Source organism: Vibrio coralliilyticus ATCC BAA-450 (assembly GCF_000176135.1).
Classification (GTDB): domain Bacteria; phylum Pseudomonadota; class Gammaproteobacteria; order Enterobacterales; family Vibrionaceae; genus Vibrio; species Vibrio coralliilyticus.
This window is the reverse complement of sequence record NZ_ACZN01000012.1, coordinates 57,672-115,342: the sequence shown is the minus strand read 5'-3', so window position 1 is coordinate 115,342 and position 57,671 is coordinate 57,672. Positions and strand designations below refer to the sequence as shown.

Here is a 57,671-nt window from a genome sequence, read left to right as displayed (position 1 = left end):
GTGATGACCCAGACTTGTTTACTTGGATTATGGGCCACGGTCGCAGTGAAAACTTAGGTCACGCTTCTATGGTCGACAAGATTGTTGCCCACAACCTCAGTAAAGTGCGTTAGGCTCTTCGCCTCCACGTCATTCGTTTCACAACAGGCCAACATCAGTTTCCTGATGTTGGCCTGTTGTTTTTTGATTACTTCCGAACTCCCGCTGACGGCTACCGTCTTTACGGTGGCGTTACTCCTTAAATATCATAGTCAAACAAACTGGTTTGCTGAGCCGATGCAAGGGGGCTTAGTTTTCTCTTCTACGGATTCCTGCGAAATGGATGGTGAGCCCATCGAGATACAAAGAAGTATTTTGAGCTTAGCCTGGTTCGGAATATTGATCTGGCCTAAAGTTGGCCGCAAGAGAATAATTTGGCGAGACAGTGTTAAGGAAGAGCACTATCGGCAGTTATTAGTGATATTAAAAAGGGAGCATTAAGCTCCCTTTATTATTAAGAATCGATTTTCTCTGGTTCAAGGATGGTTGGGCCGCTGTCTGGGGCCAGTTCCGGATAGTCGAGCGTGTAGTGTAAACCGCGGCTTTCCTTGCGCTCCATTGCACAGCGCACCATCAGTTCCGCGACTTGAAGTAGGTTACGTAGCTCAAGTAAGTTATTAGATACCTTGAAGTTACTGTAGTACTCGTGCGTTTCTTGCTGCAGCAACTGAATACGACGTAGCGCGCGTTCTAGGCGCTTATCGGTACGAACGATTCCCATATAGTCCCACATGAACAGACGCAATTCGTGCCAGTTGTGCTGAATCACAACCTCTTCATCAGAACAGCTAACCTGACTTTCATCCCATGCTGGAAGAGAAGGAGGAAGTTCGGCAGTATCCATTCGGCGGATAATATCGTTGGCCGCTGACCACGCATAAACAACACACTCTAGCAGTGAGTTTGATGCCATTCGATTGGCGCCATGTAATCCGGTATAACTCACTTCGCCAATGGCATAGAGTTGAGACAGATCCGTTTCACCTTGTTTATTGACCATTACGCCACCACAGGTGTAGTGGGCCGCAGGTACAACCGGAATCGGTTCTTTGGTCATGTCGATGCCAAGGTCCATCAGGCGTGTGTAGATGGTCGGGAAGTGCTTCTCGATGAAATCTGCTGGCTTGTGGCTGATGTCCAAATACATGCAGTCAGCCCCAAGGCGTTTCATTTCAAAGTCAATCGCACGCGCGACGACATCACGAGGAGCTAACTCTTCTCTCTCATCAAAGTCTGGCATAAAGCGAGTGCCGTCCGGACGACGCAGGTAAGCGCCTTCACCACGCAGAGCCTCGGTGAGCAGGAAGTTTCGTGCTTCAGGGTGATACAGGCAAGTTGGATGGAATTGGTTGAACTCCATATTCGCAACCCGGCAGCCTGCTCGCCACGCAATCGCAATACCATCACCAGAGGAAACGTCAGGGTTAGAGGTGTACTGATAAACCTTAGACGCGCCACCTGTTGCCAGTACTACAAACTTGGCTCGAACCGTTTCAACGTGTTCTTGGTTTCGGTTCCAGATATAAGCGCCGACAATTTTCTTGCTGTCGCCACCGACTTTATCTTCGCAGATTAGATCGAGTGCGTTGTGTCGCTCTAGGACCGTGATATTTGGGTGGTTGTGAGCGTTATCTTGCAAGGACGTTTGCATGGCCATACCGGTAGCATCCGCGGCATGCAAAATTCGACGGTGGCTATGACCCCCTTCACGCGTCAGGTGGTAACGAGGTTTTTCGTCACTGTCACCATCTTCACGATCAAATGGGACCCCACCATCGATCAGCCACTGGACACACTCTTTGGCATTTTCAGCGATAAACTCAACGGTTTCTTGCTCACAAAGGCCAGCGCCAGCTATTAGTGTGTCTTCTACATGCGATTCAATACTGTCTGACTCGTCAAAAACAGCGGCAATACCACCTTGAGCGTAATATGTAGCGCCTTCACTTCTTGGCCCCTTACTCAATACAATGACTTTGCCATATTCCGCGACACGTAACGCTAACGACAGACCGGCTGCGCCACTACCCACCACTAACACATCACATTGATGTTCACGGTTTGCGTTCATAAAACTTTTAAATTCCCGAGTTAAGTTGTACTGGCGCCAATCCAACTTTTTAGCGTCAGCTACAGAGCGTTCCCGCTCTTAAATCAATTTAAAATTGCAATATGGACTCTGAAAATACCAGAGTTAGCTCACTATAGTAGCACTGGAGTGAATGCAATTCTTCGTAAATAACATTGCTTTTGAACTCTTTCGTCCCCACAATCTGGAACAGAAGTTACTGGTCCATCACTTCTCAAATAAAATTCGAAGAAAGTTTGAACTTTATATTCATTACTGAGTCACAATAGTGCTCAAGTAAGCAGTGGTGTCAATACTACATTTTGCATAATTAATGCTCATATCTGACAAGATAGGGGTTAATAACAATAGGAGTACCCGCTCGAATGAACGAGCAGCTGACCGATCAAGTGTTAATTGAGCGAGTTCAGAATGGAGATAAGCAAGCATTTAATTTGTTGGTCACTAAATACCAAAACAAAGTATGTAATCTTATTTCTCGCTACGTCAATAATCCGGGGGATGTACCTGACGTAGCACAAGAAGCATTTATTAAAGCGTATCGCGCTATACCAAGTTTTCGTGGCGAAAGTGCCTTCTATACTTGGTTATATCGAATCGCTGTTAATACTGCGAAAAACCACATCGTCGCTCAGGGTCGTAGACCGCCTGCGCAAGATGTGGATACTGAAGAAGCTGAATATTACGAAACTGGTAGTGCATTAAAAGAAATTTCGAACCCTGAGAACTTAACGTTGTCCAAGGAATTGAAGCAAGTAGTTTTTAGTGCGATCGAAGCACTACCTGATGACTTAAAAACCGCAATGACGTTGCGCGAGCTTGATGGCTTGAGTTACGAAGAAATCGCTGCGGTGATGGATTGTCCTGTTGGAACGGTGCGCTCGCGTATCTTCCGAGCTCGTGAAGCGGTTGAGAAAAAGATTCAACCCCTTTTGCAACGCTAGTACCAGTAACGTTAATGGTGAAAAGAATGGCTGACAAAGAGAAACTTTCAGCACTCATGGATGGAGAGTTGGTCGATAAGGCTTTAATCGGTGAATTAGAGCAAGACCAAGCTAGCCTACAAACCTGGAAAAATTACCATTTAATTGGTGATGTGATGCGAGGTGAAGCACCGGAGAAACCGGAGTGGAACATTGCAGACAGCGTTGCACTTGCGCTAGAAGATGAGCCCGCGCATTCAACGTTCACCTCTGGCAAGATTGCCGACATTAATGAACAACGCATAGAAGCGCAGCCGACGCCTTCTCAAGCGCGTCGTCAGTTGCCAGCTTGGCTCAGCCAATTTGGTCAGGTGGCGGTTGCCGCGTGTGTGTCACTTGCTGTGATCTTAGGCGTACAACAATATGGTGGTAGCGACCCTAGCCAACCGGAAGCGGAGCAATTGCCTGTTCTGCAGACGATTCCATTTGCAGGCAGTGCTGAACCAGTGAGCTTGACACGTTCTTCGGTGGAACAGCCAACAGCGTCAAGTGAAACTAACGTGCAAGAGCAGCGCCGTCGAATTAACGCCATGCTTCAAGACTATGAATTACAGCTTCGCCTCAATAGCGATAACGCTGTAGAGCATAATGACAACCCAGAAACGGTAGTTGAATGAGAAAATTTCTGATCAGTGCGCTGACACTGTTCAGTTTGAGTTCGCCACTAGCCTTTGCAGAAGAAAAACCTGCAGAGGCTTTGTTGCATCAAATGAACGAAGCCAGTCAGCATCTCAATTATGAACTGTCTTATATCCTGATTAAGAAAAACAGCATCGAACCTTTGCTGTATCGCCACGCTCGCAGCGAAGGTCAGCAACTCGCTCACCTTGTTTATCTAAGTGGACCTGTACGTGAAGTGATTCGCCGAGGTGATGAGGTCAGTTACATTGAGCCTGGTGTTGAGCCGTTTACCATTGAGTCCGGTAACATGGTTGCCCCGACTATCCCGCTTCTAAATTCTAATGTTGATGAGCTGAGTGAGATTTACGACTTTATTCAAGTCGGTCGAGCGCGTGAAGCGGGTGCGGCTTGCCAAGTATTGAGAATTGCTCCGAAAGACGGGTTACGCTATTCCTATATCCTGTGGATCGATGAGCAAACTAAGCTTCCACTAAGAGCTGATCTGGTTGATCGTGATGGCGAAGTGCTGGAACAGTTCCGCACCATTTCCTATAGCGTCAATGATCAGATTTCTGACATTCTTAGCGGTTTGAATACCGTTAAATTGCCCGACGTATTGTCCCTGCCAAAAGGCGAGCTAGAGAAAAGCTTTTGGACGGTCGGTTGGATTCCGAAAGGGTTTGAATCCAAAGAGTTGAACCGTTATCGAATGGCGAATACTAACCGCATGGTCGAAACTCAGATGTACACTGATGGTCTGTTCAGTTTTTCCATCTATGTGTCTGAGAGTGACAATTACTCACTTAAAGGCCAACTGGTTCGTCAAGGGCGTCGCACACTTCATAGCTTCGTAAAAGGTGACAAAGAGATCTCTGTGATCGGAGATATTCCGCCAGCAACCGCTAAGCGAATTGCTCAATCGGTCACCATCAATAAACAAGCGAGTGCCACGCAATGATGACCGCTTTAGCGACAGTATCTGCAGTGAAATCAGGGCCTAAGGGCTATGATGTGGAGCTGAGTTGTGAACAGCAAACCAGCTGCAGCAGCTGCTCGTCGCAAAAAAGCTGTGGTACCGGTATTGTCTCAAAAGCGGTGGGAAACAAGTCTCTGCACTGGCACCTAGTGACCAGCAAACGGGTTAAAGAAGGTCAGGTGGTGGAAATCGGCTTGCCGGAAAAAAGCCTGCTGCAATCGGCCGCAGTGGTTTATCTAGTGCCGTTGTTTGCCATGATTCTAGGCGCTGCGGTTGGACAGTGGCTATTAGCGCCTGCGTTTGGTCTTGGCGAAGGTATTGCTATCCTGACATCTGCTATCTTTACTGTGGCAGGCATTTATGGCGCAAAAAGTCTGGCCGTTAATTTTGAACGCCAGTCGCTGCGAGAAGTCATATTACTTCGGGTTTTGGGAGATCCAATTAGCTAGTGCGAAGTGCACAGAAATTGGGTAGAATCTGCCAACTTGATTGAAACGCCGTCACAAGACGGCTTTCTTATGTCCCTATTTTAAAGAGTTTAGTCACACCAAATCATGAAGCACATTCGTAACTTTTCGATTATCGCCCACATCGACCATGGTAAGTCGACCCTATCAGACCGTTTGATCCAAGACTGTGGTGGATTGAGTGACCGTGAAATGGCAGCTCAGGTTCTGGACTCCATGGACCTTGAACGTGAGCGTGGCATCACTATTAAATCTCAAAGTGTGACACTCAACTATACCGCTAAAGACGGTGAAACCTACCAATTGAACTTCATCGATACTCCAGGGCACGTTGACTTCGCCTACGAAGTTTCTCGCTCTCTAGCGGCATGTGAAGGTGCGTTGCTGGTGGTTGATGCTGGTCAGGGTGTTGAAGCTCAGACGTTGGCTAACTGCTATACCGCGATCGAAATGGATCTGGAAGTGGTACCAATTCTGAACAAGATCGATCTACCTGCTGCGGATCCTGAGCGAGTAGCAGAAGAGATCGAAGAAATTGTTGGCATCGATGCGATGGAAGCCACGCGCTGTTCGGCTAAGACGGGCCTAGGTATTGAAGACGTACTAGAAAACATCGTCTCTGCGATTCCGGCACCAGAAGGTGATCCAGAAGCGCCACTGCAAGCTTTGATCATTGACTCTTGGTTTGATAACTACCTAGGTGTTGTCTCTCTGGTCCGTATTAAAAATGGTGTCCTGAAGAAGAACGATAAGATCAAGGTGATGAGCACTGGCCAAGTTTGGGGTGTGGATCGTCTTGGTATCTTCACACCTAAGCAGGAAGACACGACGGAACTGCAAACGGGTGAAGTAGGTTGGGTTGTCTGTGGTATCAAAGATATCCTAGGTGCGCCTGTTGGTGATACGCTAACGCTAGCTAAGCACGGTTGTGAAGATCCGCTACCAGGGTTTAAGAAAGTGAAGCCTCAGGTATACGCCGGATTATTCCCAGTCTCTTCGGATGACTATGAAAACTTCCGTGATGCACTAGGTAAACTGAGTCTAAACGATGCGTCTCTGTTCTATGAACCAGAAAACTCAGCTGCTCTAGGCTTTGGTTTCCGCTGTGGTTTCCTCGGCATGCTGCATATGGAAATCATCCAAGAGCGTCTGGAGCGTGAGTACGATCTCGACCTGATTACCACTGCGCCAACGGTAGTGTACGAAGTAGAGCAAACGGATGGCGAAATTCTTTACGTTGATAGCCCAGCTAAGCTACCAGCAGTGAATGATATCGAAGAAATTCGTGAGCCGATTGCGCGTTGTAACATCCTTGTACCTTCAGATTACTTAGGTAATGTGATTACTCTATGTGTTGAGAAGCGTGGTGTTCAGGTTGATATGGTTTATCACGGTAACCAAGTAGCTGTGACTTACGATATTCCGATGGCGGAAGTGGTACTCGATTTCTTTGATCGTCTGAAGTCAACGTCTCGTGGTTATGCGTCTCTGGATTATAACTTCCAGCGTTTTGAAGCGTCTAACATGGTTCGTGTTGATGTACTTCTTAACGGCGATAAAGTGGACGCACTGGCATTGATTACGCACAAAGATCAATCTCAGACTCGTGGCCGTCAGCTCGTAGAGAAGATGAAAGAATTCATTCCACGTCAGATGTTTGATATTGCGATTCAGGCTGCGATTGGTAACCATATTATTGCGCGTTCAACGGTTAAACAGCTACGTAAGAACGTAATCGCAAAATGTTATGGCGGTGACGTGAGCCGTAAAAAGAAGCTACTGAAGAAGCAGAAAGAAGGTAAGAAACGTATGAAGCAGATCGGTAACGTAGAGCTGCCTCAAGAAGCCTTCTTAGCGATCTTACACGTAGGTAAAGATTAATTTGTTGGGTAACGACTCAATATAAGAACTTGTTAAGTGAAAGGGTTTCGGCTCTTTCACTTTCGTATTTTTGAGGTAAGGGAAGTCAATGGCAAATACATTTTCACTGATCTTGGTTATTGTCACTCTGGTCACTGGTATTGTTTGGGTGTTGGAAAAGCTGGTGTTTGCGAAGAAACGTCAGACTAAACTCGCTGCAGTTGAAGCTCAGACAAACGGACTGGATACTGCAACTGCTGAACAAGTGGAAAAGCAGCCATGGTGGATTGAAAACAGTGTTTCAATTTTCCCTGTCATTGCGGCTGTTTTGGTATTGCGCTCGTTTATCTACGAACCGTTCCAAATTCCTTCAGGCTCAATGATGCCGACCTTACTGGTTGGGGATTTTATTCTGGTTGAGAAATACGCATACGGTCTAAAGGACCCAGTGTGGCGTACACAACTGGTTGAAACGGGTAAGCCAGAGCGTGGTGACATCGTAGTATTCAAATACCCACCTCAGCCAAACATTGACTACATCAAGCGCGTTGTTGGCCTACCGGGTGATACGGTGCGTTACAGCAGCAAGAAAGAAGTGTGTGTTCAACCTAAAGGCGAAAGCCAATGTACTCAGGTGCCGTTGTCGAATGTGGAAGAAAGCCCATTTATCCAAGATGGTGTGCCACTGATTCAACTGAATGAAAAACTGGGTGAAGTTGAACACCAAATTTTGGTGAACCCATTACGCCGCGATCGCGTGTCGGCTTATCAGCCACGTGGTGGTGTTAATGAGTGGGTTGTGCCAGAAGGTCAGTACTTTGTGATGGGTGATAACCGTGACAACAGTGCAGACAGCCGCTACTGGGGCTTTGTTCCAGAGGCGAATCTGGTTGGTAAAGCGGTTGGTATCTGGATCAGCTTCGAGTTCGAACGCAGTGCAGATAGCTTCTTACCATCATGGATCCCAACTGGTGTTAGGTTTAACCGCATCGGTGGTATTAACTAATTTCTCGTTATATTTGATGTCGCAGCCGTCTTGGCTGCGTCAACTCAACTATAGAGAATGAAAAACAATTTAATGAGAGAGCATGAATTCTCCTATTGCCAAACTAGAGAAAAAGCTCGGCTATCAGTTCAATGATGCAGAGCTTATTAACTTAGCGCTGACTCACCGCAGTGCTCATGGAAAACATAATGAGCGTCTTGAGTTTCTGGGCGATTCAATTTTAAGTTTTGTCATTGCTGACGATCTTTATCACCGTTTCCCGAAAGTGAATGAAGGGGACATGAGCCGTATGCGTGCGACACTTGTTCGTGGTAATACGCTGGCGGAGCTAGGTCGAGAATTCGAACTAGGAGATCACTTAAAATTAGGTCCAGGTGAATTGAAGAGTGGCGGCTTCCGTCGTGACTCAATTCTGGCTGACGCTGTTGAAGCTATCATAGGTGCAATCTACCTAGACAGTGATATTGAAGTGGTGCGTGGCATTATCCTTAGCTGGTATAAGCAACGCCTTGAAGCGATTCAACCGGGTGTTTCTCAGAAAGACCCTAAAACGCGTCTTCAAGAGTTCCTACAAGGGCGAAGAAAACCACTGCCTGTCTACACAGTGACTAATATTAAAGGTGAAGCACACAACCAGCAGTTTACTGTGTCGTGTGAAGTCGCAGGTGTCGGATCGCCTGTAATAGGTAAAGGCACCAGCCGCCGCAAGGCAGAACAAGCGGCTGCGGAACTAGCACTAGAGCAACTGAGCAATGACTGATTCAACAGATAACAACGAATTCGATATCGATGCGTTTTTCTCATCGAGTGGTGAAGTGAGTTCACCGGAAAACCAACATTGTGGCTTTGTTGCTATTGTTGGTCGTCCAAACGTGGGTAAATCAACGCTACTGAACCGAATTCTTGGGCAAAAAATTTCGATCACTTCTCGTAAGCCCCAAACAACACGCCACCGCATTATGGGTGTCGATACTGAAGGCGATTATCAGGCGATTTATGTCGATACTCCAGGTCTTCACATTGAAGAAAAGCGTGCGATCAACCGCTTAATGAACCGCGCTGCCAACTCATCATTGAGTGATGTGAACCTAGTGTTTTTCCTTGTTGATGGTACTCACTGGACCAAAGACGACGAAATGGTGCTGACTAAGCTGCAGAAGTCGAACTTCCCAGTGGTATTGTGTGTCAACAAAGTCGATAACGTACAAGACCGTAACGACGTTATGCTGCACATGATGGACATGTCGAAGAAGATGGAATTCGTTGATGTGGTGCCTATCTCCGCGAAGCAAGGCAAAAATATCGATGTTCTACGTAAGCATGTACGTGAGCATCTGCCAAAAGCGGCCCATCACTTCCCAGAAGAGTATGTTACTGACCGTTCTCAGCGCTTTATGGCGTCGGAAATTGTACGTGAGAAACTCATGCGCTTCACAGGTGAAGAGTTACCTTATTCGGTGACGGTAGAAATTGAACGTTTCGATTACAACCCTGAAACTGATGGCTTCCATATCAATGCACTGATTCTGGTTGAACGTAATGGCCAGAAAAAAATGGTGATTGGTAAAGGCGGTGAGAAAATTAAGACCATAGGCCGTGAAGCTCGTCTGGACATGGAAGAACTGTTCGGCCGTAAAGTGTATCTAGAAACGTGGGTTAAAGTGAAATCTGGCTGGGCTGATGATGAACGTGCATTGCGTTCATTGGGCTACATCGACGATTTATAAGCTTGGCAGCGAATTCACTTCGCTCCAACATGAGTTAGAATAAGGAGCCATCAGGCTCCTTATTTTTTATGTAACATTCATCTGGCAATCTCTATGACCTCAGAAGGCTTACAGCGCTGCTTTGTTCTTCACCGTCGCCCTTACAGTGAGTCGAGTTTAATTCTCGATGTTTTTAGTGAGGAGTTCGGTCGTGTCACTTTAATGTCTAAAGGTGCGCGCAGTAAACGCTCAAACCTCAAAGGAGCGTTGCAGCCTTTTACGCCTCTATTACTTAAGTGGTCGGGTAAAGGATCGATGAAGACACTGCGTCAAGCGGAGCCGATCAGTCTGGGCTTGCCACTGACGGGGATCAACCTTTATTCCGCCATGTATGTCAACGAGTTGATTGGCCGAGTGCTGATGGCGGAAGTGTCAATGCCAGCCCTGTTTCATGATTACCTGCATGCTCTTACTGAACTGGCTCAGTGTGAGAATCCGGAACCGGCATTGCGTCGTTTTGAACTGGCACTGCTGTCTGCAATGGGGTATGGCGTCGACTTTCTGCATTGCGCGGGTACTGGAGAGCCGATTGAACCTGAGATGACCTATCGATATCGAGAGCAGAAGGGATTTATCGCTTCAGTTCGACGTGACAATCTGACTTTCGTCGGGAATGAACTGATTGCGATTAGTGAACGAAGGTTCACCACAAAAGAACAACTTAAAGCGGCAAAACGCTTTACACGTATAGCATTAAAGCCGTATCTTGGCGGCAAACCATTAAAGAGTCGGGAGCTATTTATGCAAATCTTAGCGCCCAAATCACGGAGTATTGGAAAATGAGCTCAATCTATCTGGGTGTTAACATCGATCACATTGCCACATTACGTAACGCGCGCGGTACTAAGTACCCAGATCCTGTTCATGCAGCGGAAGTCGCCGAGCGTGCTGGAGCAGATGGCATTACCATTCACCTTAGAGAAGACCGCCGCCATATTGTCGATCGTGATGTACGTATCCTAAGGGAAACGATCCAAACTCGTATGAATCTTGAAATGGCTGTGACGGATGAGATGGTTGAAATTGCTCTGCAAACCCAACCTGAATACGTGTGTTTGGTTCCAGAAAAGCGTGAAGAGCTGACCACCGAAGGTGGTTTGGACGTGGCGGGCCACGTAGAAAAAATTAAAGCGGCAACCAAAATACTGACGGAAGCAGGCATTAAAGTTTCTTTGTTTATTGATGCTGATCGTGAACAGATTGATGCAGCAAAAGCGTGTGGCGCGCCTTACATCGAGCTGCACACTGGTCATTATGCGGATGCTGAGAATGATGAAGATCAGCAAGATGAACTGAAGAAAATTGCAGCTGGCGCAAGCTATGCGGCTGACTTAGGTATCACCGTGAATGCAGGCCATGGTCTGACTTACCATAACGTAGCTCCGATTGCTGCTATCCCTGAAATCTATGAACTAAACATCGGTCATTCTATCATCGGTCGTGCAGCATTTGATGGCTTGCATAAAGCGGTGGCAGATATGAAAGCACTGATGGTAGAAGCGCGTAAGTAATCACAATGGCAATCGTTGGTTTAGGAACAGATATTGCGGAAATTGAACGTGTTGAAAAAGCGCTGTCCCGCAGTGGTGAAGCGTTCGCCCGACGTATTTTGACTGATATCGAGTTACAACGCTTCCAATCGCTGAAGCAGCAGGGGCGTTTTTTAGCCAAGCGCTTTGCTGCCAAAGAAGCGGCGTCAAAGGCATTGGGAACTGGCATTGCATTGGGGGTGACGTTCCATGACTTCACCATTACCAATGATGAGCACGGTGCGCCACTTTTGTCGTTGTCTGGTAAAGCTCTAGAATTTGCCCAAAAAAAACAGGTGGAGAATATCCACCTGTCTATTTCTGATGAACGTCATTACGCCGTTGCTACCGTTATCTACGAATCTAAATAAGGTGCCGCACTCGCGGTGACCTTCTCCATTTCATCTTGCAGTTCAAACAACTCTGGCTCAATATCTTCTAGGCTTGCACCTGAACGCAGAGCTTTCTCTATTGTGGCACAGACTTTTTTCAGCCTTGGGACACCGCAATATGAGCTGCTGCCGTGGAGCTTATGTACGTGATGAACCAGCGTTTCGCTGTCAAAGTCATCTTCTTCCAGCGCTGCTTCAACCACACTACTAACTTCCGGAATAAAGTCGACCAGCATTTGCAACATATCACGGGCAAGATCTTCTTTATTGGCGGATTGTTTTAGCGCCGCTTGCCAGTCGATGATGATGTTGTCATGTTCGATCACTGCTGACGAAGAGTGTTCTGAAGGCTCAACATCGGACGGCAAGTCGAGCTTCTCCATTTCAGATTCCGTGGTATTTGGGTTCCAGTGCATTAACACTTGTTGCAGCACATGTTCTTCAATTGGCTTGGTGAGATAATCATCCATGCCCGCTCCGAGTAGTCTGTCACGTTCGCCACTCATCGCGTGCGCGGTGACGGCGATCACAGGAGTGTTGGCATTAAGTTCAGTTTGCTTGATTTTGCCACAAGCGGTTACGCCATCCATGTGTGGCATCTGAATGTCCATCAGGATGATATCGAAATGCTGGGTTTCCGCTTGAGCTACTGCATCGAGGCCGTTGGTGCAAGTCACCACTTTTTCGACCCGCTCCTGGAGGAGGGCGCTGATCAGTTTCAGGTTTGCTGGGTTGTCATCGACGGCCATAACCGTTAACGGTAGCGTCTCGTTGTATGCCGGTTCAATCTCAACCATTGGCAAGCTTTCTTGATTGGCGGCTAACGTTTGTAGTAGTTTTCGTCGAGATAATGGCTTGGTGATGCAATGAACATGGTGTGTCTGGATAAGGTGATCCGACAGAGCCAGAGCAGTACTAGGGATACCCACTACCACTTGAGGCGCACATTGCTGGGCTTGCTTCACCCACTGTTCAACCAGCTCAGCTTCGTTGGTTTTGTTCGGTGCGAGATTAAGTAGCACATAATCGAACTGACTGGCTTCTTCCGGGATTGATGAGCGGTAGGTGACAATTAGCCCTTCTTGTACCAGGGTTTGCTGCGTCACCGAGGCTGCTTGCATGTTCGGCTCGACGAGTAGCAGGGTGCGTTGTCGCAGTACTTGAGTTTCCAGCAAATCGCTCACTGGCATGTCTGTTGAGTTGAGTCTGAGCGTAAACCAGAAAGTTGAGCCTTGGTGCAGGCGGCTGGTTAAGCTGATTTCTCCCCCCATCTGACTCACGAGTTTTTGGGTGATGACCAGACCAAGCCCTGTCCCGCCGTAGCGGCGAGAAATGCTGGCGTCTGCTTGACTGAATGCTTGGAACAGTTGAGCTTGCTGGCGCTCGGAAATACCAATACCGGTATCGCGCACCATAAACTGTAATTCAACCGCATCTTCTTTTTGAGAACGCAGCTCGACACTGATGTCGATGTTGCCTCGCTCGGTAAATTTGATCGAGTTACCTACTAGGTTAGTGAGTACTTGCTGGATTCGCAGCGGGTCACCAACTAAGCCTGCCGGGATCTTAGGATCGACTTTAAGGGTTAGTTCTAGGCCTTTTTCATGGGCGCTGGTAGCTTGCAAGCTCACTACTTCCTCGAGGGTTTCCTGGAACTCAAACGGAATATTCTCCAGTGCCAACTTGCCTGCTTCCAGTTTAGAGAAGTCCAAAATGTCATTGATGATATTGAGCAGGTTATTGGCTGACTTTTCGATGGTCTGCAAATAGTCCGCTTGGCTGTTGGTCAATTTGGTTTTGAGCATCTGACGAGTAAAGCCAATCACGCCATTCAACGGTGTGCGAAGCTCATGAGACATATTGGCAAGGAACTCGGATTTCACGCGTGCTGCTTCCTGCGCGCGTTTCTTCGCAATATCCAATTCAACGTTCTGAATTTCAAGCTGTTCGAGTGTTTCCCGTAAGTCCGAAGTCGCCTGATCGATACTGTGTTGCATCTCCACATGGTATTCCGACAGCGAAACCGCCATGGCGTTGATACCATTTTTGAGAGAATCAAGCTCACCATGCATCTTACCTTCAATTCGAACATCGAGGTGACCGCGACGAATTCTGTCGACCATGTTCTTCATATGAGAAATCGGTCGGGTGACGTCATGCATCAGGCGATAAGCAAACACCGCTGATAGTCCTAACCCGGAGAGCAGTACTAAAAACGCAGAGAAAATCTCTTGATACTGTTGCAGGCGCAGGGAAGAGAGGTCGAGCTCTACGGCAATGTAGCCAAGGGCTGGATTGGTATCTTGCCCTTTAGGCGTCGATATCAAACCGGACTCGGCAATGATCGGCGCGCGCAAAATCAGTGTGTTCTCCTGAAGATCAGACGTCACCAGCAGAGGAATAGGTTCATTGCGTGGAAAGGTGAGGGACTCAAAGTTCGGATGAAAGTTGGAAGTAACGAATAAATCGTGGTTGTAATCGAAGACGGCGATACTGCGAACAAACTTTGAGTTTTTCCGGTGCGCATAACTGATAATTCGACGGACAGATTCGCGGCTGTTGTTTTTTAGTCCCTCTTCGCTGGCAATCGCCAGAGGTTCAATAATACTTAAGCCTGAATTGATGACCTGCTTTTCCAAGTCGTGATAGCGATTAAAGGAGAAAAACGCACTCAGTAACAGGCCAATGATCAACGTCGGCGCGAGTGTGAGGGTAATAACGCGGGCGCGTAAGCCATATCTTGTCATTATTGTCTAAACATCGTGGTGTGGATATGGGAAAATAACTTCCACAAATAAAAGAAGCCGTCGAATCCTTAAGCATAATAAACTCGTTCGGCTCAGACAATGATTCAGGCCTGAAAAGGTGACGCCTGGACAGCAATACAGAGCAATAGTTAAAAGGCACAGAGCAAAGCATGGCGCGTTTCTTCCAACCGAAAAAGAAAACTCAACTCAACACTAAGCATCAATCGTTGAAAATCGAAAAACTCGATCATCACGGTGCAGGCATAGCCTATCAAAATAAGAAGCCAATTTTTATTGAAGGGGCACTGCCGGGAGAGCAAGTGTTAGCTCAGTTGACCGAAAGTAAGAGTAAGTTCTCACGAGCGACGCTGATTAAGGTGCAAACGCCGAGTGAACAACGAGTTGAGCCTTTCTGCCCACATTATCAGCAATGTGGGGGCTGTAATATGCAGCACCTGAGTAGTGAGCACCAGCAGATGCACAAACAGCAAACGCTGAGCCAATTGATGAGCAAGTTTGCTGGGCAGAGCCTCAACTTAGAGGCCCCGATAGTGGGCGAATCGGAAGGCTACCGTCGCCGCGCTCGCATCAGTGTCATGGTGGATAAAAAAACGCGTCAACTGAAATTTGGTTTCCGTAAAAAGCAGAGTAAAGACATCGTCACTCTGACTCACTGCCCTGTTTTGGCGCCGGAATTGGATGAGTTATTGCCTGATTTATATGCGCTGCTATCACGCTTTTCTCAACAAGAGAACATTGGCCATGTCGAGTTAGTGAAAGCAGATAACACGCGCATTCTGGTTTTGCGCCACCTCAAGCCACTGAACAATAAAGATCATGATGCACTGCTTGAATTTGCCAAGCTCAATCAGATTACGCTTTATCTGATGCCAAACAATGAACAGTTGATGCTTGAAACAGGTGAAGCGGGTGTTTATCAGGAAACTGGCGTCAACATCCCGTTTGAGCCAAATAATTTCATTCAAGTTAATCAACAAGTGAATGCGCAGATGGTTACTCAGGCGTTGGATTGGCTGGCGTTATCTGAGCAAGATCGAGTGTTAGATTTGTTTTGTGGGTTAGGGAACTTCAGCCTCCCTATCGCTAAGCAGGTAAAAAGCGTTATCGGTGTTGAAGGGGTCGATGAGATGGTGAGTAAAGCTACTCATAATGCTCAAGTTAACCAGATTGATAATGCTCAGTTTTATCAGGCAAATTTGGAACAAGATATGTCTGGTCAGCTCTGGGCGAGAGAAAAGTTTGATAAAATACTGCTCGATCCAGCACGAGCTGGCGCTAGTGGAATTGTCGAGCAAGTTTCTGCGCTAGGTGCGACAAGAGTCGTTTATGTTTCTTGCAATCCTGCTACTCTAGCCCGAGATTCTCAGAGCTTGCTAAGTCAGGGATTCGAGTTAAAGAAACTGGGTATGTTAGATATGTTCCCCCATACCAGTCACTTAGAATCAATGGCGCTTTTTGTGAAGGATTAATGCGAACTTAGCCCGTGGTGAGCAGTCTCAACACGGGGTAGGTCGAAGATAAAAAGTATTACAGGACGAAGACGATGGTTGCGGTAAGAAGCGCACATTTGAATCAAGACGAACAGTTTGAACTAGATAATTGGATTGCGAGCCTAGAGCAAGACAATAAAGTGTCGAAACGCCTTAAAGAGGTATATCGACATTGTGAAACCATTCTACAAGACAACGATCAAGGCCCACTGCTGTTATGGCGTGGGCGTGAAATGATCGAAATTCTCATTACTCTCTCCATGGACAAAGCCACCTTAGTGGCTGCTTTGTTGTTTCCAGTGGTGTCCAGTGGGGCTTATGAACGTGAAGCACTGGAAGAGGATTTCGGCAAAGAAACGATCAAATTGATTGATGGCGTTGAGGAAATGGCGGCACTGGGACAGCTCAATGTCACTATGGAAGGCAGCGCTGCCTCGGCTCAAGTAGATAATGTTCGCCGTATGCTATTAGCGATGGTCGATGACTTCCGCTGCGTGGTCATCAAGCTTGCTGAACGCATCTGTAATCTGATCGAGGTAAAGAAAGCCCCGGACGAAGTGCGCCAAGCTGCGGCGAAAGAGTGTTCAAACATCTACGCGCCTCTGGCAAACCGTCTTGGCATTGGTCAGTTGAAATGGGAAATTGAAGATTACGCTTTCCGTTATCAACAGCCTGATACCTATAAACAGATCGCGAAACAGCTTTCTGAGCGTCGCATCGTTCGTGAGCAGTACATTACGGATTTTGTGGATGACCTCTCGAATGAAATTACCTCTTCAGGCATCAATGCAGAAGTAAGTGGGCGTCCTAAGCACATTTACAGTATCTGGCGCAAAATGCAGAAGAAGAGTCTGGCATTTGACGAACTGTTTGATGTTCGCGCTGTTCGTATTATCGCCGACAAACTTCAGGATTGTTATGCAGCACTAGGCGCTGTTCATACCAAATACAAACACCTACCAAGTGAATTTGATGATTACGTTGCGAACCCAAAACCGAACGGGTATCAGTCAATCCACACTGTGATTCTTGGCCCTGAAGGGAAAACCATCGAGATCCAGATTCGTACTAAAGACATGCACGAAGACTCGGAGCTTGGCGTTGCAGCGCACTGGAAATACAAAGAAGGTGGCGGTGGCCGAAGTGGCTACGACGAGAAAATTACTTGGCTGCGTAAACTGCTTGATTGGCAGGAAGAAATGTCAGATTCCGGCGAAATGCTTGATGAAGTACGTAGTCAGGTATTTGATGATCGCGTTTACGCGTTTACGCCTCGTGGCGATGTGGTCGACCTGCCTATGGGCGCGACGCCACTTGATTTTGCTTACCACATTCACTCAGAAGTCGGGCACCGTTGTATCGGCGCCAAAGTTGCAGGGCGTATAGTACCGTTTACCCATAAACTGACGATGGGCGATCAGGTCGAAATCATCACGGCTAAAGAGCCGAATCCATCTCGTGACTGGCTGAATCCATCAATGGGATTTGTCACATCTGGTCGAGCGCGCGCTAAGATCAATGCTTGGTTCCGTAAACAATCACGTGAAAAGAACCTAGAAGCGGGCCGAGAGATTCTTGAAGCCGAGCTGGCCAAAATCAACGCGACACTGAAAGACGCCGAGCAGTATGCGTTGAAGCGCTTTAACGTCAACAGTGCCGACGAATTGTATGTTGGTGTCGGCAGTGGTGACTTGCGTATCAACCAGATCATTAACCACATTAATGCCTTGGTGAATAAGCCCACTGCCGAGGAAGAAGATCAGCAAGCGCTAGAGAAGTTACAGGAAGCTGAAACCAAAGCGCCTGCGCAAAGCCGTCCTAAGAAAGACGCAGTGGTTGTGGAAGGGGTTGATAACCTGATGACGCACCTTGCGCGTTGCTGTCAGCCGATTCCAGGGGATGAAATCGCAGGTTATATCACTCAAGGTCGAGGTATTTCGGTTCACCGCGCCGACTGTGAACAGCTTGAAGAGCTGCGTCATCACGCTCCAGAGCGTATCATCGATACCGTTTGGGGCAGTGGTTTTGTTGGTTCTTACATCCTGACCGTCCGTGTGGAAGCGATGGAGCGTAGTGGACTACTCAAAGACATCACCACCTTGTTTGCCAACGAGAAAATCAAAGTCACCAGCATGAAGAGCCGTGTTGATTACCGTAAGCAGCTATCGATTATGGACTTTGATCTAGAGGTCACTAACATTGAGATTCTGCAGCGTGTGTCGAAGCGAGTTGAACAGATTAAAGATGTTATGTCGGTAAAACGCCTCGGCTAGTTTTTACGTCGTATTTGGCTTTCTAACAGCGTTAACTTCACTATACTCGCTCCATCACATAGGCAAGCTATGTTCAGGAGTCTCGTAAGTTTGTTGCCTTGTTAGAAGAGCCAACTACTTAGTAAAAAAGAGTAGTCATTCCCTAGAGTGAAACGAGCGATTGGGGATGACAATAAATTTTTAAAGGTGAGTGGTTGTACCGCTCACCTTTTTCTTTAGATAGGTTTAAAGGAACAAAGATTATGAATCACCCGATTGAACGACTAGAAGCGATAATGTCGCAGCTTCGTGACCCTGAGAATGGTTGCCCTTGGGACCTAAAACAAAGCTTTGACACAATTGTTCCTCATACCATTGAGGAAACCTACGAAGTGGTGGATGCGATTCATAATCGTGACTGGCCGAATTTGCAGGAAGAGCTAGGGGATTTGTTGTTTCAGGTGATTTTTTACAGCCAACTGGCGAAAGAGCAGGGGCTGTTTGAATTCTCAGATGTTGTTGACACAGTGAATGAGAAGCTGACTCGCCGTCACCCCCATGTTTTTTCTGATGTTGAATTTGAATCGGACGAAGAAATCAACGCCAACTGGGAAGCGGAAAAAGCCAAAGAAAAAGCCGAAGTCGGCAAAAAAGAGCAAAGTATCCTAGACTCAATACCGAGTTCGCTCCCGGCCCTTTCACGAGCGACCAAAATTCAGACAAAGTGCGCTAAATTTGGTTTTGATTGGGACTCACTAGGTCCGGTTGTGGGCAAGGTGCGCGAAGAGGTCGATGAAGTCATGGATGAGGCGCTGCAAGTTGCCCCCGATGATGAAAAAGTAGAGCTTGAGCTTGGGGATTTGTTGTTTGCGGTCGTCAACTTAAGCCGTCATCTTGGACAAAATCCTGAATCGGCATTAAGCAAAGCAAACCTCAAATTCTCTCGTCGATTTAAAAGTGTTGAGAAGATGGTGGCTGAGCAAAGTAAGCAGTTGACGGACTTCGATTTACAGCAACTTGATAGCATGTGGGATGAGGTGAAACGGCGAGAGTCGCAACAATAAACCCAGTGTATCGAGCTGCTCGAATTTGATTTGAAGCAAAAAATAAAAAATTACAGTGTGATAGATTTCACGTTGTGGCGATAAGGGTCTTCTGGTATATTTATCTCCCGTCCAGAAGAAATCCATTTCCCTCATTCAACCAATTTCAGGTTAAACATGACGACAAATTACATTTTTGTTACTGGCGGGGTTGTATCCTCTCTAGGTAAAGGTATTGCAGCAGCATCTCTTGCCGCTATTCTTGAAGCTCGTGGTCTTAAAGTGACTATGATGAAGCTTGACCCTTACATCAACGTTGATCCGGGCACAATGAGCCCAACTCAGCACGGTGAAGTGTTCGTTACGGAAGATGGCGCAGAAACTGACCTAGACCTTGGTCACTACGAGCGTTTCATTCGCACCAAGATGACTAAGCGCAACAACTTCACTGCCGGTCGTGTTTACGCAGATGTTCTACGCAAAGAGCGTCGCGGTGATTACCTAGGCGCAACGATTCAGGTTATCCCTCATATCACTAACGCCATCAAAGACCGCGTAATCGCAGGTTCTGAAGGTCATGACGTTGCTATCGTTGAAGTGGGTGGTACGGTTGGTGATATTGAATCACTACCATTTATGGAAGCAATTCGTCAGCTGGCTGTAGAGCTAGGCCGTGAGCGTGCTATGTTCATGCACCTGACACTGGTTCCTTACCTTGCCGCAGCAGGTGAAGTGAAAACTAAGCCGACTCAGCACTCAGTTAAAGAGCTGCTGTCTATCGGTATCCAACCAGATATTCTTGTTTGTCGCTCTGATCGCATGATCCCAGCGAACGAGCGTAAGAAGATCGCTCTTTTCTGTAACGTGCAAGAAAAAGCGGTTATCTCTATGAAGGACGTAGATTCAATCTACAAGATCCCTCAATTGATCAAATCTCAAGGTCTTGACGACCTAGTTTGTTCTCGTTTCGGTATTTCTGCTCCTGAAGCTGATCTGACTGAGTGGGAACAGGTTATCTATGAAGAAGCAAACCCAACGGCAGAAGTGACCATTGGTATGGTCGGTAAGTACATCGAACTGCCGGATGCTTACAAGTCAGTCAACGAAGCGCTGAAACACGCAGGTCTGAAGAACCGTTTGAGCGTTAAGATTAAGTACGTTGACTCACAAGACGTAGAAACCAAAGGTGAAGAAGCGCTGGAAGGTCTAGATGCTATCTTGGTACCTGGTGGTTTCGGTGATCGTGGGGTGGAAGGCAAGATCCGTGCTGCGCAATACGCTCGTGAAAACAAGCTTCCTTACCTAGGTATTTGTCTGGGTATGCAAGTGGCACTGATTGAATACGCGCGTAACGTTGCGGGTATGGAAGGTGCACATTCAACAGAATTTAACAAAGAGACGAAGTACCCTGTGGTAGGTTTGATCACAGAGTGGGTAGACGGCGAAGGTAAAGTTGAAGAACGTACCGAAAAGTCTGACCTAGGCGGTACGATGCGTCTTGGTTCGCAGCTATGTCACCTAGAGAAAGGGACTAAAGCTCGTGAACTCTACGGTAGCGCGACGATTCATGAACGTCACCGCCACCGTTACGAAGTGAACAACAATCTGCGTCCAAAAATTGAAAAAGCGGGCCTAAAAGTGTCAGGCCTGTCAGCAGATAAGAAACTTGTGGAAGTTATTGAGAATCCAGCTCACCCATGGTTTGTAGCGGCTCAATTCCACCCAGAGTTCACTTCGACACCTCGCGATGGTCACCCACTATTCGCAGGGTTCGTAAAAGCGGCTGGTGAATTCCAACGCGGCGAATTAGAGAAGTAAAAAGGATACGGGCAGTGGCGAAGGTTGTGCTGCTGCCTTTTAAATTTGACATTTATATTTGAACGAGAGGAAACATTAATGTCTAAGATCGTTAAAGTTCTAGGTCGTGAAATCATCGACTCACGTGGTAACCCAACTGTAGAAGCTGAAGTACACCTAGAAGGCGGTTTCGTAGGTATGGCTGCTGCTCCATCTGGCGCATCAACTGGTTCACGTGAAGCTCTTGAGCTACGTGATGGCGATAAAGCTCGTTTCCTAGGTAAAGGTGTTCTTAAAGCTGTTGAAGCGGTAAACGGTGAAATCGCTGAAGCTCTAGTTGGTAAAGACGCTAAAGACCAAGCTGCAATCGACGCAGTAATGATCGAGCTAGACGGTACTGAGAACAAATCTAAGTTCGGTGCTAACGCAATCCTAGCTGTTTCTCTAGCTAACGCTAAAGCTGCTGCTGCGGCTAAAGGCATGCCTCTATACGAGCACATCGCTGAACTAAACGGTACTGCTGGTCAGTTCTCTATGCCTCTACCAATGATGAACATCATCAACGGTGGTGAGCACGCAGACAACAACGTTGACATCCAAGAGTTCATGATCCAACCAGTTGGCGCTAAGACTCTTAAAGAAGGTCTACGTATCGGTGCAGAAGTATTCCACAACCTAGCTAAAGTTCTTAAGTCTAAAGGCTACAGCACTGCAGTTGGTGACGAAGGTGGTTTCGCTCCTAATCTTAAGTCTAACGCTGAAGCTCTAGAAGTTATCGCAGAAGCTGTTGCAGCTGCTGGTTACGAACTAGGTAAAGACGTTACTCTAGCGATGGACTGTGCGGCATCTGAGTTCTTCGACAAAGAAGCTGGCATCTACAACATGAAAGGCGAAGGTAAGACTTTCTCTTCTGAAGAGTTCAACCACTACCTAGCTGAGCTAGCTAACCAATTCCCAATCGTTTCTATCGAAGATGGTCTAGACGAATCTGACTGGGATGGCTTCAAGCACCAAACTGAACTACTAGGTAGCAAGCTTCAACTAGTTGGTGACGACCTATTCGTTACTAACACTAAGATCCTTGCTGAAGGTATCGAGAAAGGCGTAGCTAACTCTATCCTAATCAAGTTCAACCAAATCGGTTCTCTAACTGAGACTCTAGCTGCAATCAAGATGGCTAAAGACGCAGGTTACACAGCAGTAATCTCTCACCGTTCTGGCGAAACTGAAGATGCAACTATCGCTGACCTAGCGGTAGGTACAGCTGCAGGTCAAATCAAGACTGGTTCTATGAGCCGTTCTGACCGTGTTGCTAAGTACAACCAACTAATCCGTATCGAAGAAGCTCTAGGCGCTAAAGCTCCTTTCAACGGTCTTAAAGAAGTTAAAGGTCAGTAATTCATAGTTTGCATTATTAGCTTTAAAGCTTTAATGAATGCCTCACTTTTTAGTGAGGCATTTTGCGTTTTAGAGCTTAGGAACTATGAGACGTTCTGACCGTGTTGCTGCTACACCTAAAAGAAAGCAACCAACTAATCCGTATCGAAGAAGCTCTAGGTGCTAAAGCTCCTTACAACGGTCTAAAAGAAGTTAAAGGTCAGTAATTCATAGCTTGAATTATTAGCTTAAAGCTTTAAAAACGCCTCCGGTTTCGGGGGCGTTTTTGTTTTTAGGGAAGAGACTAGGCAGGGGTAAGTCAAGCAGGCACTAACGCTAGGTTTTTCGGGTTTTGCCTTTCTTTGAATGCAATGTTTAACCTCTTGTTACCCGAACGGCTTCTATTCGGCGTTTCTCCATTTCTCCTCGTATTGCGGAACCTTTGAATCCATCTTGTATGATGTCTTGAACGTTAACCGCCAGTGCTGCTTGGTATGCCTGCTCAAAAATAGTTTTTTGAGGGTACTCAATATCTTCGAAGCCGGTACGACCGCGGCTGTCAGCCATGCAAGACAGCAAGATTTCTTCTAAACGTTCGGGCTTACGCCATACATCAAAGCCATTGAGGATCTTGATAATGGTATCGGCTCTAAGCTCTGCTGCTCGGTGGATATTGGAGTGTTGCTCACACACCATTAACGCAAGATCGCGATATTCATTCGGAATACGGACACGCTCACACAGTTTTTTGATGATGCTAAGGCCCGTGTGACAGTGCTTCTTGTGGCTCGGCCACTCATTTTTTGGGGTCACTCCCTTGCCTAAATCGTGCATCTGCGCGGCAAAGCGCACTCTGTTAGAGGGGCTGAGTAGGGCAGCCTGTTTCGCCACTAAAAGGTTGTGAATACCGGTATCAATTTCTGGGTGCCACTTTTCTGGTTGAGGTACACCAAACAAGCGATCCAATTCAGGAAGTATCACTTTGAGGGCACCGCAGTCACGCAGGACCGATAGAAAAATCTGTGGATCTTGGGTTGATAGCGATTTGTGCCATTCCTGCCACACACGTTCAGCCGTTAAATGAATTAGCTCTCCAGACTGGACAATCTGAGCCATTAGCTGTTGAGTTTCTGGGGCGATGGTAAAACCAAGGTGATGCAATTTCGCCGCGAAGCGCGCGACTCTAAGTACGCGAAGAGGATCTTCTGTAAAAGCATCTGAAACGTGGCGAAGAACGCGATCATTGAGATCTTTTTGGCCGCCGTAAGGGTCGATAATCCGACCTTGCTCATCTTCTGCCATTGCATTGATAGTCAGGTCTCGGCGAATCAGGTCCTCTTCAAGGGTGACATCAGGAGCAAAATAACAATCAAAGCCTTTGTAGCCTGAGCCAGTTTTGCGTTCGGTTCTTGCTAGGGCATGCTCTTGCTTGGTTTTAGGGTGTAGGAACACAGGGAAGTCCTTTCCAACAGCAACAAACCCCTGGTCCAGTAATACCTGAGGCGATGCGCCAACCACGACCCAGTCTTGGTCGTAAACGTCGATTTTCAGCAGTTTATCGCGGACTGCACCACCAACCAGAAATATTTGCACAGATGTCTCTCTTAAATTCGGATTTTAGAATTGGCTATTCATGCCAGCAATGGTACTTTTCTTATCGGTAAATTCCCAGAGACGAGAAGTATGTATAAACAACATTTTGGATTCACAGAGCTGCCGTTTTCGATTGTGCCGAATTCTCGTTTCCTGTTCCAAAGCCAAAGGCACAAAGAAGCGCTGTTTCGCTTACAAGTAGGCCTTGGCGAGGGTGGGGGCTTTGCGATGTTGTCTGGTGAAGTTGGTACCGGGAAGACAACCGTTGCACGCGCATTGCTGAAATCACTCGGTACGGATACTCAGCCTGGTCTAATCCTCAACCCTACCTTTTCAAGCATAGAGTTGCTTGAAGCAATCTGCGATGAATTTTCGATTGAGTATCAATCTGGCGCAACGCTCAAACAACTGAATCAGAAGATTCATGAATTTCTGCTAAGTACATATGCGAATGGTATTCAGACTTTGCTGGTGATCGACGAAGCACAGCATTTGTCCGCTGAAGTGCTAGAGCAGTTGCGCTTATTGACTAATCTTGAAACGGACAACCAGAAGCTACTCAAAGTGCTACTTGTTGGCCAACCAGAGTTACAACAGAAATTGCAGATGCCTCAATTGCGCCAGCTAGCGCAGCGTATTACGGGGCGATACCACCTGTTGCCATTGGATAGCAAAGAAACCGCCAGTTATATTCAGTATCGTCTTGAATTGGCGGGTGGCGAAGCGAGTTTGCTTTCTGCTAAGTCGCTCAAGCATATTGCTCAGCAGTCGCTGGGTATTCCACGCCTGATTAATCTGATTTGTGATGCGGCTTTAAAACGAGCTTACAGCATCGGAGAAGCGGTACCGAGCCATTCAAGTGTTGAAGCGGCTTGTGAAGAGGTGATGAGTTTTCAAACCTCGTATCATCAGCCCGCTCAACCAGTGCCTTCATTGCCACAGCGTTCTCCAATTGGTATTGCCGCTGCCGTAGGAGCTGTACTGGCTGTCGGTAGTTATTGGTTAGCTCCAATGCTTTTCAGTGCGTCGATTGAAGCGCACCTAAGTGAAGCGTACCCAGCGTCAAATGTGGAAGCGATAGAAAAGGAAGTTTTTCCTGTTGAATTACAATCCACTCTTGCTCGTGCAACGGATTTCCAGCAGGGTATTGCGGAGCTTTATCATGTGTGGGGGCTGAATGCGTCTGTGGCTGAGCGTCTTTGCCAGCAAAGTGACCAAAGTGCGTTCCGTTGTACTCAATCACGCGGCACGCTGAATACGCTCAGACAAGCTAATGTTCCCGTGCTTTTGTCTCTCAGCAAAGACAGCCTGCAAAGTTATGCTGTGCTATATAAGCTCACACAGAATTCTGCTCAGCTCTTGTTAGGAACGGAGCGAATTGAACTGCCTATCTCCAAGCTCAAGGAATTATGGCAGGGGCAATATCACCAGATCTGGCAAGGTTACTGGCATCAGACTTTGAAACCTAATATGTCAGGACGTGCGATCGCTGAATTGGATGATCGTTTGTCTAAAGTTCTGGGTGAGCCCGAAAGAGAGTCCGATGTTTATGATCAGGAACTGATGCGTAAGGTTGAGCTTTTCCAGCAATGGCAGGGACTCCATGTGGATGGCATTGCCGGACGAAGAACCTTGCAGCGTCTTGAAAAGTTATCTCAAGAGCATGCCCCTTCGTTAACTGCCTCAGAGGAGAAAGCATAATGTCAAAAGTACTGCAGGCTTTAGACCACTCTGAGCAAAACCATCAGACATTTAACGGCGTGAATCATTACCAATCAGTCAATGATGTGCGACCTCGACGGACGGTATCAGGCTGGTTGTTAGCTACGGTTATTGTTGCCCCTGCGTTGGTGACGGGAGCTCTAAGTACATATCAGAGTTACCTCGAGCAACGAGGGCAATGGCAGGCGAGCCATCAAGCGAAACCTCAAGTGCTAGAAGTCCCGTTTGCGTATCAGACTTTGCCTTACCCATCATTTAGCGAGCTTCGTGAAACTTACGAATATGCTAAGGCTGACACTGGTCATATAGAAGTGGCAAGCGAAGAAACTCAACCACCAGTGGTTCAACCTCAAGAACCTGTTCTACCGCGCGTTCAGCCGCCTGCTCAGTCACAAAACAGTACACTATTGGATGGTTTAGATTTATCTGGCTTATCACCTGAACTGGCTATGCGGGTTGAATCTGCACTGGAGTCGAGTGCAAACCCAGAGCCGAAATATGATGACAGTGAGGCGTCCGATCTAGCGATACACAGCCGCCAGTGGCAAGGAAAGCTGCCACCGCTGAATTTCCAGACACACGTTTACTCAAGCAACCCAGACAAACGTTGGGTGAAAGTCAATGGGACCGAATATCGCGAAGGTGACTGGATTAGCAATGACATTCAGTTGCAGCACATTGAACCGCAACGCAGTGCGATTTCATTTAAAGGCTCGGTGATTGAAGTGCCAGCTTTATATGACTGGAAAGGATAATAAAAAAGGTCGCCAAGGCGACCTTTTTTGATGTTCTGTATTTAAGCCCAGCCAGATGGAGAGCGTTTTTTGCGTGGAATAATGTGTGGCAAGAGCAGGCCAAATAGTAATCCAATACCCGCTACACCACCACCGTACATAAAGTACTTCAGTAGTAGGTCATCTTTCTGCGTATCCAGCTTAGCACGTAGATTACGGACTTCTTCTTGTGAGGCTGTCAGTTGTTGACTGATTTCACCGTAGCTCTTCTCAAGGTCGGCAATCTGGCGATTACGGTTTTCTAGTGAATCCGCTAGACCTGCTTTTTCTTGGTCAGCGCTAGATCGAGCATTGGCAAGCTTTCCTTTAACATCTGCCAGTTCTTTCTCTAGTTTAGGAAGACGAAGCGCCATGCTTTCTTGTCTTGTGACGAAACGGCTTTCTACCCAGCCTTTGCGACCTTTGGCGTCTTCAATCTGGGTGTAGCCAGTATCTCGGTTGGTCGAAAGTTGCTTCACTTTGTCACCGGCATCGACACTGCCGATAATGCGGAATTGGTTGCTAGGACCAGAGTGCATGTAGGTAAATAGCTTATCAGAAATGTATCGGTCTTGAGCCATTGCTGCTGGAACAGCGAGCAGTGATGCTAGAACGAAGCAAACCAGTTTTTTCACGGTAAATCCTTTAACAGTCTTTTGTCTATAACTTGCTAGTGCCAAATAGTAAGTAGTTTCCCCAGTCACTGCAACAAAGAAGGGAGGCTGAGCCTCCCTTTCTGTGGATTTGAGTCAATAATGACAGTGTGTTAACACATCATTGACTTGCTCATCAGATGAACATTGCCTGAATTGCGTAGAAGAACACAACCGCAAGTAGTGCACCTGCTGGCAGGGTCACAATCCAAGATGCAACGATGTTACGTACAACACCTAGGTTCAATGCTGCGATACCGCGAGCAAAACCAACACCTAATACCGCACCAACTAGTGTTTGTGTGGTCGAGATAGGAAGACCAGTACCTGATGCCAGAACAACAGTACACGCTGTTGCTAGCTGAGCTGCGAAACCGCGGCTTGGTGTCAGTTCAGTGATGCCTGTACCAACAGTTGCCATTACTTTGTGACCAAGCGTCGCCAGACCAACAACGATACCGAAACCGCCAAGAGGTAGAATCCACCAAGCGATGGTGCTCTTAGTTGTGATTTCGCCCATGTGTTCAATGGTAGATACAACTGCAGACAGAGGGCCAATCGCGTTAGCAACGTCGTTTGAACCGTGAGCGAATGCCATTGCACATGCTGTGATAACCATAAGTACGCTGAAGATACCTTCTACGCCAGCGAAACCGTGATCATCTTCGCGGCTTGAGAATTTCTTCTGAATGTAGAAGTAACCGCCCGCCATAACCAGTGCAGATACCGCAGCTGCCCACATCCATGCTTCGCCGTCAGAAAGGTGCAGACCAACGTGCTTAAGGCCTTTTTTGATCGTTACCAGCGCAATCACCATGGTAGTGATGAACATGTAGACTGGGACGAAACGTTTAGCGTTGAAGAGTGGTTTCTCGGTATCAAAGATTAAGCGCTGGGCGCTGACGAAAATCACGTACGCAAAGAAACCTGAGATGACTGGAGTAATGATCCAGCTACCTACGATGCCTTGAACTGAGCCCCAATCGACCGCTTCGGTACCCACAGACACACAGGCAAAGCCGATGATGGCACCAATGATCGAGTGAGTAGTTGATACAGGCCAACCCATATAAGAAGCAAGAAGAAGCCATGTACCTGCCGCAAGAAGGGCTGACATCATACCGAAGACAAGAACGTCCGGCTGGCTAGCAAAGAGTGACGTTTCGATTACGCCTTTACGGATAGTGTCGGTTACTTCACCGCCTGCAAGGTATGCCCCCGCAAATTCAAAGATCATCGCGATAATGATCGCTTGTTTTACGGTTAGCGCTTTAGAGCCTACCGATGTACCCATCGCATTGGCTACGTCATTCGCGCCAATACCAATAGCCATCATAAAGCCAAAAACTGCTGCAATAATAATCAGGACAGTGCCGTAGTTCGCAAGGATATCCATCGTAATACCTAGTTGTTGATAACAAGCGGAGCAAATTCGGCACGAAAAAACCCCTTCGGCGTCTCATTATTTAACGCCTATCAGGGGAGTGCTATTAAAATGCTCTTCGTTATTTGGTTAACTTATTTGTTTATGAGCGAGACAACATTAGCTCTAGACGCGCACCAACACGTTGCGCCTGATCAGCTATGCCACCTACCCATTCAAGAATCTTATAAAGGAACATTACATCGATCGGATTCAGATCGTTTTCAACCGCCATCAGTTGTTGGCGAAGTTGAATCTGCATCGCGTCAGTATCGTCCTCAATCACATCCAGTTGATGGATCATTTCAGCCACAAGCGTTACTTCGCGGCCTTTAAATCCAGTTTCCAATAACTCATCGAGCTCATTGATGACTTTTTGCGCCTGATTCGCTGCATCGAGACAACGTTTAACATACGCAATGAAGTTTTCTTGGAGAGGCTCTGGGAAAGTCAATTGACGACCGTATACACGGCCAGCAATATCTTTTGCTAGGTTTGCCAGTTTGTCTTGCTGAGTCAGTAGTTCAAGCATGTCGCTACGATCTACTGGCATAAACAAACCGCGAGGAAGTTTAAGGCGAATTTCGCGCTTAAGTACGTCAGCTTCTTTCTCAAGGTGAGAAATCTGTGCACGAATTTCTGATGCTTTTTCCCAGTCACCCTTTGAACTGACTTCAAAGAAATTCACTAGGTGAGAACAACATTCGTTGACACACACTACGTGGCGCTGCAAAGGCTTAATTGGGGACTTTGCAAATAACCCCATAATTGTATTTACTGGCATGGTCATTCAACCTAATTAATATAACCTAAAAATAACATACACCATTCGTGGTGAAATGTTGAACGATGGCTATAAAGGCGCGCATGTTAACGCATTAAATCCATCATTAAAACTGTTTTAGATCATCATTGCTGCGATATTTCTTTCTTGCCCAGTACGAAAATTGGCAATATCCTGTTTGTATCTGCTTTAAAAGGTATAACTATGGAAACCGAGATAGAACTGAAGTTTTTTGTTTCTCCTGATTTTTCAAATGCTTTACGAGATAAAATCTCCCAAACCAAAGTACTTCAGCACAGTTGTCGTGAGCTAGGAAATACCTACTTTGATACTCCCGACAATTGGTTACGCCAGCATGACATTGGCTTAAGAATTCGCCGTTTTGACGATGTGTATGTCCAGACGGTCAAGACGTCCGGACGTGTGGTGGCAGGTTTACACCAGCGACCTGAATTCAACGCCGAGCATGACAGCAATGATCCGCTTCTTTCTCTTCACCCATCAGATATCTGGCCGACTGGCAAAGACACTGAAACGCTGCAATCCGAACTTACCCCGCTTTTCTCGACAAACTTCACTCGTGAGCAATGGTTGATTGCCATGCCAGACGGCAGCCAAATCGAAGTCGCTTTCGATCAGGGCAAAGTAGAAGCAGGTGATAAAGAAGACCCGATTTGTGAAGTAGAGCTAGAGCTGAAATCAGGCCAAACAGACGCTCTATTTACGCTTGCGCGTAGCTTCTCTGAAGAAGGGGGCATGCGCCTTGGTAATCTCAGCAAGGCGGCTAAAGGTTATCGTTTAGCAAGTGGTTACACTGGCGATGACGTCAAACCGCTGGCTTTAGTCAGTACGGACAAACACGACACGGTTGAGTCTTGCTTTATCAACTCTTTGGAGCATGGTTTGTCACACTGGCATTACCACGAGCAAATTTATGTTGAGCGTGAATCGGTAGAAGCCTTGAATGAAATTAAAAGCTCTATCAGTTTTATTCGTCAACTGCTGACGGTATACGGAGGCGTGGTCCCTCGTCGTGCTAGTGCATTAGTACGTCAGGAACTCAAGTGGCTTGAGCAAGAGCTAGAATGGTTAAATGACTATGACTATTTAGAAGCGTTACTCGACGATAAAGGTCATGCTCTGCGTAAGCTTGATGCGCGTAAGTTTCTGGTCGGTGAGCTGAAATTGGTTCAAGAAGCCTTGCCTGATCGTGAAGAGATGCTGACGTTACTCAATTCCGCCAGATACACGGGTCTTTTGCTTGATCTCAGTCGTTGGATCCTGACCCGGGGCTGGCAGCCATTTCTTGATGACAAAGCGCGCGACAAGATGGCACTAACGGTTGAACCTTTTTCTGTGAAGCAGTTGGATCGCACTTGGGCTGAGTTAATGGAAGCCTTTCCGCCAGAGCGTGCGCTGAACAGTCAGGACTATATTGATCAACAATATCGCCTGATGCGTAACCTTTATACGGGGGTGAGCTTCGCGAGTTTGTTCGATTTTGAAGAGCGCAACAGTTTCCGCCTACCATGGAGCGATTTACTCCACGGTATCGATGATCTCCTTAAACTCCGCACGTTAGACAATATGGTCGATAAGCTGGAAGGTGATGAACAAGAACAGCTTCAGCGCTGGTTGTCTCGCCAAGAGAGCTCCATTCTTCATGCCATGGAACAGACTCGCATTATCTGTATTGAAGCGGAGCCTTACTGGCAAGACTAAGTGGATAATAGTGATTTGTGAAACGGGAGCTTTACGGCTCCCGTTTTTTTTCTTCCTGCTGTTCTAATCGGTCTAGACGGCGCAGAATTTCATCTTGCTTTTGTACCAGCTCTAACAATAGCCGCTCTTTGTTTTCAGAACGTCTTGCTTGAACTTCCGTCGGTGAGGTGATCAGCGAAGTGATCAAACCTGAAATCATACCGAAAATGCCAACGCCACAGATGATCAACCCAGAGGCTAAGATTTTACCTGCGTCCGTGACAGGGAAATGATCCCCATAACCCACCGTTGAAATGGTGACGAGTGCCCACCACATCGCATCGCCGCCAGTTTGAATATTGGCATCAGGTGATTTGCCTTCAACAAACAACATCATACTCGAGCCTATGGTCAGCAAGACCACCATTAACAACAGAATCGATGCAAGGGTTGTTTCTCGGCGATTTACCAGCAACTGCTTGATGAGAAAGTTACTTGAGCGGATGACTAGAATCACGCGCAAGATGTGGAACAGGCGCGCAAAGCGCAACGGCTCAATCATAGGAATACTAGCTAGGAAGTCTATCCAATGCCGTTTCATAAATTGCACACGATCTGTTGCGCGGATCAAATCTATGCTCAGTTGAAGGAGAAAGACGCTACAGATAATAAAGTCTAAGCCGATAAGAACCTGACGCGTTTGGCTGCTTAGAGGGAAAAACAGCAGGCCAGAGATCACAAATAACGCCATGAAAGACAGGATTAGTGACAGTAAGCTCATTGGTTTTGTATCAGATTTGATATCATTTCTATTCATACGAGGCTCAAAATAAATACATATTCGCTATCTAGATGATGGTAACGAGCGATAGTTAATAGTGTCCTGACAGTTATCAGGAATAAAAACAATATATAAGACTTAGCGGAGAACTAACAATGACCAAAATGGCATTTAAGCCATGGGAGCGAGTGATCACGGATATTCGTCTGGTTCCCAAGATGGTGATGTTGATGGTGTTCAGTACCATTCTGATCATCGGCAAGCAATTATGGGATGCGAGCACCTTCTATGATTCTCTTCTCGCCGCTACTCAAAACGCTCAGGTTGCTCAGGAACATTACGAAGCTTACATGGTACAGGTGGCCTGGCAGACGGCAGCCATGATCGTGGTATTTGTCGTTTTACTCTTGTTTGCAGCACGTATCATGCTGCGTCAGACACAGTATCTTAGTGACTCTATCAAGTTAATGGCGGACCGCAATCTATCGGTACCGATTGAGATGGACTGTAAAGACGAATACGGTGATGTGGCACGTGAACTGGAAAAGACACGGATGCAACTGCAGGAAATGATCAAGCTACAAATTGACGCATCACAAGAGCTTGCAGGGCTGACTGAAGTCATGACTATGAGCATGTCAGAAACCAAAGAGTCAGCACAAGAAGAGTTTAACGAGATTGATCAACTGGCAACGGCGATGAGTGAAATGTCGTCCACAGTACAGACTGTTGCTGATCATGCACAAAATGCTTCCTCGCTAACGGAGAATGCGTCTGGTCAGGCGGAAAGTGGTCAGCGCTTTGTGCAAGGGACAGTGCAGAAAATCAGTGATTTATCGAAAGACATTTCCGCCTCTGCTCAAGCTGTTAATCAGGTTGAAGAGAGCGTCGAATCGATTGGCAGTGTGGTTGGTACGATTCAGGGAATCTCAGAGCAGACCAACTTACTGGCACTGAATGCGGCTATCGAAGCGGCACGAGCGGGCGAAGCCGGTCGAGGTTTTGCAGTCGTGGCTGATGAAGTGAGAAACCTTGCGCAGCGTACTCAAGGAGCGACGGTCGAAATTCAGGAAATGATCACTCAACTACAATCCAGCGCGAGCTCTGCAGTGGAATTGATGGAGAAGAGTGTTGTTGAGGCGGCTGAGGGCGTTGATTTGGTTACTAATGCTGGGAGCGAGCTAGACGGGATTGTTGCTCAGGTCAATCAAATCAACGACATGAACTTCCAGATTGCGACGGCAGCGGGTCAGCAAAGCAGCGTCGCAGAAGAGATGAATCAGAACTTGACGAACGTACGTGAGCTGGTGGAAGCATCGGTGACTGTGGTATCTGAATTGCTCGAAACCTCGGAAATCATGCAGAAAAATGCTGAAGCTCTGGATGCCAAGATCACATCCTTTAAAGTCTGATCGCCAGAATAGTACGAATAAGCGCCCACTCATTGTTAGTGGGCGTTTTTTATTGGTATAAAATCCCTATCAACGAATTTATCGACCCAAGGAAGAACCATGCAATTGCCCGCGAGTCTTGCTTCTGTTTCCCAGACTGCTCTGGAGTCCTTACTGCAACATCAGGCTATTCAAGAGTGGCCTGACTCTTATCGTGAGGAGCTCAATTATGTGGCCGGATTGAGTCAGTTTATTGTCGATACCCTGCAGCAAGATGAGTATTTGCATCAACACTTGCCAAAGATGTTAGAGGTAGAGTCTCGACACGAAACATATCGACAGCGTTTGGCCGAGTTATTGGCTGGATGCAGTGATGAAATGCAAGGTCACCGAGTACTCAGACAGTTTCGTAATCGAGAGATGACATACATTGCATGGCGTGACTTCATAGGTAATTGGAAGCTTGAGCAAAGCCTAGAGCATCTGTCTCAGTTGGCAGAAGCAATGATTTTCGAAACCTATCAGTGGCAGTACAAAGCGTGTTGTGAGCTGTGGGGCACGCCATGCAATGATGCAGGTGAGGCGCAGCCTATGCTGGTTATTGGTATGGGTAAACTGGGTGGTGGTGAGCTGAACTTCTCTTCAGATATCGATCTGATCTTTACTTATCCGGAGAACGGTGAGACTCAAGGTGCTCGTCGTAGCATTGCCAATGCTCAGTTTTTTACTCGTCTAGGACAACGCATAATCAAAGCGCTCGACCAGCAGACCTTTGATGGCTTCTGTTATCGCGTGGACATGCGCTTGCGTCCTTTTGGCGACAGCGGTCCATTGGTGATGAGCTACGCAGCGCTCGAAGATTACTATCAGGAGCAGGGGCGCGACTGGGAACGCTACGCAATGATTAAAGCGCGAGTGATGGGGCGTGAAATGTACCCACAGTATCAAGAGTTGCGTCAGATGCTGCGTCCGTTTGTGTTCCGTCGCTACATCGACTTCAGTGCGATTCAGTCCCTGAGGCGTATGAAGTCGATGATCAGCAGCGAAGTGCGTCGACGGGGGTTAAGCAACAATATTAAACTCGGCGCGGGCGGCATTCGTGAAATTGAGTTTATCGCTCAGGTATTTCAGTTGATTCGTGGTGGCCGTGAGCCGAATCTGCGCCAACGCGGGTTGTTAGTGACCCTCGATGCGATTGAAGAGTTGGAGCAGCTGACCAGTGAAGAGGTTAATAACCTTAAGCTGTCGTATAAATTCCTGCGCCGGTTAGAGAACCTGTTGCAGGCAATGGCCGACAAGCAAACGCAAACACTGCCTGAATGTGAGAATGAACAATTGCAACTCGCTGTTGCAATGGGGTATCCAGATTGGACCTCGTTAATCGAACAAGTGCGTCAACATATGCACAACGTCCATCAAGTATTCAATAATCTTATCGGCGATGAGGAAGAAGAGTGTTCAGAAGTCGCCAAGCACTTCCATGAACTATGGGACATGGCGGAAAAGCCCGACGTAATTGAAGCGGTTCTAGAACAGGACATTGGCACTACTGAGGCCGCTGAGATGGCGTCGACCATCATTCAGTTTAAGAAAGACTTAGCCAAGAAAACGCTGGGCCCAAGAGGCAGGGAAGTGCTCAACCGCTTAATGCCGAAGATATTCGCGGCCATATATTCTCATCAGGATGCCAAATTTGGTTTACCTCGCGTCCTGCATTTACTACATAAGATAGTGACCCGAACAACTTATCTGGAATTGCTGGATGAGCACCCAGCGGCACTGACACAACTGGTTCGCCTTTGCACGGCCAGTCCAATGATTTCAGAGCAACTTGGGCGTTATCCGATTCTGCTTGATGAGTTGATTGACCCTCAGCAGTTATACAATCCCGTACCATTGGAAAGCTACCGCACTGAACTGCGTGATTTCCTTGCTCGTATCCCGGAAGACGATATGGAGCAACAGATGGAAGCACTGCGTCAGTTCAAGCAGATCTGTATTTTACGCATTGCTGCTGCAGACATTGCAGGAGTGCTGCCTGTCATGAAAGTCAGTGACCACTTAACTTACCTCGCCGAAGCGATTGTTGAGTCTGTGGTGAATCAAGCGTGGCTGCAAATGGCGGAGAAATATGGTGAGCCGACGCACTTAAAAGACAGAGAGGGTCGAGGCTTTGCTGTGATTGGTTACGGCAAAGTGGGCGGCTGGGAGCTGGGGTACAACTCGGATCTGGATATCGTCTTTATGCATGACTGCCCAGTTCATGCCTATACCGATGGCAAAAAAGAGATTGATGGCCGTCAATTTTACTTACGTTTGGCGCAGCGCATCATCCATATATTCTCAACAAGAACGGCATCAGGCATCTTGTACGAGGCGGATACTCGCTTACGCCCTTCAGGGGCTTCGGGCTTGCTAGTAAGTCCGGCAGATGCATTTGATGAATACCAGCATAATGAAGCCTGGACATGGGAACACCAAGCGTTAGTGAGGGCTCGGATGATCTACGGCGATCAACCTCTACAACAGGCATTTTCTCAAACAAGGCACGACATCTTGAGTTTGGCGCGAGAGGAATCAAAGCTCAAAACGGATGTGGCTGAGATGCGGGTGAAAATGCGTGAACACCTTGGTGGGAAAAAGTCAGGCCGTTTTATGCTCAAACAAGACCCTGGTGGTATTACCGATGTGGAATTTCTTGCTCAGTATCTGGTCTTAAGATTTAGTCATGAAAAGCCTAAGCTGACTCGATGGAGTGATAACGTCCGAATCTTTGAATCCATGATGGCACAAAGCATTCTGGATGAAGCCCCTGCGATGGCATTGACTCAGGCATACACAACGATGCGCGATCAAATTCACCATCGCAATTTGCTCAATCTCGATGCGGATGTGGCTGAAGAAAAACTGACCAAAGAGCGAGAGCTGGTTAAAGCGCTTTGGCATGAGTGGCTAGAATAGGTTTAGGGTCCTTATCCCCTGTGTTAAACTCTTGCCCGAATTAGAATTTGGAGACCCATAATGAAACCAATCCTACCGAACTATAGTGATTCTGGTGTATTGATCATCGGTGACGTCATGCTTGATCGTTACTGGTATGGCCCTACTGGACGCATTTCCCCAGAAGCCCCAGTTCCTGTAGTAAAAGTAGAAAATAACGAGGAGCGTCCAGGCGGTGCAGCTAACGTAGCAATGAACATTGCTTCTTTGGGCGGCCATGCGCATATCGTAGGTTTAACTGGGATTGATGAGCCTGCCAAAGTGCTCAATGAGACGCTGTCTGCACTGAAAGTAAAGTGTGACTTTGTGGCTCTGCCAAACTATCCAACTATTACTAAACTTCGTGTTTTGAGCCGTGGTCAGCAGCTGATTCGCCTAGATTTCGAAGACAAATTTGAAAATACCGATGCCGAGCTGATTTTAGACCGTATGGAACAGGCATTGCCAAAAGTGAAGTCGGTTGTTCTGTCTGATTATGCGAAAGGTGCATTGGAGCACGTTCAGCAGTTTATTCAGAAAGCACGTGCTGCCAAGGTTCCTGTGTTTATTGACCCTAAAGGCGCAGACTTTGAACGCTACCGTGGTGCGACATTACTGACTCCAAACATGGCAGAATTTGAGCTGGTTGTGGGTAAGGTAAAATCTGAAGAAGAACTGGTCGAGAAAGGCTTAGCGCTGATTGAAGAGTTCGACTTTGAGGCACTGTTGGTGACGCGCAGTGAACACGGTATGACATTACTACGCCGCGGTCAGGAGCCGTTCCACCTGCCAACTCTTGCCAAAGAGGTCTATGACGTTACAGGTGCCGGTGATACTGTGATTTCTGTCCTTGCTGCGTCAGTTGCTGCGGGTAAACCGCTTGATGAAGCTTGTGCATTGGCAAATGCAGCCGCAGGTGTCGTGGTTGGTAAGCTGGGTACATCAACGGTATCAACCATTGAATTGGCGGAAGCGGTTCATGGTAGTCAAGACACTGATTTTGGTGTCATCACTGAACAGGCTCTGATTGAAGCGGTCAAGAACGCACAATCGAAGGGCGAGAAGGTAGTGATGACCAATGGTTGCTTCGACATTCTGCACGCTGGACACGTTTCTTACCTGAACCATGCTGCTGAATTGGGTGACCGCCTGATTGTCGCTGTGAACACGGATGAATCTGTTAAGCGTTTGAAAGGCCCTGGTCGTCCGGTTAACCCAACAGATCGCCGTATGGCGGTTCTGGCTGGTCTTGGTGCGGTTGATTGGGTTGTCCCGTTTGGCGAAGAAACGCCTCAACGCCTGATTTCAGAAGTATTGCCAGACATGCTTGTGAAAGGCGGTGATTACAAGCCTGAAGAGATTGCGGGTGGTAAAGAAGTGATTGCCAATGGAGGTGAAGTTAAAGTACTTAACTTTGAAGATGGTTGCTCAACGACTGAGATCATTGATGCCATCAAAGGTGGCAAAGGCTAAAGGCACATTCGGCAGAGTGTTATTAAGCTCTGCCTGAATCAAAGTTTGCTCATAAGTTGTTACCATTTTAGTCACAGCTGACAAAGAAAAAACAAAAAATGGAGCCAATTGGCTCCATTTTTCTTTCTTCATCTCGGTGATTACTCTTCTAAATCACCACAGAATCGGTAACCTTCACCATGAATTGTCGCGATGATTTCTGGCGTACCAGAGACTGACTCAAAGTGCTTACGGATACGACGGATAGTCACATCGACAGTACGGTCATGTGGCTTAAGCTCACGACCAGTCATCTTCTTAAGCAGGTCAGCACGTGTCTGGATCTTGCCAGGGTTTTCACAGAAGTGAAGCAGGGCACGGAACTCAGAACGTGGTAGCTTGTAGCCATCGCCACTTGGGCTAACCAGTGAGCGACTATTGATATCCAATACCCAGCCGTTGAATTCGTATTTCTCAACGCTACGTTTCTCTTCCGTTACTACACTGGTGCTCATCGAGCGGTTTAGCAGGTTACGAGCACGGATAGTGAGTTCGCGTGGGTTGAACGGCTTAGTAATGTAGTCGTCTGCACCGATCTCAAGACCAAGGATCTTGTCGACTTCGTTGTCACGACCAGTCAGGAACATTAATGCCACATTTGCTTGCTCACGCAGTTCACGTGCAAGCAGAAGGCCATTTTTACCTGGAAGGTTGATGTCCATAATAACCAGATTTACCTGGTTGTCAGACAACACCTGGTGCATCTCTTCACCGTCACTGGCCTCGAAAACAGCGTATCCCTCTGCTTCAAAAATACTCTTTAGAGTGTTACGAGTTACTTGCTCATCTTCAACAATAAGAATGTGCGGGGTTTGCATTGGCGGTACCTAAACTTGTGAAAAAATTGTGCTAATAGAATAAATTCTAGGCAAAAACCTAACATACAGGTAATGTGATGTTGATAATAAACCAAAGACTGTAAAAATACATTGTTTCTTTGGTTGCCCGCCTTCCTTGGTCCCAATTCGCTTCTTGAGGTCCCTTTTCCTCACACGTTCTATTAGTCTTTGAGGCGGATTCTATAATGTTAACAGCATGCTAACAACGTCAGAATGTTAATTCCATGCACTTTGTTGATTTATATCAAGAGTTCGAATGTAACAAATATTAATAGTCTAAAACAAATGTAAAACTGTGGTTTATATGATGGTTGATGCACAACTTTGGCAAGAATATTCAGACCCTTACTTCAAATTCATTCGCTCGCCGAGCTGTCATCAGTTTGCCATTATCACGGCGTGGAACCCCGCCAGTCAGTGGCAGTCCAAACAACAAAATCAGCGAAATAATCGCTACTTAGTTCAAGAATTTAGCCATACTTACTTTGTTGAAGTGTTAGTGGGAGATGAAAGTTTCGGTTGGGCTGAAGAGAGTTTCGCCGTCGATATTGATGAGCTACAGGCACTAGAGCTAGGGCGTAAATATCAGCAGAACGCGATTTACTATGTTGATGGTAATGAGCTGTTTTTACTCTCCTGTCTGGCTGACAAAGCGAAAGTCAGTTTAGGTGAGTGGAAGTATCGATGCAGATAAGAAATTAAAGCCATATTCATGGAGGAAAAATGAAAGATATAACACCGGATATATGTGATAAACATGAAGATAAAGTAACGTCGTTGGATTTGCCCCTACACACTTTTGGTAACAAAAGTGCATTCTGGGGAGAAATTGTCACGGTGCGCTGCTATCACGATAACTCCAAAGTGAGAGAAACCTTAAGCCAGGACGGTAAAGGCAAAGTGCTGATCGTCGATGGGCATGGTTCCTGCCAAAAAGCCTTGCTTGGTGATCAATTGGTGATCCTAGCGATTGATAACAATTGGGAAGGCGTAATTGTTTATGGTGCGATCCGTGATGCAGCTGCAATGGCGGAAATGGAACTGGGAGTCAAGGCGCTCGGAACCAGCCCATTTAAAACGGAAAAGCGTGGGGCGGGTGATACGAATGTGACTTTGACGATACACAACCAAATGATCCAGCCTGGCGACTACGTCTACGCCGACTGGAATGGAGTGTTAACCTCTACAGAATTGTTGGATTGGAGTTAGAAGCGAAAGCCGATACCGACTTCCAGCTCTTGTTGCCACTCTTGATGTTCGAGAGTGGCATGGAGATCGAGATTTTCAGTCAATCTCATGCGACTTGAAACTTCTGCGGCAATGACTTTATCCGTCCCCTCTGCCGTGTTTTCTTCGTTGTAAGAATGCAGGGTACTTTTTACCGAGACTCTTGGCGTTATCTGATAGCTTACACCACTTAAAAATCCACTTTCGTTGGTATTACTCCCTTGATTAACACGGGCTCCTACATACAAATCAATGTTATCAAACACATTATAAGAGTAACCGCCATCAATCTTCCAAGTATCAAAGTCGTGTTGATCGGTCTCACTGGAGAGGAATAGCTTATGTGGGGATGCTTTTTGCTGTGATGGTAAAGCAGGGAGCTCTGTAGCCACTGACGAGCACGCAACAAGAGTAAGCAAAAGGCTTAGTGTTTTTTTCATTTGCCACTCCTTGGTCGTTATTTATCCACTGCAAGATCAATTAAAGCATAAAACAAAAGCACTGGGAGAATCTTTTTCAGCTAAAACTGGATCTAATTAATATGCACTCTGACTCATTTTGTTTTCTGATGAGATAACTTATTGAACTGGCTCACAGAAGCCAATTAGGCCGAAGTGTAAACAAAAAATAAAAACTTTTCGTTGACTCATGCTAAACAAATAGGTTAAACGTATGGGTAAGCAAACACACAATCGCAACAAAATTAAACTATGCAAAACCACAGCCACCTAGTAATGACCACAACCATTATTATTACCGACATTACACATGTTGGGGCAGGCTGCTAAGCGAAAGAAATTCAAAAAAAAGGCCTGTATCCCACAAGATACAGGCCTTTTTTTATAACTAAATTTACAGATATTTGGAGGAAGGGATGCGTGTTTTAAAGTTTGGAGGCTCATCATTAGCAGATGCTGATCGTTTTTTACGAGCAGCAGATATTATTGCTAATAATGCTCAGCAGGAAGAGGTTGCTGTTGTTCTCTCTGCACCAGGTAAAACAACCAATAAACTGGTTGCCGTTATTGATGGAGCGTTGAAAAATGGTGAGGCCGAGCTGCAAATCGCTGAGTTGGAAGACTCTTTCCGCGATCTGTATCAGGATATCAAACAAGTCCTGCCTAACATTGATGGTTCAGGCTATGACAACCAAGTAAAAACATCTCTGACTCAACTGCGTCAGTTTGTGCACGGTATTAACCTGCTGGGTATGTGTCCAGATAACGTCAATGCTCGTATCATTAGTAAAGGTGAGCGTGTATCCATTCAGCTTATGAAAGCGGTATTGGAAGCAAAAGGCCAACCCGCTAGCCTGATTGATCCAGTTAAATACCTTTATGCGAACGGTGAACACTTAGAGGCTATGGTTGATGTTGAGGTCTCTACTCAGAATTTCCGTCAAAATCCACTGCCTAAAGGCCACGTCAATATCATGCCTGGCTTTACTGCAGGTAATGAAGAGGGCGAACTTGTCACTCTAGGTCGCAACGGCTCTGACTACTCGGCTGCAGTATTAGCAGCGTGTCTGCGTGCTGATTGCTGCGAAATTTGGACAGATGTCGATGGCGTCTACAACTGTGACCCACGCCTGGTTGATGATGCGCGTCTACTGAAATCACTTAGCTATCAGGAAGCGATGGAGCTGTCTTACTTTGGCGCTTCCGTACTTCATCCTAAAACTATTGCTCCGATTGCCCAATTCCATATCCCATGTCTGATCAAAAACAGCTTTAACCCACAAGGAGCGGGCACGTTAATCGGCCAAGATACTGGGGAAGACAAGCTTTCCATTAAGGGTATTACCACGCTGAGCGACCTGACTATGGTCAATGTTTCAGGTCCTGGTATGAAAGGCATGGTAGGAATGGCGAGCCGCGTCTTCGGTGCCATGTCTTCAGCGGGTGTCTCAATTGTGTTGATCACTCAGTCTTCTTCCGAGTACAGCATCAGTTTCTGTATTGAAGCGGAAGATAAAGCCATCGCTCAGCAAGCTCTCAGCGACTCGTTCGAGTTGGAGCTCAAAGATGGTCTTCTTGAGCCAGTTGAGTTTATGGACGATGTAGCCATTGTTACTCTGGTTGGTGATGGTATGCGCACTTCTCGCGGCGTCGCATCTCAGTTCTTCTCATCTTTGGCAGAAGTGAACGTTAACATCGTGGCTATCGCCCAAGGCTCATCGGAACGTGCGATTTCTGCTGTGATCCCCGAAGATAAGATTTCTGAAGCGATCAAAGCGTGTCATGAGAACCTGTTTAACTCTAAACACTTCTTGGATGTATTTGTGGTTGGTGTAGGCGGCGTTGGTGGTGAGCTGGTGGATCAAATTCAGCGTCAGCAAGCGAAACTGGCGGAAAAAGGCATCATTCTAAGAGTTTGTGGTTTGGCGAATAGCAAGGGGCTACTGCTCGATAGTGAAGGTCTGCCTTTAGAGCACTGGCGTGACCGCATGAACGACGCAACTGAAGAGTTTAGCCTCGCGCGATTGATTTCTCTCGTCCAGCGCAACCACATTATCAACCCAGTGCTGGTGGATTGTACCTCTTCGGAATCTATCGCTAACCAATATGCGGATTTCTTGGCAGCGGGCTTCCACGTTGTCACACCAAACAAAAAAGCCAACACGGCGAGCATGGCCTATTACCATCAGCTGCGCGATATTGCCCGTAGTTCACGTCGCAAGTTAATGTATGAAACAACAGTTGGCGCTGGCCTACCAGTGATCGAAAACCTGCAAAATCTTATCTCCGCAGGGGATGAACTTGAGCGCTTTAGCGGAATTCTTTCTGGTTCGCTGTCCTACATCTTCGGTAAGCTTGATGAAGGTATGACGCTAAGTCAGGCAACCAATATTGCTAAAGATAATGGCTTTACCGAGCCAGATCCACGTGATGATCTGTCTGGTATGGATGTCGCTCGTAAGCTACTAATTCTTGCACGTGAAGCCGGCATGAATTTAGAACTGGAAGATGTGATTGTTGATCAAGCATTACCACCAGGTTTTGATGATTCAGGCAGCGTAGATGAGTTCATGGAACGATTGCCTGAGGCGGATGCGTACTTTCAAGAGTGGTCTGCCAAGGCTGCGGAAGATGGCAAAGTGCTACGTTATGTTGGAGAAATCAATGATGGCCAATGTCGTGTTAGCATTGCTGCCGTTGATGAAAATGATCCTATGTTCAAGATCAAGGATGGTGAGAACGCATTGGCCTTCTACAGCCGTTACTATCAGCCAATTCCACTGGTATTGCGTGGTTATGGTGCGGGTACAGAAGTAACTGCTGCTGGGGTATTCTCAGATGTGATGCGTACTTTAGGATGGAAACTAGGGGTTTAAAACGAATGAGTAGTGGTATGGATGTGGTGGTTTACGCCCCAGCGTCAATAGGTAACGTGAGTGTTGGTTTTGATGTGCTCGGTGCTGCGGTATCGCCTATTGATGGCACCTTGCTTGGTGACCGAGTGATGGTGAAAGCTGGAAACGAGTCTTTTAGCCTCAAAACAGCGGGCGATTTTGTTTCCAAGCTACCGGAAAACCCTAAAGAAAATATCGTTTATGATTGTTGGCAAGTGTTCGCCAGAGAGCTAGATAAGAAAGGCGTGACTCTGTTACCTCTTGAAATGACGCTTGAGAAGAACATGCCGATCGGTTCTGGGTTAGGCTCCAGTGCCTGCTCTATTGTCGCGGCTCTGGATGCGTTAAACCAGTTCCATGGTAATCCGTTGGATAAAACTGAGCTATTGGCATTAATGGGTGAGATGGAAGGGCAGATATCTGGTGGCGTACATTACGACAATGTCGCACCATGCTATCTGGGTGGTGTTCAACTAATGCTTGAAGAGCTCGGCATCATCAGTCAGGAAGTGCCATGTTTTGATGACTGGTACTGGGTAATGGCGTACCCGGGTATTAAGGTATCAACGGCGGAAGCTCGTGAGATCCTACCATCTCAATATCGTCGTCAGGATATCATTGCTCATGGTCGACACTTGGCCGGCTTTATCCATGCTTGCCACTCGAACCAGCCAGAGCTGGCGGCTAAGATGATCAAAGACGTGATCGCTGAACCGTATCGTGAGAAACTGCTACCGGGCTTTGCTGATGCACGTAAATATGCGGCAACAGCAGGCGCTCTGGCGACGGGCATTTCAGGAAGTGGCCCGACGCTGTTTAGTATTTGCAAAGATAAAGATGTCGCTGAGCGAGTTGCTCGCTGGTTAGAACAAAATTACGTACAAAACCAAGAAGGATTCGTCCATGTTTGCCGATTAGACAAGCAGGGCTCGAAAGTAACAGGAAGTGAGCTATGAAGCTTTACAATATAAAAGAAAATGATGAACAAGTTTCCTTTGGCCAAGCCGTTCGCCAAGGGTTAGGCCGTAATCAAGGTCTGTTTTTTCCATCGGAATTGCCGAAATTTGATGATGTTGATGCGCTGCTAGCAGAAGACTTCGTCTCTCGTAGCACTAAAATTTTGTCAGTGTTGATTGGTGATGAGCTGAGTGAAGATCAAGTTAACTCTATGGTTGACGCGGCGTTTCAGTTCCCTGCACCAATCAATCAGGTTAAAGATGGTGTCTATGCCTTAGAGTTGTTCCATGGTCCAACTCTAGCCTTTAAAGACTTCGGTGGTCGCTTTATGGCGCAATCTCTTGCGGCGGTATCAGACGGCGGCAAGATTACTATTCTGACCGCAACCTCTGGCGACACTGGTGCAGCCGTGGCACACGCTTTCTACGGTATGGAAGACATCAATGTTGTGATTCTTTACCCGAAAGGCAAGATCAGCCCACTGCAAGAGAAGCTATTCTGTACGCTTGGTAACAATATTCACACCGTAGCGATCGATGGTGACTTCGATGCTTGTCAGGCACTTGTTAAGCAAGCTTTCGATGACGCGGCATTGCGTGAAGAAATTGGTCTAAACTCTGCAAACTCAATCAACATCAGTCGTTTGATGGCGCAAATCTGTTATTACTTTGAAGCTGCAGCGCAAATGAGTAAAGAGCAGCGTGAGAATCTTGTTGTGTCAGTGCCAAGTGGTAACTTCGGTAACTTAACCGCTGGTCTATTGGCGAAAGCGCTGGGTCTGCCAATTAAACGCTTTATTGCTGCAACGAACGCCAACGATACTGTGCCACGTTACCTAGAGACAGGTAATTGGGAGCCAAAACCAACAGTTGCGACGACATCGAATGCGATGGATGTAAGCCAGCCAAACAACTGGCCGCGCATCGAAGAGCTATGCCGCGTGAAAGAGTGGGGACTGGAGACATTAGGTAAAGGTGCGGTTTCTGATGAGCAAAGTGCGCAGTCAGTGAAAGATTTGCACTCGCTCGGTTACCTATGTGAGCCACACGGTGCCATTGCATACCGCGTCCTGGAAGAGCAATTACAAGAAGGCGAAACGGGTCTATTCCTTTGTACGGCTCACCCTGCGAAATTCAAAGAAGTCGTGGATGAGATTTTGGACTCCGACATTGATTTGCCAGGTCCGCTGGCAAAACATGCCGCGATGGAACTGCTTTCTGAAGATCTTGCCAATGACTTTGACTTGCTGAAAGACGTTCTGCGTCGAGTTCAAAAGTAATTTGTCACTGAAAGCAAAAAGGTCACCTCGGTGACCTTTTTTTGTGTGCCTTGAGCGTTTTAATTAACGATTGAGCGCAAATGTTGGTAGAGACAAGTGCCAGCGAATCGCGCCTAGGCGAATCAACAAAGTAGAAAAGACACCGGCTAAGAATGCAGTGTCAGGATCATGTCCCATCGCCAGCGCTGTGGTGTGGAATACCCCGCCAATAATACACGCCGTGGCATAGACTTCACTTCTTAGTACCATTGGGACTTCCCGAGCGAGTACATCACGGATGATACCGCCGCCACACCCGGTAATCACACCCATGATGATCGCAACCAGTGCTGAATCCTGATAGGCCATGGTTTTATCAACACCAATACCAACAAACACCGCAAGACCTATTGCATCACATACTGGCAAAATCCACCAAGCTAAGCGTTTAGGGCGGCGAACAATGATCATCGTTAGCAGACAGGTGATCAAGATGGTCCACAAATAGTTTGTGTCAGTAATCCAGAATACTGGGGTGGCACCTAATGCCATGTCACGAATTGTACCGCCTCCAATAGCGGTTACGCTGCCAAGTACGGCAACACCAAAAGGGTCCATTTTGAGTCGGCCGGCAAGCAGCACTCCTGAGACAGCGAAAATGGCGGTGCCGAATAAATCGACACTGTATAGCAGCATGGAATCCACGGGATTAATATCTCTTACAAATGCTCAGTGATCCTGAGGAATAAAAACGACGGCGGATTGTATGGTATCAGAGCTAAGCAGTGTTAGCGATTTTGCCTGACGGTTTCGAAGTGCTCACAAACTTCTTCGATTGCATTCAGCGTTCTGGGGGTCGGTCGGTTGAGCCAGTCTGAATTCAGTGACCAGACGTATCCGTTTTCAACCGCAGACAACTGTTTTTTCCAGTCCAGCCAAGGGTTCCCTTTTGCGATGGCATGCTCTGAGGTAAAGATGACTTCTGGGTTACTTAATACCACTTGTTCAGTGCCAACTTGTGGGTAGGGTGCGGCACTTTGTTCAAACACATTCTCACCACCACAAAACGAAAATACTTCGCTTGGCCAATTCCCTTTTGCAACGGTAATTATCGGCTGTTCGCTAAGCTGATAGAAATACCTTACTGGGATGTCCGTTTGATAGCGCTGCTTAAATTTCGCAAGCTGATTTCTGTATTGTTTCGCTGCACTGAGTCCGACAGAAGGATCTTGCGAATATTGACTTAATTGTTCGATGTTGTTGGCAATGTCATCCAGTGAGCTGGTGGTCGAGTAGTAAATGTTGATACCAAATTGCTTCAGCTTTTCCAATTCTCTAGCAGGGTTACCGGCAGGCCAAGCGATCACAAGATCAGGCTGGAGCGCAATAATACGTTCGAGCTTTATACCTTGGTAGTTGGAGACTTTTTCAAGCTTTGTTGCCTGTTCAGGGTAATCGCTGTGTTCACTGACTGCGATCAGTTTGTCACCCAACCCCGCAGCAAATGCCATTTCGGTCGCGTGAGGGGCCAAGCTAATAACGCGTTCCACGGGAGCTGCGTTAACCAGCGCGGAAACCAGTAATGTAATGAAGGTAAGCAGCCGTATCTGCATTTAGATTCCTTGATAAATGAGGCCCATGATAGCGCTTTGTACCATGATCCAGGCGAACATTCGCCATGCCAGCAGGCGCTGTACTTGAGCTATATGTATGGCAGACGGCGCAATTCGGCCTCCCAGCTTGCTGCGAACCGATTTTTTGCCGTCATAAATAGCAGGTCCACCGAGAGAAAGCTCTTGTTTCGCACCGACGGCGATGATCAACCATGATGGGCCCGGTAGCGGCCAAGTCGCTGCTTGTTGCTTAAGCAGAGCCCACACTTCGCTGGTTCTGTTTCCCAATGCAATCATAACGGCGAATAAGCGTAATGGGATGTAATCCAAAACGGCGACAGCTCGAATGACAGGGAGGCCAAAAGGTGAAAACTTCTCGCGTGAGGGTGACCAGGCTCGAGCTAGTTCTACCGTCATACGATAAATGAAGGCGCCAATCCCGCCTGTAATGGCGTACCAAAATAGCACTGCGACCACATTGCGACCGTATGACATGATGAGGGTTTCTGTGCCCGCTTTGCCTAAGCCGAGAAGAGACAACGACTCGGTGGAGCGATTCACCATGGGCTTGAGTAGCATTTTAGCGTGCTCTTTATCTTCTCTGGCCAGTGCTTCGACAAAATGGGCGGTGAATTTATCGGTATTGCGCCAGTCTATAGCGAGTAATAACAACGCAAGCTCAAACAGCTGGGCTTGCCACACCAACGGCTTTAACGCGATTAAAACAGCGAGCATAGGGACGATCATCAGCAACCAAGCCAGAGTGCCTGAGATCATGCTTTGTGAATAACTGGAATTGGTATTGACCTTGTCGGCCAGTTGCTCAGCAAATTTGTGCCATAAAATTGCAGGGTGTGCTTCACGGGGAAAAGGGAGGATAAGATGAAACAACAAAGCGCCCCATAACACTAGGAGCGCTCCGTTTGAGTATAACTGATTAAAAAGTTCTTCCATGAGTATCAGCCACTCGCTATTGATTATGCTTTAAGCAACTCAACCATTTTGAAGACCATTTCAGAAGAGCTCTTCGCTGCAAGAGGCAAGAACTCTTCGAAACTCATTGGTGACTCTTTGTCAGCTACGTCTGAAATAGCACGCACAACAACAAACGGTACTTTAAATTGGTGACAGGCTTGAGCAATTGCAGAAGCTTCCATTTCAACGGCAATCACCGATGGAAAATGTTGGCGGATAAACGCTTGACGCTCAGCGGTGCAGACAAACGTATCACCAGTACAAATCAGACCTCGTACAGCGTGCTTGTCTTCCATTTGTGACAGTGCTTTTTCCGCTACGTCCATCAGCTTCGCATCCGCAGTGAAAGCTGCAGGTTGCCCTGCCATTTGACCAATTTCATAGCCAAATGCCGTTACATCCGCATCGTGGTGACGAACTTCTGTGGAAATAACCACATCACCTAAATTCAATGTAGAATCAAAGCCACCTGCGGAACCTGTATTGATGACAACATCTGGTTGGTATTCATCAAGCAATACTGTGGTGCCTACTGCTGCTGCCACTTTACCGATACCAGATTGAAGTAGGACTACGTCTACACCGTTCAGTTGACCAGAGAAGAAAGTGCAACCCGCTTTTGATACTTCTTTGCAGTTTTCAATAGCTTGCTTAAGAATAGAGACTTCTTGCTCCATTGCACCGATGATGCCGATTTTCATAAGGAATCCTGTTATTTCAGATAGGTAGCTTTTAATCCGCTAAGTGTAACAGAAAAGGGCAATAACGGAATGGACTTCGTCTCCGCCTCTCGTGCGAAGTGCGCAAATACCTATTGCTTAAGCAACGAGCATCCCCTATAATTCGCGCTCCTCGTGTCGGCTGAATCAGAGATTGGCTGGCACAACGTTTAACCTACTCTTATTAGGAGAGAATTATGTCTCTGAATGCAGAAACTAAAGCAGCAATCGTTGCAGATTACGCACGTGGCGAAGGCGACACTGGTTCACCAGAAGTACAAGTAGCTCTACTTACAGCTTCTATCAACCACCTACAAGGTCACTTCAAAGCGCATAAAGGCGATCACCACAGCCGTCGTGGTCTTCTACGTATGGTTTCTCGTCGTCGTAAACTTCTAGATTACCTAAAAGGTAAAGATCTAGATCGTTACCACGACCTAATCAAGCGTCTAGGCCTACGTCGCTAATTAGCGACTGCATAGAGCAGTTTGTCAGAAAAGGGGCTTTTTGCCCCTTTTTTGTTGCCTAAATTTAGCCAAATCTGTTTTATCCCGTTATAATACGCACGCCCATACTCATGTTGTTTGAGTATTAAAAGCAAAAACTCATTGCATTACAGTCAACCTCGTCGACCAAAAGGTCGCGACTATTAAAAATGACATTGCCTCTCCTTAAGTTTCGGATAGCAACAGTGCGTTTTTACTAGTCGCGATTTGTAGTGCCTTGAGTGTCAATTAACACTATCTGAGCCCCATTTGGATGCCTCAGAAACAAGGAATAACAATGTTCGAAAAACCAGTTGTTAAAACGTTCCAGTACGGTAACCACACGGTTACTCTAGAAACTGGCGTTATTGCACGTCAAGCTACAGCAGCAGTTATGGTGACAATGGACGATACTGCGGTATTCGTATCTGTTGTAGGTAAAAAAGAAGCGGTAGAAGGTCAAGACTTCTTCCCTCTAACGGTTAACTACCAAGAGCGTACTTACGCTGCGGGTAAAATCCCTGGTGGTTTCTTCAAACGTGAAGGTCGCCCTTCTGAAGGTGAAACGCTAACGGCTCGTCTAATCGACCGCCCAATCCGTCCACTTTTCCCGGATGCATTCAAAAACGAAGTTCAAGTTATCGCGACAGTTGTATCTGTAAACCCAGACGTTCAACCTGACATCGTAACTATGATCGGTACATCAGCGGCACTGGCTATTTCTGGTATCCCGTTCAATGGTCCTATCGGTGCAGCACGTGTTGGTCACATCGACGGTCAACTTGTTCTTAACCCAAGCAACACTGAACTAGAAACGTCTAAGCTAGACCTAGTTGTTGCGGGTACTGAAGGCGCTGTTCTTATGGTTGAGTCAGAAGCTGACAACCTAACTGAAGAAGAGATGCTATCTGCTGTTGTTTACGGTCACGATCAACAGCAAGTTGTGATCAATGCGATCAACGAATTCAAAGCTGAAGTTGCTACTCCTGCTTGGGATTGGGTTGCTCCAGAAGAGAACACAACGCTTGTAAACAAGATCGCTGAACTTGCTGAAGCTAAGCTAGTTGAAGCTTACCAAATCACTGAGAAGATGGCTCGTTACGACCGCATCCACGAGATTGCTGGTGAAGTAAACGAAGTTCTTCTTGCTGAAGATCCAGAAGCAAACACAAAAGAAATCCACACTATCTTCCACGATCTAGAGAAGACAGTGGTACGTCGCAGCATCATCGCTGGTAACCCACGTATCGACGGTCGTGAAAAAGATATGGTTCGTGCGCTAGACGTACGTACTGGTGTTCTTCCACGTACTCATGGTTCATCACTATTCACTCGTGGTGAAACTCAGGCGCTTGTAACTGCGACTCTAGGTACGCAGCGCGATGCTCAGATCATCGACGAGCTAACTGGTGAGCGTAAAGATCACTTCCTACTACACTACAACTTCCCTCCATACTGTGTAGGTGAGACTGGTTTTGTAGGTTCTCCTAAGCGTCGTGAAATCGGCCACGGTAAACTAGCTAAGCGCGGTATTGCTGCAGTAATGCCATCTGTAGACGAATTCCCATACACAGTACGTGTAGTATCAGAAATCACAGAATCTAACGGTTCTTCTTCAATGGCTTCTGTATGTGGTACGTCTCTAGCGCTTATGGATGCCGGTGTTCCAATCAAGTCTTCTGTTGCGGGTATCGCAATGGGTCTTGTTAAAGAAGGCGACGATTTCGTTGTTCTTTCTGACATCCTTGGTGACGAAGACCACCTAGGTGACATGGACTTTAAAGTAGCAGGTACTAACACTGGTATTACTGCACTTCAGATGGATATCAAGATCGAAGGTATCACTAAAGAGATCATGCAAATTGCTCTTAACCAAGCGCAAGGTGCACGTAAGCACATCCTATCTGTAATGGATGAAGCTATCTCTGGTGCTCGTGAAGATATCTCTGAGTTCGCTCCGCGTATTCACACAATGAAGATCAGCGCAGAGAAGATCAAAGACGTTATCGGTAAAGGTGGTGCAGTTATCCGTGCTCTAACTGAAGAGACAGGTACAACTATCGAAATCGAAGACGACGGTACAATCAAGATTGCTGCAACTGAAGGTACAGCTGCGAAAGAAGCAATCCGTCGTATTGAAGAGATTACTGCAGAAGTTGAAGTTGGCCGCATCTACACAGGTAAAGTTGCTCGTCTAGCTGACTTCGGTGCATTCGTAACAATCCTTCCTGGCAAAGATGGTCTAGTACACATATCTCAAATCGCTGACAAGCGCGTTGAGAAAGTGTCTGACTACCTAGCTGAAGGTCAAGAAGTTCAAGTTAAAGTTCTTGAAATCGACCGTCAAGGCCGTGTTCGTCTAAGCATGAAAGAAGCAGTTGAAAAGACTGAAGAAGCATCTGCTGAAGAGAAACCAGCAACAGACGCATAATGCGATATCGCTAAGTGGGCTGGTTTGGTGAATTAGCCTATTTTGCTAAAAGCATGTTATAAAGGGAGCACTACGCTCCCTTTTTTAATGCGGCCGATACTGAGCAGCGGGCTCAGCAACAGGAGTACTTATTTGTGAAATGGTTTCAAACCGCAACACTTAGTTTAGCGTTATTGGTGACGGCAGGTTGTGCCACTACATCAAATAACAGTGCTGAGTGGCTTTACCCACCAATGGCTGTGCCGTTGCAAGCAAGCGTTCAGCAAGAAGTGCAGATCGCTCGTTTGAGTCAGTTACTTCAACGTCAGGATCTTCCTAAAGAAGTCCGAGCTAAAATGCTTTATGAGCGTGGCAACTACTACGACAGTGTAGGCCTGCGTGACTTGGCCAGATTAGACTACAATCAGTCACTGTCGCTTAACCCTACGCAGCCAGATCTGTTTAACTTACTGGGCGTTTACTTCACTCAGGTCGGAGAGTATGACGCTGCCTATGATGCGTTTGACTCTACTTTGGAACTTGACCCTGCAAACTCCTATGCTGCCCGTAATCGTGCGATCGCATTGTATTACGGTGGTCGTATCGATCTTGCATTAGAAGATATGACAGAGCATTACCAAGAAGATACGGCAGACCCTTTCCGAGCGCTTTGGTTATATATTGTTAAATCGGAAAAAGATCCTCAGGCAGCCGCTGCAGAGCTAATGTCCCGTTATGAGCAACGTGACGAACAGTGGGGCTGGGTGCTAGTGGCAATCACTTTAGGTGAAATCTCGGAAGATGAAGCCTTCAAAGCGATCTTAGTCGGTACACGCGACAATACCTTGTTAGCGCAACGTCTAACAGAAGCCTATTTCTACCTAGGCAAGCGTTACCAGAGCCAAGGTGACTACGCGAGCGCGATCTCCCTCTACAAACTCGCTATTTCGTTTAATGTGTATGAGTACGTTGAGCATCGTTATTCGTTCTTGGAATTGACCCGAATTTACAATGAGGTCAAAGAAGAACAGTTAGCCAAAAAGGCTCAGGATCAACAACAAGCCTCCAACTGAACCAATATTGAATGATAAAGCCGCTGCCTCGCAGCGGTTTTTTATTGCCATCTATTTCTACTGACACTAAAATAGTTAGCCTTGCTAACTAATTAGACTGAGATTTTATGGCTCTGGAAAATTGTCTGATTGAATTGGAACGTTTTTGTGCCAAAGCGTGGCGAGTGCATGCTAAAGAAGACCCTTTATCTCTATTGAGTTTTAACGAGTATGACTACTTGAGGGTTATCGAAGAATTTCCTGAGGGAATTCGCATCACTGACCTAGCCAATGAGATGAAAGTAACCAAACCGTCCGCGTCGAATATGGTCGCGCGGTTGCAAAAGAAAGGATTGGTTTCACGTATCTCTTGTCTGCAGGATGCACGTTCAAAGCGAGTCATACTGAGTGAGCAGGTGTTAAAGGATTTATCGAAAGAACAGTTAGTTTATCAGCATATTGCGCAAGCAATGAGCAACAAACTGACGGAACAAGAAGCAGGGCAGCTTGTATCTCTGTTGGAAAAGTCACTAAAAGGCTAACGGATTCAACAATTTTCAATTTAACTATTTAGTTAGCCTGGCTAACTTATGGTGAGAGAAATGCAAACTTCCATATATAAACAGTTTTGGAAATACACAATTCCAACCGTCGCTGCCATGCTGGTCAATGGCTTTTATCAGGTGGTCGATGGTGTATTTATTGGTCGCTATGTTGGCGCTGATGGGCTCGCAGGAATCAATGTTGCTTGGCCTGTGATTGGCTCAATTCTAGGAATTGGTATGCTGGTGGGCGTGGGTACCGGGGCGATGGTGTCGATTCGTCAAGGTGAAAAAGACGCACTAGGCGCGAAACAAACTCTGGCGACAGGTTTGGTGCTCTTACTGGCGTTAACTCCTGTGGTGTCTGGGTTACTGTTTTTCTTCGCTGATGATTTCTTGCGTTGGCAAGGGGCTGAAGGACGTGTGTTTGAGTTGGGATTACAGTATCTGCATATCCTGATAGGTGCCAGCGTATTCACCCTTGGCTCGATTGCCATGCCATTTTTGCTACGCAATGATGACAGCCCAAATTTGGCGACTATGTTGATGGTTGTAGGAGCGCTAATCAACATTGTGCTCGACTACCTATTTATTGCTTGGCTAGGTTGGGAGCTGACTGGTGCGGCGATTGCGACTGGAATTGCTCAGATGGTTGTGACCTTATTGGGAGTGGGGTACTTCTTCTCACAAAGAGCCAAACTTCGCCTACGAATTCATGAGCTTAAACTTAAGTTAGCGCTAGTGCCTCAGATATTTTCCATCGGTACATCCAGCTTTTTTATGTACGCCTATGGTTCGATGATGGTGGCGTTGCACAATAGCTTGTTTGCTCAATACGGCGATCAGCTCTTGATTGGTGCTTATGCTATTTTGGGCTATATCGTCACAGTGTATTACTTGACTGCTGAGGGTATCGCTAACGGTATGCAACCGCTGGTAAGTTATAATCATGGCGCACGTCATCAGGCCAATATTCGCAAATTACTCAAAGTGGCGATGGTCAGCTCGGTGGTCATCGGTATGGCGTTTGTTCTTTTGCTGAATATCTTCCCACGCGAATTTGTCTCTGTATTTAACTCAACGGATACTCAATTGGTCGATAATACGATTCTTGGTATTCGATTACACATGTTTGCACTTGCGTTGGATGGATTCCTTGTGGTTGCCGGAGCCTACTATCAGGCGATCAATAAAGGCAGCAAAGCCATGTTTGTCACCATAGGTAATATGCTGATTCAGCTACCTTTCTTGTTCATAATGCCTAAGCTGATGGGTGTGCCGGGCATTTGGATTGCTTACCCGCTGTCAAACATCGCGTTGAGTATTGTTGTGGCGATGATGCTATTAAAAGACATTCGACGTTATAACGTACAACCACCAGAGCAAGCTTTGGCATAACATGTAAACATTACTTTAAATGGAATCCGGTATAGGTAAGGCTTGTACCGGATTTTTCTTATCTGGCATAGGTGCAATGTCTGAAATTGTTGCAGTAGAGCTTTAGCACTATGTCTCGTTTTGTGTCGAGAGATGCATACTCGTGCCGAATGTTGATCGCATTGTTGTTTGGTATTTATATAATTCACTGGCTAGTCTTAGTAATGAGACAGATTATCTTGTCGAGTCTCTATAATGTAACGGCTAAGTTTTGGTGCCTCTGGAGGCACAGCATTAAAATTTGAATCAATAGGGATACATTTCATGGCTAGTCAGTTCCGAATGGACTCCATTCCTGGTTCACTTATCGTTGTCGGTGGTACGTATGAGCCCTGGCTGTCGGTGTTAGAGCAAGTAGGATGGCGTTGTACTCAGTGTGCAGATTTACGCAAAGCGGACGCTTTGTTCAGCGAAACAGGGCCTTGCATTGGCATCGTCGACCTTAGTCATGACGAGTTCAGTCTCAATGGTATTGCGAATTTGGTGAGTAACCATAAGCAAGTCCGTTGGCTCGCATTTATCCGTGAATCGCAATTAAGTTCAGATACCATTTGCCAGTTTATCGTTAACTTTTGTATCGACTTTTTCACTGCGCCAATCCCGGATGCTCAGCTTCTCAGCACTATTGGCCACCAACTTGGTATGCTCAAGTTAGAGAAAAAAGTCTGGCCACACTATGGCAGTAATAATGACATGGGGCTGATCGGAGAGTCGATCCCAATGAAGCGTCTGCGCGATCAGATCAAACGTATCGGTCCAACTGACGTCAGCATTCTGATTTATGGTGAGAGTGGTACCGGTAAAGAAACCGTGGCTCGCGCCGTGCATAAAACCTCTTCTCGTGCGCAGAAAGAGTTCATTTCCGTCAATTGTCGAGCTATGTCGGAAAGGCGCCTTGAGAGCGATTTATTTGGTATTAACCGCGACGATGCCTCTGAGCCTTCGATTCTAGAAAAGGCGGATGGCGGCACCATACTGCTTAACGATATTCTTACTCTTCCCAAGTCTCAGCAGTTGAATTTACTGCGATTCCTTCAGGAAGGTACTATTGAGACAGTGAATGGTCGTCAGGAAATCGATGTGCGTATTCTGGCAGCCAACTCGGCGGATATCGAAAAAGCCCTGATTGATGGTGATTTTAATGAAGAGCTTTATCACTACATCAATGTCTTGCGTATAAACGTGCCAAGTTTAAAAGAGCGTGCGGGGGATATCGCGATACTCGCGCGTCATTTCCTTCAGGAATATTCTAAGGAATACAACGCTCAGGCTCGCAGTTACACAGAAGAAGCTACACGTGCTCTGACGCGTTATCACTGGCCGGGCAATGTCCGTGAGTTGATGAATCAGATCAAGCGTATTGTTCTGATGTCTGAGACAGTGATGTTGGATGAGGAACACCTCGATTTGCCTAAACGTAGCGATGGCAAACGCAGCTTGAAGAGTATCCGTGAGCGTAGTGAACGTGACGCACTTCTATTGGTGCTTGAATCTCATTCTGGTCAGGTGTCAATGGCAGCGAAAGAGTTGGGTGTATCGCGTGCCACTATGTACCGATTACTTAACAAACATAACTTAATCAGTGATACGACAGTGTAATTAGCTGTTTTATTTACATAAAGCCACACTCTCAGCAGTGTGGCTTTTTTATTTTCATAGAGCATTAATTGTTGAAGCTTATATCACCTAGTGGAATATCTTATATTCATGAGTTTGATGTGGTTATTTTTAGGTTAAAAAATTGTATTTTAATTTTATGCAACAAAGTGGTTGAAATATCACCGTCTATGCATAGAATTTAACCGTGAGCACAAGCTCACATATCGAAACACTTTTCTATTTGGATTAATACATTGCTAGGAGGCGCACAATGAAACATTTCAACGTCAATTCATTGATTACTGCGTCTTGCGATCAAGTATCGATCATGGCGGCTAAACAAAATAAGCCCGCTTCATTTGATCGCCGATCTACCCAAGTAATGTAATTAGTCCGTATCCATTTATTTTTAATTGGCTGCGGGAAAGCAGCGAATTAAAAATGTCCTCATTTTATCAGTCTATTCGTTGATCTTTTCCCAGCTGTCTATCATCCAACTGGAGAACTATCATGAGTCATTCTGTATATCTAAAACTTGCTACGCTACTAGTAAAAGCTGATCTACGTCGCGAAGAGCGTGAATGGAAACGTCGGGTTCGCCGCAGCGCGTTTCAGATTCCATGGGAAAATGCCCATCTGCTACGCGATATTGGTTTAGAACAAGATGGTCGTCCTGTAGGTCAAACTGAACCAGATAGCGTCAAAGCCGAACGTCGTATTCGTCATCTTCGTCGAGTACTCAGTGCGCGAATACCTACGTAATAAAAAGGGCCAGTTTGCTTCACTGGCCCGAACCTTATCACCAGCTACTGATACAGTAGCTGGTTTTTCACTAAGGACAAGGATTGGAATAAGTCGTGCCAATTGCCTGAAGTCCTTGAAGCAACTCTTCATTTAATACGACATCAAGACTGTCAATGTTCGATTTAAGCTGCTCTAGATTCGTTGCTCCTATGATGTTGGAGCCAACGAAAGGGCGCTGATTGACAAACGCCAATGCCATTTCTGCCGGATCAAGCCCGTGTTCTCGAGCTAAATTGACGTAGGCTTCAGTCGCTTGGATACCTTGCGGTGTAAAGTAACGGACAAAGCGTTCGAATAGGGAACAGCGAGCGCCATCTGGTCGAGCATTGTTTAGGTATTTACCACTCAGGCAACCAAATGCCAATGGTGAATAGGCAAGCAACTGAACACCTTCATAGTGACTGATTTCAGACAAACCGATTTCAAAACTACGATTGAGTAGGTTATACGGGTTCTGAATTGAAACAATACGCGGCAGTTCATGTTTCTCTGCCAGGCGCAGTAGCGTCATTACTCCCCAAGGTGTTTCATTGGAGACGCCGATGTAGCGCACTTTGCCCGCTTTTATCAGGTCTGCCATGCTTTCGAGCGTTTCAATCAGAGTGACTTCTTCATGCTCATCAGGGTAGGGGTAG

52 protein-coding genes and 1 other annotated feature (2 of these 53 cut by a window edge) are annotated in these 57,671 nt (G+C 46.7%); of the genes, 37 read left to right on the top strand and 15 right to left on the bottom strand.

Annotation, left to right across the window (positions count from 1 at the left end; all coding sequences use genetic code 11):
- Positions 1-113 carry the 3' end of an FAD assembly factor SdhE gene (locus VIC_RS03270; protein ID WP_006957800.1) on the top strand. 148 nt of this gene lie to the left of the window's left edge, so the window shows 113 of its 261 coding nt (coding positions 149-261); the start codon falls outside the window, past its left edge; its stop codon occupies positions 111-113.
- Positions 82-480 carry a protein YgfX gene (locus VIC_RS27235; RefSeq protein WP_353056642.1) on the top strand — a complete coding sequence of 133 codons (399 nt, stop codon included), beginning with the start codon at positions 82-84 and terminating at the stop codon, positions 478-480. The genes VIC_RS03270 and VIC_RS27235 overlap by 32 nt, the downstream gene beginning before the upstream one ends.
- A gap of 13 nt (positions 481-493) precedes the next feature.
- On the opposite strand, the gene nadB is transcribed toward VIC_RS27235, so the two are convergent.
- The gene (gene nadB / locus VIC_RS03260) at positions 494-2,110 is read right to left on the bottom strand and encodes an L-aspartate oxidase (RefSeq protein ID WP_006957799.1); all 1,617 of its coding nucleotides are present in this window, start codon (positions 2,108-2,110) and stop codon (positions 494-496) included.
- 383 nt (positions 2,111-2,493) lie between these two features.
- Here nadB and rpoE point away from each other — a divergent pair, with 383 nt between their 5' ends.
- From rpoE to acpS, 11 genes are all read left to right on the top strand, one after another.
- The gene (gene rpoE, locus VIC_RS03255; protein WP_006957798.1) at positions 2,494-3,072 is read left to right on the top strand and encodes an RNA polymerase sigma factor RpoE; all 579 of its coding nucleotides are present in this window, start codon (positions 2,494-2,496) and stop codon (positions 3,070-3,072) included.
- Between the two features lie 26 nt (positions 3,073-3,098).
- Complete coding sequence (locus tag VIC_RS03250; RefSeq protein ID WP_006957797.1) at positions 3,099-3,728, top strand: RseA family anti-sigma factor; 630 nt, start codon at positions 3,099-3,101, stop codon at positions 3,726-3,728.
- Positions 3,725-4,690, top strand: a complete 966-nt coding sequence (gene rseB, locus VIC_RS03245; RefSeq protein ID WP_006957796.1) for a sigma-E factor regulatory protein RseB — start codon at positions 3,725-3,727, stop codon at positions 4,688-4,690. Before VIC_RS03250 ends, rseB begins: the two co-directional genes overlap by 4 nt.
- A complete protein-coding gene (locus VIC_RS03240; protein ID WP_006957795.1) occupies positions 4,687-5,157 on the top strand; it encodes a SoxR reducing system RseC family protein in 471 nt (156 codons plus the stop codon). The genes rseB and VIC_RS03240 overlap by 4 nt, the downstream gene beginning before the upstream one ends.
- Positions 5,158-5,262: 105 nt before the next feature.
- The gene (gene lepA / locus VIC_RS03235; RefSeq protein WP_006957794.1) at positions 5,263-7,056 is read left to right on the top strand and encodes a translation elongation factor 4; all 1,794 of its coding nucleotides are present in this window, start codon (positions 5,263-5,265) and stop codon (positions 7,054-7,056) included.
- An 88-nt stretch (positions 7,057-7,144) separates the two neighbouring features.
- The gene (lepB, locus tag VIC_RS03230) at positions 7,145-8,041 is read left to right on the top strand and encodes a signal peptidase I (protein WP_006957793.1); all 897 of its coding nucleotides are present in this window, start codon (positions 7,145-7,147) and stop codon (positions 8,039-8,041) included.
- A gap of 82 nt (positions 8,042-8,123) precedes the next feature.
- The gene (gene rnc / locus VIC_RS03225) at positions 8,124-8,801 is read left to right on the top strand and encodes a ribonuclease III (RefSeq protein WP_006957792.1); all 678 of its coding nucleotides are present in this window, start codon (positions 8,124-8,126) and stop codon (positions 8,799-8,801) included.
- Positions 8,794-9,768 (top strand): GTPase Era, encoded by a 975-nt coding sequence (era, locus tag VIC_RS03220; protein ID WP_006957791.1) that lies wholly within the window; start codon positions 8,794-8,796, stop codon positions 9,766-9,768. Before rnc ends, era begins: the two co-directional genes overlap by 8 nt.
- 93 nt (positions 9,769-9,861) lie before the next feature.
- Positions 9,862-10,590 carry a DNA repair protein RecO gene (recO, locus tag VIC_RS03215; RefSeq protein WP_006957790.1) on the top strand — a complete coding sequence of 243 codons (729 nt, stop codon included), beginning with the start codon at positions 9,862-9,864 and terminating at the stop codon, positions 10,588-10,590.
- Positions 10,587-11,318: a pyridoxine 5'-phosphate synthase gene (gene pdxJ, locus VIC_RS03210; protein ID WP_006957789.1), complete on the top strand. Its 732-nt coding sequence runs from the start codon at positions 10,587-10,589 to the stop codon at positions 11,316-11,318. The genes recO and pdxJ overlap by 4 nt, the downstream gene beginning before the upstream one ends.
- A gap of 5 nt (positions 11,319-11,323) precedes the next feature.
- Positions 11,324-11,707, top strand: coding sequence for a holo-ACP synthase (gene acpS / locus VIC_RS03205; RefSeq protein WP_006957788.1), 384 nt, complete (start codon positions 11,324-11,326; stop codon positions 11,705-11,707).
- Here the strand turns inward: acpS and barA are convergent.
- Positions 11,692-14,475, bottom strand: coding sequence for a two-component sensor histidine kinase BarA (gene barA, locus VIC_RS03200; RefSeq protein WP_006957787.1), 2,784 nt, complete (start codon positions 14,473-14,475; stop codon positions 11,692-11,694). The two genes, acpS and barA, sit on opposite strands and share 16 nt — an antisense overlap.
- A gap of 170 nt (positions 14,476-14,645) precedes the next feature.
- Between barA and rlmD the strand changes: the two genes are divergently transcribed.
- The 5 genes from rlmD to eno all read left to right on the top strand — a co-directional run bounded on the left by rlmD (position 14,646) and on the right by eno (position 22,476).
- Entirely contained in the window at positions 14,646-15,965 is a 1,320-nt protein-coding gene (gene rlmD, locus VIC_RS03195) for a 23S rRNA (uracil(1939)-C(5))-methyltransferase RlmD (protein ID WP_006957786.1), read from the top strand.
- A gap of 74 nt (positions 15,966-16,039) precedes the next feature.
- Positions 16,040-18,259 carry a GTP diphosphokinase gene (relA, locus tag VIC_RS03190; protein ID WP_006957785.1) on the top strand — a complete coding sequence of 740 codons (2,220 nt, stop codon included), beginning with the start codon at positions 16,040-16,042 and terminating at the stop codon, positions 18,257-18,259.
- Between the two features lie 242 nt (positions 18,260-18,501).
- The gene (gene mazG / locus VIC_RS03185) at positions 18,502-19,302 is read left to right on the top strand and encodes a nucleoside triphosphate pyrophosphohydrolase (protein ID WP_006957784.1); all 801 of its coding nucleotides are present in this window, start codon (positions 18,502-18,504) and stop codon (positions 19,300-19,302) included.
- 156 nt (positions 19,303-19,458) lie between these two features.
- Positions 19,459-21,099 (top strand): CTP synthase, encoded by a 1,641-nt coding sequence (locus VIC_RS03180; RefSeq protein WP_006957783.1) that lies wholly within the window; start codon positions 19,459-19,461, stop codon positions 21,097-21,099.
- Between the two features lie 78 nt (positions 21,100-21,177).
- The gene (gene eno, locus VIC_RS03175) at positions 21,178-22,476 is read left to right on the top strand and encodes a phosphopyruvate hydratase (protein WP_006957782.1); all 1,299 of its coding nucleotides are present in this window, start codon (positions 21,178-21,180) and stop codon (positions 22,474-22,476) included.
- A gap of 354 nt (positions 22,477-22,830) precedes the next feature.
- Here the strand turns inward: eno and VIC_RS03165 are convergent, their stop codons facing one another.
- The gene (locus VIC_RS03165; protein WP_006957781.1) at positions 22,831-24,048 is read right to left on the bottom strand and encodes a multifunctional CCA addition/repair protein; all 1,218 of its coding nucleotides are present in this window, start codon (positions 24,046-24,048) and stop codon (positions 22,831-22,833) included.
- 90 nt (positions 24,049-24,138) lie between these two features.
- On the opposite strand from VIC_RS03165, the gene VIC_RS03160 reads away from it, so the two are divergent.
- The gene (locus tag VIC_RS03160) at positions 24,139-25,749 is read left to right on the top strand and encodes an ExeA family protein (protein WP_006957780.1); all 1,611 of its coding nucleotides are present in this window, start codon (positions 24,139-24,141) and stop codon (positions 25,747-25,749) included.
- A complete protein-coding gene (locus tag VIC_RS03155; RefSeq protein ID WP_006957779.1) occupies positions 25,749-26,525 on the top strand; it encodes a general secretion pathway protein GspB in 777 nt (258 codons plus the stop codon). The genes VIC_RS03160 and VIC_RS03155 overlap by 1 nt, the downstream gene beginning before the upstream one ends.
- A 41-nt stretch (positions 26,526-26,566) precedes the next feature.
- On the opposite strand, the gene VIC_RS03150 is transcribed toward VIC_RS03155, so the two are convergent.
- The 3 genes from VIC_RS03150 to VIC_RS03140 all read right to left on the bottom strand — a co-directional run bounded on the left by VIC_RS03150 (position 26,567) and on the right by VIC_RS03140 (position 29,403).
- Complete coding sequence (locus tag VIC_RS03150; RefSeq protein WP_006957778.1) at positions 26,567-27,178, bottom strand: TIGR04211 family SH3 domain-containing protein; 612 nt, start codon at positions 27,176-27,178, stop codon at positions 26,567-26,569.
- A gap of 154 nt (positions 27,179-27,332) precedes the next feature.
- Positions 27,333-28,592 carry an inorganic phosphate transporter gene (locus VIC_RS03145; protein WP_006957777.1) on the bottom strand — a complete coding sequence of 420 codons (1,260 nt, stop codon included), beginning with the start codon at positions 28,590-28,592 and terminating at the stop codon, positions 27,333-27,335.
- Positions 28,593-28,722: 130 nt separating this feature from the next.
- Positions 28,723-29,403, bottom strand: a complete 681-nt coding sequence (locus VIC_RS03140) for a TIGR00153 family protein (protein ID WP_038163663.1) — start codon at positions 29,401-29,403, stop codon at positions 28,723-28,725.
- 204 nt (positions 29,404-29,607) lie between these two features.
- Between VIC_RS03140 and VIC_RS03135 the strand changes: the two genes are divergently transcribed.
- Positions 29,608-31,125 (top strand): CYTH and CHAD domain-containing protein, encoded by a 1,518-nt coding sequence (locus VIC_RS03135; protein WP_006957775.1) that lies wholly within the window; start codon positions 29,608-29,610, stop codon positions 31,123-31,125.
- A 31-nt stretch (positions 31,126-31,156) separates the two neighbouring features.
- On the opposite strand, the gene VIC_RS03130 is transcribed toward VIC_RS03135, so the two are convergent.
- A complete protein-coding gene (locus VIC_RS03130; protein ID WP_006957774.1) occupies positions 31,157-31,921 on the bottom strand; it encodes a potassium channel family protein in 765 nt (254 codons plus the stop codon).
- A 119-nt stretch (positions 31,922-32,040) separates the two neighbouring features.
- Here VIC_RS03130 and VIC_RS03125 point away from each other — a divergent pair, with 119 nt between their 5' ends.
- From VIC_RS03125 to hldE, 3 genes are all read left to right on the top strand, one after another.
- On the top strand, positions 32,041-33,297 hold the full coding sequence (locus VIC_RS03125; RefSeq protein WP_006957773.1) for a methyl-accepting chemotaxis protein: 1,257 nt from the start codon (positions 32,041-32,043) through the stop codon (positions 33,295-33,297).
- Between the two features lie 99 nt (positions 33,298-33,396).
- Entirely contained in the window at positions 33,397-36,237 is a 2,841-nt protein-coding gene (glnE, locus tag VIC_RS03120) for a bifunctional [glutamate--ammonia ligase]-adenylyl-L-tyrosine phosphorylase/[glutamate--ammonia-ligase] adenylyltransferase (RefSeq protein WP_006957772.1), read from the top strand.
- Positions 36,238-36,297: 60 nt separating this feature from the next.
- Positions 36,298-37,728 carry a bifunctional D-glycero-beta-D-manno-heptose-7-phosphate kinase/D-glycero-beta-D-manno-heptose 1-phosphate adenylyltransferase HldE gene (hldE, locus tag VIC_RS03115; protein WP_006957771.1) on the top strand — a complete coding sequence of 477 codons (1,431 nt, stop codon included), beginning with the start codon at positions 36,298-36,300 and terminating at the stop codon, positions 37,726-37,728.
- On the opposite strand, the gene VIC_RS26660 is transcribed toward hldE, so the two are convergent.
- Together VIC_RS26660 and arcA are read right to left on the bottom strand one after the other, a co-directional pair.
- The gene (locus VIC_RS26660) at positions 37,684-37,860 is read right to left on the bottom strand and encodes a hypothetical protein (RefSeq protein ID WP_006957770.1); all 177 of its coding nucleotides are present in this window, start codon (positions 37,858-37,860) and stop codon (positions 37,684-37,686) included. The two genes, hldE and VIC_RS26660, sit on opposite strands and share 45 nt — an antisense overlap.
- 8 nt (positions 37,861-37,868) lie before the next feature.
- Positions 37,869-38,585, bottom strand: a complete 717-nt coding sequence (gene arcA, locus VIC_RS03110; RefSeq protein WP_006957769.1) for a two-component system response regulator ArcA — start codon at positions 38,583-38,585, stop codon at positions 37,869-37,871.
- A 325-nt stretch (positions 38,586-38,910) separates the two neighbouring features.
- On the opposite strand from arcA, the gene VIC_RS03105 reads away from it, so the two are divergent.
- Positions 38,911-39,300 carry a DUF3293 domain-containing protein gene (locus VIC_RS03105; protein WP_006957768.1) on the top strand — a complete coding sequence of 130 codons (390 nt, stop codon included), beginning with the start codon at positions 38,911-38,913 and terminating at the stop codon, positions 39,298-39,300.
- A 29-nt stretch (positions 39,301-39,329) separates the two neighbouring features.
- Entirely contained in the window at positions 39,330-39,815 is a 486-nt protein-coding gene (locus VIC_RS03100) for a putative 4-hydroxy-4-methyl-2-oxoglutarate aldolase (RefSeq protein WP_006957767.1), read from the top strand.
- Here the strand turns inward: VIC_RS03100 and VIC_RS03095 are convergent.
- A complete protein-coding gene (locus tag VIC_RS03095) occupies positions 39,812-40,273 on the bottom strand; it encodes a hypothetical protein (protein WP_006957766.1) in 462 nt (153 codons plus the stop codon). The genes VIC_RS03100 and VIC_RS03095 overlap by 4 nt on opposite strands.
- Positions 40,274-40,543: 270 nt before the next feature.
- On the opposite strand from VIC_RS03095, the gene thrL reads away from it, so the two are divergent.
- The 4 genes from thrL (at position 40,544) to thrC (ending at position 45,421) form a co-directional block, all read left to right on the top strand.
- Complete coding sequence (gene thrL, locus VIC_RS27230; RefSeq protein ID WP_080555901.1) at positions 40,544-40,621, top strand: thr operon leader peptide; 78 nt, start codon at positions 40,544-40,546, stop codon at positions 40,619-40,621.
- Positions 40,557-40,676, top strand: a sequence feature (Thr leader region). (Overlaps the previous gene by 65 nt.)
- 31 nt (positions 40,677-40,707) lie before the next feature.
- Positions 40,708-43,167, top strand: coding sequence for a bifunctional aspartate kinase/homoserine dehydrogenase I (gene thrA / locus VIC_RS03090; protein WP_006957765.1), 2,460 nt, complete (start codon positions 40,708-40,710; stop codon positions 43,165-43,167).
- Between the two features lie 17 nt (positions 43,168-43,184).
- Complete coding sequence (thrB, locus tag VIC_RS03085) at positions 43,185-44,141, top strand: homoserine kinase (protein ID WP_006957764.1); 957 nt, start codon at positions 43,185-43,187, stop codon at positions 44,139-44,141.
- A complete protein-coding gene (gene thrC / locus VIC_RS03080; protein WP_006957763.1) occupies positions 44,138-45,421 on the top strand; it encodes a threonine synthase in 1,284 nt (427 codons plus the stop codon). Before thrB ends, thrC begins: the two co-directional genes overlap by 4 nt.
- Positions 45,422-45,484: 63 nt before the next feature.
- Here thrC and VIC_RS03075 read toward each other — a convergent pair whose 3' ends face one another.
- The 4 genes from VIC_RS03075 to mtnN form a co-directional block, all read right to left on the bottom strand.
- Positions 45,485-46,105 carry a TRIC cation channel family protein gene (locus VIC_RS03075; RefSeq protein WP_029236075.1) on the bottom strand — a complete coding sequence of 207 codons (621 nt, stop codon included), beginning with the start codon at positions 46,103-46,105 and terminating at the stop codon, positions 45,485-45,487.
- 83 nt (positions 46,106-46,188) lie between these two features.
- Positions 46,189-47,013: a vitamin B12 ABC transporter substrate-binding protein BtuF gene (gene btuF / locus VIC_RS03070; RefSeq protein WP_006957761.1), complete on the bottom strand. Its 825-nt coding sequence runs from the start codon at positions 47,011-47,013 to the stop codon at positions 46,189-46,191.
- Entirely contained in the window at positions 47,014-47,967 is a 954-nt protein-coding gene (locus VIC_RS03065; protein ID WP_039951231.1) for a cobalamin biosynthesis family protein, read from the bottom strand.
- 23 nt (positions 47,968-47,990) lie between these two features.
- A complete protein-coding gene (gene mtnN, locus VIC_RS03060; protein WP_006957758.1) occupies positions 47,991-48,689 on the bottom strand; it encodes a 5'-methylthioadenosine/S-adenosylhomocysteine nucleosidase in 699 nt (232 codons plus the stop codon).
- 215 nt (positions 48,690-48,904) lie between these two features.
- Here mtnN and rpsO point away from each other — a divergent pair, with 215 nt between their 5' ends.
- The 7 genes from rpsO (at position 48,905) to VIC_RS03025 (ending at position 56,994) form a co-directional block, all read left to right on the top strand.
- Positions 48,905-49,174, top strand: a complete 270-nt coding sequence (rpsO, locus tag VIC_RS03055) for a 30S ribosomal protein S15 (protein WP_006957756.1) — start codon at positions 48,905-48,907, stop codon at positions 49,172-49,174.
- A gap of 316 nt (positions 49,175-49,490) precedes the next feature.
- Entirely contained in the window at positions 49,491-51,623 is a 2,133-nt protein-coding gene (gene pnp, locus VIC_RS03050) for a polyribonucleotide nucleotidyltransferase (protein ID WP_006957755.1), read from the top strand.
- Between the two features lie 134 nt (positions 51,624-51,757).
- Positions 51,758-52,675 (top strand): lipoprotein NlpI, encoded by a 918-nt coding sequence (gene nlpI / locus VIC_RS03045; RefSeq protein WP_006957753.1) that lies wholly within the window; start codon positions 51,758-51,760, stop codon positions 52,673-52,675.
- Positions 52,676-52,782: 107 nt separating this feature from the next.
- The gene (locus VIC_RS03040; RefSeq protein WP_006957751.1) at positions 52,783-53,196 is read left to right on the top strand and encodes a MarR family winged helix-turn-helix transcriptional regulator; all 414 of its coding nucleotides are present in this window, start codon (positions 52,783-52,785) and stop codon (positions 53,194-53,196) included.
- 60 nt (positions 53,197-53,256) lie between these two features.
- The gene (locus VIC_RS03035; RefSeq protein WP_006957749.1) at positions 53,257-54,594 is read left to right on the top strand and encodes an MATE family efflux transporter; all 1,338 of its coding nucleotides are present in this window, start codon (positions 53,257-53,259) and stop codon (positions 54,592-54,594) included.
- 303 nt (positions 54,595-54,897) lie between these two features.
- Entirely contained in the window at positions 54,898-56,232 is a 1,335-nt protein-coding gene (gene vpsR, locus VIC_RS03030) for a cyclic-di-GMP-binding transcriptional regulator VpsR (RefSeq protein ID WP_006957747.1), read from the top strand.
- Between the two features lie 510 nt (positions 56,233-56,742).
- Positions 56,743-56,994, top strand: a complete 252-nt coding sequence (locus VIC_RS03025) for a hypothetical protein (RefSeq protein ID WP_006957743.1) — start codon at positions 56,743-56,745, stop codon at positions 56,992-56,994.
- Positions 56,995-57,064: 70 nt separating this feature from the next.
- Here the strand turns inward: VIC_RS03025 and VIC_RS03020 are convergent, their stop codons facing one another.
- Positions 57,065-57,671: the 3' portion of an NADP(H)-dependent aldo-keto reductase gene (locus VIC_RS03020; RefSeq protein ID WP_006957740.1), read on the bottom strand. 428 nt of this gene lie beyond the right edge of the window; 607 of the gene's 1,035 nt are visible here — the last part of the coding sequence; its start codon lies off the right edge, out of view; its stop codon occupies positions 57,065-57,067.

What these genes read in the sequence shown, in the direction of transcription:
- nadB (WP_006957799.1), bottom strand. Translation starts at nt 2,110, where the DNA reads ATGAACGCAAACCGTGAACATCAATGTGATGTGTTAGTGGTGGGTAGT.
- rpoE (WP_006957798.1), top strand. Translation starts at nt 2,494, where the DNA reads ATGAACGAGCAGCTGACCGATCAAGTGTTAATTGAGCGAGTTCAGAAT.
- VIC_RS03250 (WP_006957797.1), top strand. Translation starts at nt 3,099, where the DNA reads ATGGCTGACAAAGAGAAACTTTCAGCACTCATGGATGGAGAGTTGGTC.
- rseB (WP_006957796.1), top strand. Translation starts at nt 3,725, where the DNA reads ATGAGAAAATTTCTGATCAGTGCGCTGACACTGTTCAGTTTGAGTTCG.
- VIC_RS03240 (WP_006957795.1), top strand. Translation starts at nt 4,687, where the DNA reads ATGATGACCGCTTTAGCGACAGTATCTGCAGTGAAATCAGGGCCTAAG.
- lepA (WP_006957794.1), top strand. Translation starts at nt 5,263, where the DNA reads ATGAAGCACATTCGTAACTTTTCGATTATCGCCCACATCGACCATGGT.
- lepB (WP_006957793.1), top strand. Translation starts at nt 7,145, where the DNA reads ATGGCAAATACATTTTCACTGATCTTGGTTATTGTCACTCTGGTCACT.
- rnc (WP_006957792.1), top strand. Translation starts at nt 8,124, where the DNA reads ATGAATTCTCCTATTGCCAAACTAGAGAAAAAGCTCGGCTATCAGTTC.
- era (WP_006957791.1), top strand. Translation starts at nt 8,794, where the DNA reads ATGACTGATTCAACAGATAACAACGAATTCGATATCGATGCGTTTTTC.
- recO (WP_006957790.1), top strand. Translation starts at nt 9,862, where the DNA reads ATGACCTCAGAAGGCTTACAGCGCTGCTTTGTTCTTCACCGTCGCCCT.
- pdxJ (WP_006957789.1), top strand. Translation starts at nt 10,587, where the DNA reads ATGAGCTCAATCTATCTGGGTGTTAACATCGATCACATTGCCACATTA.
- acpS (WP_006957788.1), top strand. Translation starts at nt 11,324, where the DNA reads ATGGCAATCGTTGGTTTAGGAACAGATATTGCGGAAATTGAACGTGTT.
- barA (WP_006957787.1), bottom strand. Translation starts at nt 14,475, where the DNA reads ATGACAAGATATGGCTTACGCGCCCGCGTTATTACCCTCACACTCGCG.
- rlmD (WP_006957786.1), top strand. Translation starts at nt 14,646, where the DNA reads ATGGCGCGTTTCTTCCAACCGAAAAAGAAAACTCAACTCAACACTAAG.
- relA (WP_006957785.1), top strand. Translation starts at nt 16,040, where the DNA reads ATGGTTGCGGTAAGAAGCGCACATTTGAATCAAGACGAACAGTTTGAA.
- mazG (WP_006957784.1), top strand. Translation starts at nt 18,502, where the DNA reads ATGAATCACCCGATTGAACGACTAGAAGCGATAATGTCGCAGCTTCGT.
- VIC_RS03180 (WP_006957783.1), top strand. Translation starts at nt 19,459, where the DNA reads ATGACGACAAATTACATTTTTGTTACTGGCGGGGTTGTATCCTCTCTA.
- eno (WP_006957782.1), top strand. Translation starts at nt 21,178, where the DNA reads ATGTCTAAGATCGTTAAAGTTCTAGGTCGTGAAATCATCGACTCACGT.
- VIC_RS03160 (WP_006957780.1), top strand. Translation starts at nt 24,139, where the DNA reads ATGTATAAACAACATTTTGGATTCACAGAGCTGCCGTTTTCGATTGTG.
- VIC_RS03155 (WP_006957779.1), top strand. Translation starts at nt 25,749, where the DNA reads ATGTCAAAAGTACTGCAGGCTTTAGACCACTCTGAGCAAAACCATCAG.
- VIC_RS03145 (WP_006957777.1), bottom strand. Translation starts at nt 28,592, where the DNA reads ATGGATATCCTTGCGAACTACGGCACTGTCCTGATTATTATTGCAGCA.
- VIC_RS03140 (WP_038163663.1), bottom strand. Translation starts at nt 29,403, where the DNA reads ATGCCAGTAAATACAATTATGGGGTTATTTGCAAAGTCCCCAATTAAG.
- VIC_RS03135 (WP_006957775.1), top strand. Translation starts at nt 29,608, where the DNA reads ATGGAAACCGAGATAGAACTGAAGTTTTTTGTTTCTCCTGATTTTTCA.
- VIC_RS03130 (WP_006957774.1), bottom strand. Translation starts at nt 31,921, where the DNA reads ATGAATAGAAATGATATCAAATCTGATACAAAACCAATGAGCTTACTG.
- VIC_RS03125 (WP_006957773.1), top strand. Translation starts at nt 32,041, where the DNA reads ATGACCAAAATGGCATTTAAGCCATGGGAGCGAGTGATCACGGATATT.
- glnE (WP_006957772.1), top strand. Translation starts at nt 33,397, where the DNA reads ATGCAATTGCCCGCGAGTCTTGCTTCTGTTTCCCAGACTGCTCTGGAG.
- hldE (WP_006957771.1), top strand. Translation starts at nt 36,298, where the DNA reads ATGAAACCAATCCTACCGAACTATAGTGATTCTGGTGTATTGATCATC.
- VIC_RS26660 (WP_006957770.1), bottom strand. Translation starts at nt 37,860, where the DNA reads ATGAAGAAAGAAAAATGGAGCCAATTGGCTCCATTTTTTGTTTTTTCT.
- arcA (WP_006957769.1), bottom strand. Translation starts at nt 38,585, where the DNA reads ATGCAAACCCCGCACATTCTTATTGTTGAAGATGAGCAAGTAACTCGT.
- VIC_RS03105 (WP_006957768.1), top strand. Translation starts at nt 38,911, where the DNA reads ATGATGGTTGATGCACAACTTTGGCAAGAATATTCAGACCCTTACTTC.
- VIC_RS03100 (WP_006957767.1), top strand. Translation starts at nt 39,330, where the DNA reads ATGAAAGATATAACACCGGATATATGTGATAAACATGAAGATAAAGTA.
- VIC_RS03095 (WP_006957766.1), bottom strand. Translation starts at nt 40,273, where the DNA reads ATGAAAAAAACACTAAGCCTTTTGCTTACTCTTGTTGCGTGCTCGTCA.
- thrL (WP_080555901.1), top strand. Translation starts at nt 40,544, where the DNA reads ATGCAAAACCACAGCCACCTAGTAATGACCACAACCATTATTATTACC.
- thrA (WP_006957765.1), top strand. Translation starts at nt 40,708, where the DNA reads ATGCGTGTTTTAAAGTTTGGAGGCTCATCATTAGCAGATGCTGATCGT.
- thrB (WP_006957764.1), top strand. Translation starts at nt 43,185, where the DNA reads ATGGATGTGGTGGTTTACGCCCCAGCGTCAATAGGTAACGTGAGTGTT.
- thrC (WP_006957763.1), top strand. Translation starts at nt 44,138, where the DNA reads ATGAAGCTTTACAATATAAAAGAAAATGATGAACAAGTTTCCTTTGGC.
- btuF (WP_006957761.1), bottom strand. Translation starts at nt 47,013, where the DNA reads ATGCAGATACGGCTGCTTACCTTCATTACATTACTGGTTTCCGCGCTG.
- VIC_RS03065 (WP_039951231.1), bottom strand. Translation starts at nt 47,967, where the DNA reads ATGGAAGAACTTTTTAATCAGTTATACTCAAACGGAGCGCTCCTAGTG.
- mtnN (WP_006957758.1), bottom strand. Translation starts at nt 48,689, where the DNA reads ATGAAAATCGGCATCATCGGTGCAATGGAGCAAGAAGTCTCTATTCTT.
- rpsO (WP_006957756.1), top strand. Translation starts at nt 48,905, where the DNA reads ATGTCTCTGAATGCAGAAACTAAAGCAGCAATCGTTGCAGATTACGCA.
- pnp (WP_006957755.1), top strand. Translation starts at nt 49,491, where the DNA reads ATGTTCGAAAAACCAGTTGTTAAAACGTTCCAGTACGGTAACCACACG.
- VIC_RS03040 (WP_006957751.1), top strand. Translation starts at nt 52,783, where the DNA reads ATGGCTCTGGAAAATTGTCTGATTGAATTGGAACGTTTTTGTGCCAAA.
- VIC_RS03035 (WP_006957749.1), top strand. Translation starts at nt 53,257, where the DNA reads ATGCAAACTTCCATATATAAACAGTTTTGGAAATACACAATTCCAACC.
- vpsR (WP_006957747.1), top strand. Translation starts at nt 54,898, where the DNA reads ATGGCTAGTCAGTTCCGAATGGACTCCATTCCTGGTTCACTTATCGTT.
- VIC_RS03025 (WP_006957743.1), top strand. Translation starts at nt 56,743, where the DNA reads ATGAGTCATTCTGTATATCTAAAACTTGCTACGCTACTAGTAAAAGCT.